The organism is Shimazuella kribbensis DSM 45090, assembly GCF_000428065.1.
Taxonomy (GTDB): Bacteria; Bacillota; Bacilli; order Thermoactinomycetales; family Thermoactinomycetaceae; genus Shimazuella; species Shimazuella kribbensis.
In genome coordinates this window covers 1-57,671 of sequence record NZ_ATZF01000001.1, presented here as the reverse complement: position 1 = coordinate 57,671, position 57,671 = coordinate 1, and the positions used below count along the sequence as shown (strand labels likewise).

61 protein-coding genes, 1 other RNA gene and 1 other annotated feature (1 of these 63 running past the window's edge) are annotated in these 57,671 nt (G+C 38.5%); of the genes, 7 read left to right on the top strand and 55 right to left on the bottom strand.

The annotated features are described in order from the left end of the window. The 10 genes from thiI to A3GQ_RS0100270 form a co-directional block, all read right to left on the bottom strand. On the bottom strand, positions 1–905 hold the 5' portion of the coding sequence (gene thiI, locus A3GQ_RS22845) for a tRNA uracil 4-sulfurtransferase ThiI (protein WP_037463508.1). 268 nt of this gene lie to the left of the window's left edge; 905 of the gene's 1,173 nt are visible here — the first part of the coding sequence; it begins with the start codon at positions 903–905; the stop codon falls past the left edge of the window. A 7-nt stretch (positions 906–912) separates the two neighbouring features. Beyond that, positions 913–2,052 carry a cysteine desulfurase family protein gene (locus tag A3GQ_RS0100310; RefSeq protein WP_028775372.1) on the bottom strand — a complete coding sequence of 380 codons (1,140 nt, stop codon included), beginning with the start codon at positions 2,050–2,052 and terminating at the stop codon, positions 913–915. 231 nt (positions 2,053–2,283) lie between these two features. Then, on the bottom strand, positions 2,284–2,754 hold the full coding sequence (gene msrA / locus A3GQ_RS0100305) for a peptide-methionine (S)-S-oxide reductase MsrA (protein WP_028775371.1): 471 nt from the start codon (positions 2,752–2,754) through the stop codon (positions 2,284–2,286). Positions 2,755–2,757: 3 nt separating this feature from the next. Next, complete coding sequence (locus tag A3GQ_RS0100300; protein WP_028775370.1) at positions 2,758–3,276, bottom strand: DUF6042 family protein; 519 nt, start codon at positions 3,274–3,276, stop codon at positions 2,758–2,760. Between the two features lie 50 nt (positions 3,277–3,326). Beyond that, on the bottom strand, positions 3,327–3,563 hold the full coding sequence (locus tag A3GQ_RS22840) for a PGPGW domain-containing protein (RefSeq protein WP_051271040.1): 237 nt from the start codon (positions 3,561–3,563) through the stop codon (positions 3,327–3,329). Continuing rightward, a complete protein-coding gene (locus A3GQ_RS0100290) occupies positions 3,560–4,189 on the bottom strand; it encodes an O-methyltransferase (protein ID WP_028775369.1) in 630 nt (209 codons plus the stop codon). The genes A3GQ_RS22840 and A3GQ_RS0100290 overlap by 4 nt, the downstream gene beginning before the upstream one ends. A 188-nt stretch (positions 4,190–4,377) precedes the next feature. Then, complete coding sequence (locus tag A3GQ_RS0100285) at positions 4,378–4,707, bottom strand: hypothetical protein (protein ID WP_028775368.1); 330 nt, start codon at positions 4,705–4,707, stop codon at positions 4,378–4,380. A gap of 84 nt (positions 4,708–4,791) precedes the next feature. After that, positions 4,792–5,064 (bottom strand): DivIVA domain-containing protein, encoded by a 273-nt coding sequence (locus tag A3GQ_RS0100280; RefSeq protein WP_028775367.1) that lies wholly within the window; start codon positions 5,062–5,064, stop codon positions 4,792–4,794. 711 nt (positions 5,065–5,775) lie between these two features. Further along, the gene (locus tag A3GQ_RS0100275; RefSeq protein ID WP_028775366.1) at positions 5,776–6,216 is read right to left on the bottom strand and encodes a YhcN/YlaJ family sporulation lipoprotein; all 441 of its coding nucleotides are present in this window, start codon (positions 6,214–6,216) and stop codon (positions 5,776–5,778) included. 2 nt (positions 6,217–6,218) lie between these two features. Next, positions 6,219–6,908, bottom strand: a complete 690-nt coding sequence (locus tag A3GQ_RS0100270) for a zinc metallopeptidase (RefSeq protein ID WP_051271038.1) — start codon at positions 6,906–6,908, stop codon at positions 6,219–6,221. Positions 6,909–7,081: 173 nt separating this feature from the next. Here A3GQ_RS0100270 and ftsW point away from each other — a divergent pair, with 173 nt between their 5' ends. Then, positions 7,082–8,197, top strand: coding sequence for a putative lipid II flippase FtsW (ftsW, locus tag A3GQ_RS0100265; RefSeq protein WP_037463504.1), 1,116 nt, complete (start codon positions 7,082–7,084; stop codon positions 8,195–8,197). 53 nt (positions 8,198–8,250) lie between these two features. Here ftsW and A3GQ_RS0100260 read toward each other — a convergent pair whose 3' ends face one another. The 4 genes from A3GQ_RS0100260 to rnpB form a co-directional block, all read right to left on the bottom strand. After that, the gene (locus A3GQ_RS0100260; RefSeq protein WP_028775363.1) at positions 8,251–8,868 is read right to left on the bottom strand and encodes a DedA family protein; all 618 of its coding nucleotides are present in this window, start codon (positions 8,866–8,868) and stop codon (positions 8,251–8,253) included. A gap of 157 nt (positions 8,869–9,025) precedes the next feature. Next, complete coding sequence (locus A3GQ_RS0100255) at positions 9,026–10,093, bottom strand: M42 family metallopeptidase (RefSeq protein ID WP_028775362.1); 1,068 nt, start codon at positions 10,091–10,093, stop codon at positions 9,026–9,028. Positions 10,094–10,096: 3 nt separating this feature from the next. After that, the gene (locus tag A3GQ_RS0100250; RefSeq protein WP_028775361.1) at positions 10,097–10,384 is read right to left on the bottom strand and encodes a hypothetical protein; all 288 of its coding nucleotides are present in this window, start codon (positions 10,382–10,384) and stop codon (positions 10,097–10,099) included. 135 nt (positions 10,385–10,519) lie between these two features. Then, positions 10,520–10,936: RNase P RNA component class A (gene rnpB / locus A3GQ_RS25515), an RNA gene on the bottom strand. A gap of 141 nt (positions 10,937–11,077) precedes the next feature. Between rnpB and A3GQ_RS0100245 the strand changes: the two genes are divergently transcribed. Next, on the top strand, positions 11,078–11,260 hold the full coding sequence (locus A3GQ_RS0100245; RefSeq protein WP_028775360.1) for a hypothetical protein: 183 nt from the start codon (positions 11,078–11,080) through the stop codon (positions 11,258–11,260). Between the two features lie 88 nt (positions 11,261–11,348). On the opposite strand, the gene A3GQ_RS0100240 is transcribed toward A3GQ_RS0100245, so the two are convergent. The 3 genes from A3GQ_RS0100240 to A3GQ_RS0100230 all read right to left on the bottom strand — a co-directional run bounded on the left by A3GQ_RS0100240 (position 11,349) and on the right by A3GQ_RS0100230 (position 14,660). Beyond that, the gene (locus tag A3GQ_RS0100240) at positions 11,349–12,452 is read right to left on the bottom strand and encodes a Nif3-like dinuclear metal center hexameric protein (RefSeq protein ID WP_028775359.1); all 1,104 of its coding nucleotides are present in this window, start codon (positions 12,450–12,452) and stop codon (positions 11,349–11,351) included. Next, complete coding sequence (locus A3GQ_RS0100235) at positions 12,425–13,159, bottom strand: tRNA (adenine(22)-N(1))-methyltransferase (protein ID WP_028775358.1); 735 nt, start codon at positions 13,157–13,159, stop codon at positions 12,425–12,427. Before A3GQ_RS0100235 ends, A3GQ_RS0100240 begins: the two co-directional genes overlap by 28 nt. An 88-nt stretch (positions 13,160–13,247) precedes the next feature. Then, on the bottom strand, positions 13,248–14,660 hold the full coding sequence (locus tag A3GQ_RS0100230) for a M1 family metallopeptidase (RefSeq protein ID WP_028775357.1): 1,413 nt from the start codon (positions 14,658–14,660) through the stop codon (positions 13,248–13,250). 43 nt (positions 14,661–14,703) lie between these two features. Here A3GQ_RS0100230 and A3GQ_RS26510 point away from each other — a divergent pair, with 43 nt between their 5' ends. Further along, a complete protein-coding gene (locus A3GQ_RS26510; protein WP_156877474.1) occupies positions 14,704–14,880 on the top strand; it encodes a hypothetical protein in 177 nt (58 codons plus the stop codon). Between the two features lie 127 nt (positions 14,881–15,007). Here the strand turns inward: A3GQ_RS26510 and A3GQ_RS0100220 are convergent, their stop codons facing one another. The 29 genes from A3GQ_RS0100220 to A3GQ_RS0100080 all read right to left on the bottom strand — a co-directional run bounded on the left by A3GQ_RS0100220 (position 15,008) and on the right by A3GQ_RS0100080 (position 44,132). Then, positions 15,008–15,592, bottom strand: coding sequence for a GNAT family N-acetyltransferase (locus tag A3GQ_RS0100220; RefSeq protein WP_028775356.1), 585 nt, complete (start codon positions 15,590–15,592; stop codon positions 15,008–15,010). Positions 15,593–15,697: 105 nt separating this feature from the next. Continuing rightward, the gene (locus tag A3GQ_RS0100215) at positions 15,698–16,837 is read right to left on the bottom strand and encodes an acyl-CoA dehydrogenase family protein (RefSeq protein WP_028775355.1); all 1,140 of its coding nucleotides are present in this window, start codon (positions 16,835–16,837) and stop codon (positions 15,698–15,700) included. A gap of 211 nt (positions 16,838–17,048) precedes the next feature. After that, positions 17,049–18,155, bottom strand: coding sequence for an RNA polymerase sigma factor RpoD (gene rpoD, locus A3GQ_RS0100210; RefSeq protein ID WP_028775354.1), 1,107 nt, complete (start codon positions 18,153–18,155; stop codon positions 17,049–17,051). Between the two features lie 26 nt (positions 18,156–18,181). After that, positions 18,182–19,993, bottom strand: a complete 1,812-nt coding sequence (dnaG, locus tag A3GQ_RS0100205) for a DNA primase (RefSeq protein ID WP_028775353.1) — start codon at positions 19,991–19,993, stop codon at positions 18,182–18,184. A gap of 405 nt (positions 19,994–20,398) precedes the next feature. Next, the gene (gene ppdK, locus A3GQ_RS0100200; RefSeq protein ID WP_028775352.1) at positions 20,399–23,053 is read right to left on the bottom strand and encodes a pyruvate, phosphate dikinase; all 2,655 of its coding nucleotides are present in this window, start codon (positions 23,051–23,053) and stop codon (positions 20,399–20,401) included. Between the two features lie 3 nt (positions 23,054–23,056). Next, the gene (locus A3GQ_RS0100195; protein WP_028775351.1) at positions 23,057–23,872 is read right to left on the bottom strand and encodes a pyruvate, water dikinase regulatory protein; all 816 of its coding nucleotides are present in this window, start codon (positions 23,870–23,872) and stop codon (positions 23,057–23,059) included. Positions 23,873–23,885: 13 nt separating this feature from the next. After that, on the bottom strand, positions 23,886–24,542 hold the full coding sequence (ccpN, locus tag A3GQ_RS0100190) for a transcriptional regulator CcpN (RefSeq protein WP_156877473.1): 657 nt from the start codon (positions 24,540–24,542) through the stop codon (positions 23,886–23,888). Positions 24,543–25,055: 513 nt separating this feature from the next. Beyond that, positions 25,056–27,134 (bottom strand): glycine--tRNA ligase subunit beta, encoded by a 2,079-nt coding sequence (gene glyS / locus A3GQ_RS0100185; RefSeq protein WP_028775349.1) that lies wholly within the window; start codon positions 27,132–27,134, stop codon positions 25,056–25,058. A 1-nt stretch (position 27,135) separates the two neighbouring features. Next, positions 27,136–28,014 (bottom strand): glycine--tRNA ligase subunit alpha, encoded by an 879-nt coding sequence (gene glyQ / locus A3GQ_RS0100180; RefSeq protein WP_028775348.1) that lies wholly within the window; start codon positions 28,012–28,014, stop codon positions 27,136–27,138. A gap of 64 nt (positions 28,015–28,078) precedes the next feature. Then, positions 28,079–28,254: a binding site (T-box leader), on the bottom strand. Between the two features lie 98 nt (positions 28,255–28,352). Next, entirely contained in the window at positions 28,353–28,931 is a 579-nt protein-coding gene (locus A3GQ_RS0100175; protein ID WP_028775347.1) for a hypothetical protein, read from the bottom strand. An 85-nt stretch (positions 28,932–29,016) separates the two neighbouring features. Next, positions 29,017–29,790 (bottom strand): DNA repair protein RecO, encoded by a 774-nt coding sequence (gene recO / locus A3GQ_RS0100170; protein WP_028775346.1) that lies wholly within the window; start codon positions 29,788–29,790, stop codon positions 29,017–29,019. Positions 29,791–29,804: 14 nt separating this feature from the next. Next, positions 29,805–29,942, bottom strand: a complete 138-nt coding sequence (locus A3GQ_RS25970; protein ID WP_083964013.1) for a YqzL family protein — start codon at positions 29,940–29,942, stop codon at positions 29,805–29,807. A gap of 87 nt (positions 29,943–30,029) precedes the next feature. Continuing rightward, on the bottom strand, positions 30,030–30,935 hold the full coding sequence (era, locus tag A3GQ_RS0100160) for a GTPase Era (protein ID WP_028775345.1): 906 nt from the start codon (positions 30,933–30,935) through the stop codon (positions 30,030–30,032). Between the two features lie 49 nt (positions 30,936–30,984). Continuing rightward, positions 30,985–31,674, bottom strand: a complete 690-nt coding sequence (locus A3GQ_RS0100155) for a diacylglycerol kinase (protein ID WP_028775344.1) — start codon at positions 31,672–31,674, stop codon at positions 30,985–30,987. 12 nt (positions 31,675–31,686) lie between these two features. Continuing rightward, a complete protein-coding gene (ybeY, locus tag A3GQ_RS0100150; RefSeq protein WP_028775343.1) occupies positions 31,687–32,154 on the bottom strand; it encodes an rRNA maturation RNase YbeY in 468 nt (155 codons plus the stop codon). Continuing rightward, a complete protein-coding gene (locus tag A3GQ_RS0100145) occupies positions 32,155–34,263 on the bottom strand; it encodes an HD family phosphohydrolase (RefSeq protein WP_037463498.1) in 2,109 nt (702 codons plus the stop codon). A 2-nt stretch (positions 34,264–34,265) separates the two neighbouring features. Beyond that, the gene (locus A3GQ_RS0100140; RefSeq protein WP_028775341.1) at positions 34,266–35,240 is read right to left on the bottom strand and encodes a PhoH family protein; all 975 of its coding nucleotides are present in this window, start codon (positions 35,238–35,240) and stop codon (positions 34,266–34,268) included. A gap of 5 nt (positions 35,241–35,245) precedes the next feature. Continuing rightward, the gene (yqfD, locus tag A3GQ_RS0100135) at positions 35,246–36,433 is read right to left on the bottom strand and encodes a sporulation protein YqfD (protein ID WP_028775340.1); all 1,188 of its coding nucleotides are present in this window, start codon (positions 36,431–36,433) and stop codon (positions 35,246–35,248) included. A 12-nt stretch (positions 36,434–36,445) separates the two neighbouring features. Continuing rightward, entirely contained in the window at positions 36,446–36,715 is a 270-nt protein-coding gene (locus tag A3GQ_RS0100130; protein ID WP_037463495.1) for a YabP/YqfC family sporulation protein, read from the bottom strand. 110 nt (positions 36,716–36,825) lie between these two features. Further along, a complete protein-coding gene (locus tag A3GQ_RS0100125; RefSeq protein WP_028775338.1) occupies positions 36,826–37,014 on the bottom strand; it encodes an alpha/beta-type small acid-soluble spore protein in 189 nt (62 codons plus the stop codon). A gap of 95 nt (positions 37,015–37,109) precedes the next feature. Beyond that, positions 37,110–37,448 carry a hypothetical protein gene (locus A3GQ_RS0100120; RefSeq protein ID WP_028775337.1) on the bottom strand — a complete coding sequence of 113 codons (339 nt, stop codon included), beginning with the start codon at positions 37,446–37,448 and terminating at the stop codon, positions 37,110–37,112. Between the two features lie 151 nt (positions 37,449–37,599). After that, entirely contained in the window at positions 37,600–39,960 is a 2,361-nt protein-coding gene (locus tag A3GQ_RS0100115; RefSeq protein WP_028775336.1) for a PEP/pyruvate-binding domain-containing protein, read from the bottom strand. A 19-nt stretch (positions 39,961–39,979) separates the two neighbouring features. After that, positions 39,980–40,600, bottom strand: coding sequence for a TetR/AcrR family transcriptional regulator (locus A3GQ_RS0100110; protein WP_028775335.1), 621 nt, complete (start codon positions 40,598–40,600; stop codon positions 39,980–39,982). A gap of 127 nt (positions 40,601–40,727) precedes the next feature. Then, positions 40,728–41,162 carry a hypothetical protein gene (locus A3GQ_RS0100105; RefSeq protein ID WP_028775334.1) on the bottom strand — a complete coding sequence of 145 codons (435 nt, stop codon included), beginning with the start codon at positions 41,160–41,162 and terminating at the stop codon, positions 40,728–40,730. Between the two features lie 56 nt (positions 41,163–41,218). After that, a complete protein-coding gene (gene floA / locus A3GQ_RS0100100; RefSeq protein WP_028775333.1) occupies positions 41,219–42,202 on the bottom strand; it encodes a flotillin-like protein FloA in 984 nt (327 codons plus the stop codon). A gap of 53 nt (positions 42,203–42,255) precedes the next feature. Beyond that, positions 42,256–42,933: an NfeD family protein gene (locus A3GQ_RS22835; protein ID WP_051271036.1), complete on the bottom strand. Its 678-nt coding sequence runs from the start codon at positions 42,931–42,933 to the stop codon at positions 42,256–42,258. Positions 42,934–42,982: 49 nt separating this feature from the next. Beyond that, positions 42,983–43,426: a GatB/YqeY domain-containing protein gene (locus tag A3GQ_RS0100090; protein WP_028775332.1), complete on the bottom strand. Its 444-nt coding sequence runs from the start codon at positions 43,424–43,426 to the stop codon at positions 42,983–42,985. A 15-nt stretch (positions 43,427–43,441) separates the two neighbouring features. After that, the gene (gene rpsU, locus A3GQ_RS0100085; RefSeq protein WP_028775331.1) at positions 43,442–43,621 is read right to left on the bottom strand and encodes a 30S ribosomal protein S21; all 180 of its coding nucleotides are present in this window, start codon (positions 43,619–43,621) and stop codon (positions 43,442–43,444) included. 172 nt (positions 43,622–43,793) lie between these two features. Beyond that, complete coding sequence (locus A3GQ_RS0100080) at positions 43,794–44,132, bottom strand: histidine triad nucleotide-binding protein (RefSeq protein ID WP_028775330.1); 339 nt, start codon at positions 44,130–44,132, stop codon at positions 43,794–43,796. Between the two features lie 76 nt (positions 44,133–44,208). On the opposite strand from A3GQ_RS0100080, the gene A3GQ_RS0100075 reads away from it, so the two are divergent. From A3GQ_RS0100075 to A3GQ_RS0100065, 3 genes are all read left to right on the top strand, one after another. Continuing rightward, positions 44,209–44,496, top strand: coding sequence for a hypothetical protein (locus tag A3GQ_RS0100075; protein ID WP_028775329.1), 288 nt, complete (start codon positions 44,209–44,211; stop codon positions 44,494–44,496). Between the two features lie 93 nt (positions 44,497–44,589). Then, positions 44,590–45,285, top strand: coding sequence for a hypothetical protein (locus A3GQ_RS0100070; RefSeq protein ID WP_028775328.1), 696 nt, complete (start codon positions 44,590–44,592; stop codon positions 45,283–45,285). A 149-nt stretch (positions 45,286–45,434) separates the two neighbouring features. After that, a complete protein-coding gene (locus tag A3GQ_RS0100065; RefSeq protein ID WP_028775327.1) occupies positions 45,435–46,358 on the top strand; it encodes a Na/Pi cotransporter family protein in 924 nt (307 codons plus the stop codon). 55 nt (positions 46,359–46,413) lie between these two features. Here A3GQ_RS0100065 and A3GQ_RS0100060 read toward each other — a convergent pair whose 3' ends face one another. Next, entirely contained in the window at positions 46,414–46,842 is a 429-nt protein-coding gene (locus A3GQ_RS0100060; protein ID WP_028775326.1) for an NUDIX hydrolase, read from the bottom strand. Positions 46,843–47,192: 350 nt separating this feature from the next. On the opposite strand from A3GQ_RS0100060, the gene A3GQ_RS0100050 reads away from it, so the two are divergent. Continuing rightward, a complete protein-coding gene (locus tag A3GQ_RS0100050) occupies positions 47,193–47,477 on the top strand; it encodes a hypothetical protein (protein ID WP_028775325.1) in 285 nt (94 codons plus the stop codon). Positions 47,478–47,660: 183 nt separating this feature from the next. Here the strand turns inward: A3GQ_RS0100050 and mtaB are convergent, their stop codons facing one another. The 8 genes from mtaB to hrcA all read right to left on the bottom strand — a co-directional run bounded on the left by mtaB (position 47,661) and on the right by hrcA (position 57,457). Then, the gene (gene mtaB / locus A3GQ_RS0100045; RefSeq protein WP_028775324.1) at positions 47,661–48,998 is read right to left on the bottom strand and encodes a tRNA (N(6)-L-threonylcarbamoyladenosine(37)-C(2))-methylthiotransferase MtaB; all 1,338 of its coding nucleotides are present in this window, start codon (positions 48,996–48,998) and stop codon (positions 47,661–47,663) included. Next, positions 48,991–49,740 (bottom strand): 16S rRNA (uracil(1498)-N(3))-methyltransferase, encoded by a 750-nt coding sequence (locus A3GQ_RS0100040; protein ID WP_028775323.1) that lies wholly within the window; start codon positions 49,738–49,740, stop codon positions 48,991–48,993. Before A3GQ_RS0100040 ends, mtaB begins: the two co-directional genes overlap by 8 nt. Before the next feature lie 115 nt (positions 49,741–49,855). Beyond that, positions 49,856–50,788, bottom strand: coding sequence for a 50S ribosomal protein L11 methyltransferase (gene prmA / locus A3GQ_RS0100035; protein ID WP_028775322.1), 933 nt, complete (start codon positions 50,786–50,788; stop codon positions 49,856–49,858). A 107-nt stretch (positions 50,789–50,895) separates the two neighbouring features. Then, positions 50,896–52,008: a molecular chaperone DnaJ gene (gene dnaJ / locus A3GQ_RS0100030; RefSeq protein WP_028775321.1), complete on the bottom strand. Its 1,113-nt coding sequence runs from the start codon at positions 52,006–52,008 to the stop codon at positions 50,896–50,898. A gap of 91 nt (positions 52,009–52,099) precedes the next feature. Next, positions 52,100–53,929 carry a molecular chaperone DnaK gene (gene dnaK, locus A3GQ_RS0100025; RefSeq protein WP_028775320.1) on the bottom strand — a complete coding sequence of 610 codons (1,830 nt, stop codon included), beginning with the start codon at positions 53,927–53,929 and terminating at the stop codon, positions 52,100–52,102. Between the two features lie 312 nt (positions 53,930–54,241). Then, on the bottom strand, positions 54,242–54,808 hold the full coding sequence (gene grpE, locus A3GQ_RS0100020) for a nucleotide exchange factor GrpE (RefSeq protein ID WP_028775319.1): 567 nt from the start codon (positions 54,806–54,808) through the stop codon (positions 54,242–54,244). A 15-nt stretch (positions 54,809–54,823) separates the two neighbouring features. Next, entirely contained in the window at positions 54,824–56,359 is a 1,536-nt protein-coding gene (locus A3GQ_RS0100015; RefSeq protein ID WP_028775318.1) for a TCP-1/cpn60 chaperonin family protein, read from the bottom strand. An 87-nt stretch (positions 56,360–56,446) separates the two neighbouring features. Further along, positions 56,447–57,457, bottom strand: coding sequence for a heat-inducible transcriptional repressor HrcA (hrcA, locus tag A3GQ_RS0100010; protein ID WP_028775317.1), 1,011 nt, complete (start codon positions 57,455–57,457; stop codon positions 56,447–56,449). Positions 57,458–57,671 lie beyond the last annotated feature (214 nt).

Below are 57,671 nucleotides of genomic sequence, written 5' to 3'. Positions count from 1 at the left end.
GCCTGCAAACTTTCTAACGTTTGGCTTGCTACCTGCCCTAAAGATTCACCAGTTATCAAAGCTTTTAAATCATATTTTTGAGCAACTTGCTCTGAAATCCGCAACATCATACGCCGCATAATGGTAATACTGTAATTTTCATAACAATGTTTGCGAATTTCCGTTTGGACATTGGTAAAAGGAACAACATAAAGTCGTATTTTCCCACCAAAATGGGTCAACGTTTGGGATAGATCCAAAACTTTTTGTTTGGCCCGTTCACTTGTAAATGGATGACTATGAAAATGAATAGCATGTAATTCTACACCACGTTTTAATGCCAAATATCCTGCTACAGGACTATCGATACCACCCGAAAGCAAAAGAAGCACTTTTCCACTTGTACCGACTGGTAGTCCACCTGCACCAGCAGTCTCTTTCCCATAAATATATGTACCTTTGATTCTGACTTCAATTTTTATTTCGAGGTCAGGATGATGGACATCTACTTTCGCATGGGGAAAGTGATCCAATATATATTTACCAACCCTTGGATTTATCTCACCCGTTCGAATCGGAAAACGTTTATCTGCGCGTCTACTTTCCACTTTAAAAGTAGAAACATTTGGATAAGAAGCAAAAACATGACCAGCTATTTGTTCAATCTCATCGATTTGCGATGGAATCCGGATAGCTGGACTAAAACTAACAATACCAAAAATATCTTTAAGCACATTCATTATTGGAGAAGCCGGTTGATCTCCAAGCTCCACAAAAAGTCTACCATGCTCTCTTGTTACACGTACACCTTCGAAATCATAAAGCTTTTCTCTTATGTTTTGAACAAGTCGATCTTCAAAAAATTTTTGATTTCTACCTTTTAAAGAAAGCTCACCATAACGAATCAAAATAACATTCCAATTCATAGACCATCTACACCTTTATCCAATGTTGTAGGGTAGGTATGACGTTTCGTAATGCTTGCCCACAAGCCATCACATCTGTTGATGTTGTAAGCATTCCCATACTTATTCGTATACCACTTATTGCTTCTGTTTTTTTTCGACCCATGGCAAGGAGCACCCGACTGGGGGTTTCTTTTTTTGATGAACAAGCGGATTTACTGGATACAAAAATCCCCTCGTCTTCCAATGTCCTTACCAATACTTCAGATTTTATTCCTGGAACGGAAAAATTTAAAATATATGGAACTCCATCTGTTCCATTTAATATCGTTCCATCTATCATTAAGATAGTAGCAAGTAAATCTTTTTTCCAGTGTTCTGCGTCTTTGATAAACAATACTCGCTTCTGTTTTGTTAGCTCCAGAGCTTTTCCCATTCCAGTAATAAGAGGTACAGCAACTGTTCCGGATCGAAATCCTTGTTCTTGCCCTCCACCTAACACCAAAGGCATGATCTGTTTATTTTTCCGCAGAAAAAGAGCACCAATACCTTTAGGTCCATGAAATTTATGAGCAGATATAGATAAAAGATCGATACTCATCGCATGTACATCTATGGTTAACTTTGAAAAAGATTGAACCGCATCCACATGAAAAAACAACTTAGGGTAATTGACTAAGAGCTTACCTATCTCTGAAATAGGTTGAAATACTCCCGTTTCATTATTTACATGCATGATAGAAACAAGAATGGTTTCATTTGTAAGGACTGATTTTAACTCATCTAACGACAAGAAACCAGATTCATCTACAGACAAATAAGTAACAGAAAAACCTTCCTTTTCTAAACTCCGGAAAACTTCATAAACCGAATCATGCTCTACCGCAGTTGTAACAATATGTTTTCCTCTATTTTGATAAGCTCTTGCAACACCATAGATAGCGAGATTATTCGCCTCTGTTCCTCCTGAAGTGAAAATAACTTCAGATGGAGATGCATGCAATTCATCCGCCACCATTTTTCGTGTATCTTCCACCACTTTCTCTGCTTTAAAACCTAGTCTGTGCAGGGAAGCTGGATTAGCGTAATTATGTTCCATTGTCCAAGCCATACTTTGTATTACTTCAGGAAATGGTTTCGTTGTAGCACTATTATCTAAGTAATGCATGATAATATCCTTCCCAAAAAATATCGTAATTCCTATCATAACAGATAGATCCACACCACTCCAATTTAAAAAATTGTCCTGGCGATAACAAATCAAATGTGAAGTCAAAAAAATTTTGACCTCTCTATCAAAAGAAAAACTTGCCTACTGGGCAAGTCCAACTTATATAACTGCTGAATCATCTTAAACAGATATGATTACTAAAAAAGGCGAAATGAAAAATCATTCGCCCTAGATGTGACAAGAATCAACGCCTCGTTTTTGTAAATAACGTTGATGGTACTCCTCTGCAGGATAGTACGCATCAGCTACCGTAATTTCAGTTACTATGGAGTTACGAAATTTACCGGATTGATTCAACTCATTTTTCATTTGTTCGGCTTGCTTCTTTTGATCTTCGGTATGATAAAAAACGACAGAACGATATTGTGTACCAATGTCAGGGCCTTGTTGATTTAAAGTTGTTGGATTATGGTTATCAAAAAAAACTTTCAATAGTTCTAGATAAGAGATTTCATCAGGATCGAAGTCAATATCTACAACTTCTGCATGACCTGTTCGATTTGTGCAGACATCTTCATAAGTTGGATTAACTTTTGAACCACCAGTGTATCCAACAGTAGTGTGAGTCACCCCAGGAATTTTCCGAAAAATTTCTTCGACACCCCAAAAACATCCTGCACCAAACGTAGCTTTTGCCATTTTTCATCCCCCTTTTGAATTCCAATAAAAAGCGTTCTGTCTTCTTGCTTCACGATTTTCATTAGGTGTTAGTAACAAGGACTCTTCTGGTCTAGGAAAAGGTTTTAAAATAAGATCTAAATAGATTATATCTCTAAGACTAATCTCGATTAAGATCCCAATATCAATCAGCAACTGAATCATATCTTGTATTGTAGTTGGATAGGTCAAGGAAGATCGCATAAGAATAGATTCACACCATTGTTCACGCAAATACAAATGATTATGATGACTGTGATTCAAACTCTTTTTTTGTGCTTCAGCCAATGGAAATGGTTCAATGGATAACCTCTGCGCTTCTTGTTCCATGAACATAAAAATTTCTGATTTGGAGTACCCTTGATAAATAAAAGTAACAACACTCAATACAACTGAGTTCATTCCATGTGGTAGATATAAATTCCAACCAAACTCAAAAAATACTGCTGGTACTTGAACGTATTCTTCGGACCAGCCCGTACTGAGAATTGTCTGAATGCGCATTTTTTTCTCCTTTTCAGCGCTATTCCTTTATATTGTACGTTTGCAATATATTAACTTCTCTTCCATTTGGCAAGCCATTGATCCGCTTTAGAAGTAACCTTTGGGAAACGATGGCGTAATTTATTTAGCCATCTTCTCGCCCAAGGAGTTGTCTTGGACAACATAGCTAATCCAATTAAAAAGAAAAACCATCCTTGCATAATAGGCAGAATAGATCCAATAACACCTAGTAATAAAAAGAAATAACCACCAATTGTTATCAATATTTGCTTAACGTTTTTATTCATCGGACAATCGCCACCCCTACACCATCCCCTAAGGGTAATAATATGGATTCTAGACGTGAATGATTAACTAACAGATCGGTCACTTTTCGAACCGCAGTTGGTGCTGGGTGAGAATCATTCACATCTAATACTCTCCCACCCAATAAGAGATTATCCAAAACAATTACAGCACCAGGTAAGGCTAACTGAATCACTTGTTCTAAATAAGTAGGATAATTTACTTTATCTGCATCAAGAAAGAAAAAATCAAACTTTTTATCCTCTTGAATGAACTTCGCTAATTGAACNGATGCATCACCCACAAGTGTTGTAACACGATCTAAGAAACCTGCTTTTGCTAAATGTTCTCTTGCTAACTTTGTATGTTCTTCCTTTAGCTCAATGGTAGTACAGTGTCCTGTTTGATTCAACCCTCTAACAAGACATATAGTACTATAACCTGCTAACGTCCCTACTTCTAAAATCTTCGTGGCTCCTGTCATTCGTACCAACATAGTCAGCCATTTTCCCACTTCAGGTGGAACAGAAATAAGCGGTAATCCCAGTTCTTCCAATCGGGGCGAAATAGAAGCTAAGATTTTATCTTCTTCTCCAAATAAATCACGAATGTAATTGGTTTTATCCATTTAGCTCTCCTCATTCAGTTATGAAAAAACACAAGCTACGGATTGTGTTTGTGTTTTTCGCATACCACCTTACATCTATTCATTGTAATAAACTAAATTTAGAGCCAAAGGGCCTACATCGTTTCCCTATTATATACTAGATTATTAGGAGTGGAAAGGAAAAAGCCTCTCCAAAAGAGAGGCTGCTATTAAGAAATAGCTAAAATAGGAAAGGCGAGTATACGGATAATGAGAACAAAAGCACCAATCCCAACTGCCCACCATCCAGCAGCGCTTCCTCTTCTTGCACCCACAATTCCTAATACGATAGCAGTAGCAGCTAATGTAAAAGGAAACAAAAAGAAGGCGAGTAATGCTAGGATGAGAGCGGTAACACCAATACCTGTACCACTCACTTCTTCTTGTTGATTTCTTGAGTTGTCGACTGGATTTACAGTCGATGGTGTTAACTCAGCAGCTGTTTCTGTATCATGATCTTCTACATGATGTTTAGGCTGTTTCTTTTGTCCTTTTCCCATATTAACCCTCCTGATCCTTGGAAACTATCCTTAGTTTCTATCGATCAGGATAAAACATACATCATTTCAATTGTTATCTATTACCTACCGCATAACTTTTTCAATACGTTCCAATCTTGCTAATATTTCATTAATAACAGCATCATACTCCCTCATATTCGGAACAGCTTGCTGTCTAGCTGTATTTTGTTTCTTCGATGTTGTTAGTTGTTCTTTTAAATACTCATTTTCTTTGAGTACTTCTTCGTAGTTTCGGATAACAAGGTCAAGAAATTCATTTACTTCGTTTACATCATATCCACGCATAGCTTGTTTGAAATCTTTGTTAAAAATCTCCATCGGTGTTAAACGTTTCACTATCCAGACACTCCTATCAACATCAACGTTTCATTTTTTAATTATATACGAATTCTTTAGTTCCAGTAAAGTTACTTGCCAATTGGAAAGCCTTTCCAAAAATAAGATGCATTAATTCTAACAAAAGGAAATTTAAAAATATTTATAGTCTTGCGACTGAGAAAACCCACGGTTTTCGCGGGATAACAGCAAGCGTCACTACAACGGGAGCACAAGTTTCGCTAAGCCACTAAAGTGGCAAGTCTCACTTTGCAGACGAAGGGGGGTTTTCCTCCCACAATTCTGACGAATTTTTCAGAAAACTTATTCGCGAACATATATTCCCCTATTAGACTATCACTAGTTGCTCTTTCAAAACTGGATAGGATACAGGGCCCAGCAAACCAATCGTTTTGCACGTAAAATGCTATGCGTACCGAAAAATAGCTAGACTGAAATGCGAAAACCAAGCAGTATGTCTATTCTATGACGTAGCAACAAAAACTTTTTTCAACCGCAGGGCTCACGGGGCTAGCTTGGTAATGAAGTAGTCATTAGACTACCGTCCCAAGAATCCCATGGCTGAAGCCATGTGGAGTGTCAAATCTTATTTTTCTCATTAAAAAACACGGATAAATAAATTTTACAATAAATCACCAAGAAATAGATACAAAATCAATAATGAATTATTCCCCATAAAAAGAGATGGAACATCGTCCATCTCTTTAATTATTATTTCCTATATTGTTCAACCATCCTGCGGAAATTTGGATTATCGGAAACATACACTTTTTCTACAGCTGCATCCATATCTTTTATTAATGCTGGTATTTCTACCCGTAAATGCCCCAGTGTAGAAGTACGGGAATCAAGGGAAACAGCGACATACGCTCGGTTTTTTATGATTACAACTGTAGCTGCTTTTAACTTTGGATAAGTTTTTAAGATCATTTGAGCAATACGTTTTTCCACCCTTACACCATTGTTTGGTGTTTTTTGCGAAATAAAATTCGCATTTTTTGTGTATAGTGAATTGGTATGATCAATATTTGTGTGATATCTCGTAGGTAACATATTTTGTTCTTGAACAGGAGACTGGGAATGATATCTTGCACATCCCAAAAAACTTGTAGAGATCAATAACACCAAAGAAAAAGCTAAGTTACGCAACATTATCACCTCTCATTATTTTGAGAAAGAACATATAAAAAAATAAACCGACCCAGTTCTATCAATGCGACTAAAGCTCCTGCAACATAAGTAAAAGCTGCTGCGTTTAAAACTTTTTGAACACCATTCTCTTCATCACGGGCAATAATACCTTCTGAAAATATAATTTGCTTTGCTCGACTGCTAGCATTAAACTCCACTGGAAGCGTTACTAAATGAAATACAACAGTAACTAAATAAAAAACTATCCCTACTAAAATAAGATTTGATAATTGCAGAAAAAAACCAATTAACAACAAAATAGGGGCTGCACCAGAAGTAAAATTCAAAAATGGTACCAATCGATGACGAATCACTAATGCTCCATAGTCTTCTTGATGCTGCAAAGCATGTCCACACTCATGTGCTGCAACGGAAACGGCTGCAACAGATGACTTAGCATAAACAGCTTCTGATAGACGAATCACTTTTACAGATGGATCATAGTGATCACTGAAATTACCACGAATCGGCTCAACAGCAACATGTTGGAGATCATTCTGATCTAAAATCTGCCTAGCCACCTCAAATCCAGTATACCCTGATCTTGTCGCTACACCTGACCAAGTATGAAAAGCGTTTTTTACTTTGATCTGTGCATACAATGTTATGACAACTGCAAGAATCATAACAATAATGTCCAGTGCAAAAAACATATAAATCCCTACTTTCACATTCTATCTTGTGCAGGTGAAGGATTTTTATTCCCTTTGGAAAATATGGGTATATAGGGTTTTGTACTTCTTCTACTCTTCTATCGCTCAAAACTAGAGCTTTGGATTTCATTTTGATAAAATATCCGAGAACATGCAAAATGAGGAGTTTTTTCATGCAGCGAACAAAGCCAGATTTCTGGCTTATCCTTTTGACGTTTATCTTAGTTGGTTATGGTCTTGTTATGGTATTTAGTACAAGCTACTATAAAGGAATTTTGGACTATCAAAATGCATACTATTTCTTCAACAAACAATTAATTTTCGCCGGAATTGGATTGATTCTTTTTTTTATTTTCTCCAATATTCCATACCTATGGTATCGAAAACATGTTGGGAAATTATTATTGTTTGGTTTGATCATGTTGGTGTTAGTCTTGTTATTCGCGGACGAAACAAATGGTGCTCGAAGATGGATAAGCCTAGGTCCGTTAACATTTCAGCCATCTGAATTTGTAAAAATTGTTATGATTTTATATACCGCATCCATTATGGTCAAAAAGCAAGATGTCTTAGGTAACTTTAAAAAGACAATCCTACCACCACTTACTGTGATTACGATATTTTGTGGTTTACTTGTTATTCAACCTCACTACAGTGCAACGATTATTATTTTTAGTACTTGTATGATTATTATTTTTTGCGGTGGTGCAAAACTTCGTCAACTTTTTCTGTTGGTAAGTGCAGGAATACCCATCTTGGTTGGTGTTCTCTTTCTAGATCAATATCGTGTTAACCGAGTCATGGCACTATTTAATCCCTTTAGTGATCCACAAAATCATGGCTATCAAGTCATTTATTCATTATACGCAATTGGTCCAGGAGGCATAACAGGCGTAGGTCTTGGCAACAGCATTCAGAAAATGGCTTATCTACCAGAAGCACATACAGACTTCATTTTTTCTATCATTGCGGAAGAACTTGGTTTTATCGGCGCAGGAACACTAATCATTTTGTTTGCTATATATGTTATCCGAGGAGTAAGAATTGCATTACGATGCCAAGACTTATTTGGAACTTTACTCGGAATTGGGATTGTTAGCCTCTTTGCTATTCAAGTTATTTTTAATCTTGGTGTTGTTACTGCTCTATTACCAGTTACTGGAGTTCCTCTACCCTTTATTAGCTATGGGGGTTCCTCTTTAATGTTTCAGCTTATAGCAACTGGGATATTACTCAATATATCTCGATACAAAATCATGAGAAAAAAAGTAGTAAAAGAGAAAACCTAAAAAACCTGCTATCCACTGAGATAGCAGGTTTCATATATTGGAAGACAAAACCATCATCTAGGATGGTTTTTGTTCACTGATCGATTTTGATTCCAGAAATAATAGCCTAAGCAAATTGCTGCGAGTGGAACGATGACATATAAAGCTTTGGCTCCAAAACGATGCATATAGTCGAATAATATCTCCCAATTAGAACCGAGTATGTATCCCAATCCAATAAATATAGTACACCAAAAAGTCGCACCTAAATAGGCAAACACCGAAAACCTCGGAATAGACATACATGCTATACCAGCAAGATATGCTGTCACATGGCGGACTCCTGGGATAAAATAACCTACAAAAAGCAATGCACTTCCATATTTACGAAACAACAATTGAGTAATACGCAGTCTCCTGCGTGTGATAAAAATTTTGCTGCCATACTTTTTCAAAAACGGATATCCAAATCGACGTCCTAAAATGTAGCTGATGGTTATTCCTGTTGCGGAACCTAAAAGAGCACTGAGGAAGGTATATGCAAGATGTAGTTGCCCAATGGATGAGAGATAACCTAGAAAAGTCATCATGATCTCATCGGGAAGAGGTAACCCAACAATACCAAGTACAAAAAAAAGAAAAACACCTATATATCCATAGTGTTGTAAAAATTCAACAAACCACTGATCCATGGTACAACCCCGTTTACCAATGCTTTATTAGCTAAAATATACAATACCATAAATAGAGCTGTTGTACAAAAATAAAGCGTATAACGTTTATAACCATTTACTAGCTCTAAATGATTCCACAATTAAACATGACTTAAAAACGGTTGATTAACCGTTTTTAAGTAGTAAAAGATAAAAATTGTTTGCATTTCTCTTCATCTAGCTTCTGTATTACTTTTACCATTAATTCGACTACGTTTTCCACATCTTTTTTGCTTACCATTGAAACATGGCTATGAATATACCGTGCAGCAACTCCAACTACCAAAGAAGGTACGCCACGTTTGTTAACATGGAATCTGCCTGCATCTGTTCCTCCACCAAGCATAGTTTCATGTTGGATTGGTATTCGGTTTTCCTCGGCTGTATCCAACACAAGATCTCGCAATCCAATATTTGGTATCATGGTAGCATCCAAAAATGTAATCACTGGACCATTTCCCATTTTTGGATGCAATAGATTTTCTTGACCTGGTGCATCTTCTGCTATACCAACATCAATTGCAAAGGATATATCTGGATCAATCGCATATGCGGCTGTCTGCGCTCCTCGCAATCCAACTTCTTCCTGAACAGTTGCTCCCGCTATCACTGTATTTGGATGTTCCTCTACTTGTAATCTACGCAATACTTCCAAAGCTACATAGCAACCCATTCTGTTATCAAGCGCTTTTGCTAAAATCGTATCATGATCAGGTAGGATCTCGAAAGGGCAAATCGGAACAATAGGATCACCTATACGAATGCCCCATTCTTTGATTTGACTATCACTATGTGCACCTACATCAATGTACATTTCTTTTATCGGATAGATCTTATTACGCTCTTCTGCAGAGAGCACATGGGGAGCTTTGGAACCGATCACTCCTGTGTATTTGCGACTACCAGCCATGATGGTTACTCGTTGTGATAAAAGAACCTGGCTCCACCAACCACCTAGTGGAGAAAAACGCAAATAACCAGATTTTGTTATTTCCGAAACCATGAAACCAACTTCATCTAGATGTCCTGCTAATAAAATACGAGGCTTGTCTGATGTTCCTCTTTTTTCACCAAAAATACTTCCTAATCCATCCCCAACGATCGGGACATCAAATTGTTGTAGTTCATCTCTTACGATCTCGCGCACTTCATGTTCGTAACCAGAAACTCCATTTGCTTCTGTCAAGCGTTGTAGTAATCGCATTTACTATTCCCCTTTCCAATTTGGATATATTTCCTGCTTAAAATTATCAGAAGCATCTGCAATTGCTAATTGATTTTCTAGTTGATTGATTATTTGTGAGTAATATAACGACGCTTCTGCTGTATGTCCCATTTGAATGAGATCATGGTATGCTTGATAACTATCGTGTAATAACTGAAATTGTTGTTCAAATTCATGAACAGTAAGCATGCCGGGCCTACTGTCCCCTTCTTCATCATAATAGGCTTTATAACGATCAAGATAAGCCTCATATGTATAAAATGCTTCCATTTCCTACCCACCTTTTCTTTTAGGATAAGCAAAATGATTACTTTTATACTGTTAATAAAAAAGACTAGTCAAAAACGACTAGTCTTTTCGTGTGATTGCAAAATAAAAAGACGCTTAGCGTCTTCGTACAAGCTATATGGAAGCAATCAATAAGCCGAGTTCTGTTCTCCTAGTGGTCTATGCGATAGCTTGTAGGTATCTCCCACTAATGAAGTAGCAATCATCTGTCTAGGCCAAGTATTGCTACTTGGCTCCAGCGACCTACCCAGAATCACTGCGGGCAACAGCTGTATCCGAAGATACCGATTCTCTATCAGGTCTTGCACCAGGTGGGGTTTACCTAGCCAGCATGTTCCCATGCTGCTGGTGCGCTCTTACCGCACCGTTGCATCCTTGCCTGTGAGGTTTCCCTCCATCGGCGGTCTACATTTCTGTGGCACTAGCCTTAGGGTTGCCCCCACCGGCCGTTAGCCGGCACCCTGCCCTATGGAGCTCGGACTTTCCTCCCGTGGCACCTTGCGGTCATCCACCGGCGATTGCTTTGCTTACTTCCATGAAGAACTATTATAACAGGAAAATCTAGTTGTTTCAATCATAACCAATATATAACAATCAACTATGTCTGTTTGAAGATTTTACTGTATTTTCATATACTTAAGGTGCAATAGTCAACCATCCGAAATAGGAGCCTGAATGGGTGCCAAGAAAAAAACAGCGGAAGCTGCAAAGACAGCAAAGGAAGCTACCGCTTCTGCTGCAGCTGGGGCTGTGGTTGGCGGAATAACTGATAACTTCACTGCAACAGGTGGTGCGGTTCTCGCGGTTCTCGCATACGCATATGTCCGTAAGGAGACGAAGGGAAACAAGAAGAAGTAAGATAGATAAAAAATTGTCTCCAAATCAGCGACGTGCAGTTCATCTGGCACGTTGCTGACAATCAATATGACCTAAAAAAAGACCATTTTCAACAAATCTGAAATGGATTCATATCCACTTTTGAAGAGAGAACAGGCACTTCATCGCCTATATATTTCTTCAATTGTTGACATACAGATGGGACTACCCGTTGTTCTGTTGCATGTCCGATATCGATTAAAGCAATTCCCTCTTCTAATGCGAGTTGAGCCGTATGGTAATCAATATCACCTGTAAGATAAACTTGCGCACCTTGCCGTTTGGCTTCTTGTACATATCGACTTCCCGCACCGCCCAGTAAAGCTACTTTATTTATTTCCTTCTTTACATCTCCTACTACCTTTACATAATCTAATTCATATGCTTGTTTTACAAGTTTAACAAGATTTTGGAGGTTCATTTTTCCTAGTAACTCACCAACTTTCCCCATGCCAAACGGAATACTATGCTTCACAGGATAAAGTTCATATGCTACCTCTTCATAAGGATGAGACTCCAACAACGCTTGCATCACTTTTGGTTGCATAGATTGCGGAAAAACAGTTTCTAACCGGTATTCTTCTACACGTGATAGTTCCCCTTGAACTCCCATAAATGGTTTGGTATTTTCACCAGCTAGGAAAGTTCCCTCTCCTTTCGCAGCAAAGGTACAGTGACTATATGCTCCAATGGAACCTGCACCACTTTCACCTAATGCATTTCTCACTTCCTCTAAATGATCCGTTGGCACAAAAACAACGAGTTTAATCAAAGGATCTTCCCCATGTATTAAAAACGTCTGTTGATTCAATAGACCAATTTCATTTGCTAGTACTTCATTCACCCCATCCTTTACTGTATCTAAGTTGGTGTGAGCCACATACACCTGTATTTGATTTACAATTAACTTTTCAAGTAATTTTCCTCTTGGTTGATCCATGTGGATAGAGCTTAATGGTTGAAATATTAAGGCATGATGAGTAAATATCCAATTTGCCCCCATCTTAATAGCCTCTTCAACCACAGCATTCGTGACCTCCAATGTAACCAAAACTCCTGTTATTTGGCGATCTAGACTCCCCAACTGAAATCCAATCCGATCTTTTTCTAATGCTAAACTTGGAGGTACCATCTTTTCAAAATATGTTACGAGTGTTCTTCCATCGATAACCACATGATCACCTGTTCTTTATCTTGAATTTCAGCCTCTATTTGTGTCAATTTCTCGCCAATACCATCCACTTTTGCAAGTTTCAACTGATTCCTAACCTCTCGCTTCCGCTCTAAGTCTAAGTTAAGTTTTGGAATCAACAACACATGTTTCTTTTTCCACAATAGAGGTCCGATTTGATAAAAACGCTCTTTATGTAAGGGAAGTTGATCATACACAGATGTGTCCATTATTCTTTGTTCTGCAACTAGTATTTCATAATAAATATGATCCTCCATTACAATATTTTCATCTACCAGTTGCCAATCATTTTGATCCAACCAACTTCGTATTTTATTTTCGCCGATATTTGGCTGGAGAATCAATCTTTGAACTCCGCTGAGTTTCGCTTTTCCTTGTTCCAAAATACTCGTTATTAGTGTCCCACCCATACCAGCTATTACAATAACATCGACTTGTTCTTGTATCACATCTAAACCATCACCCAAACGGACATCAATCGTTTTTTGCAAACCTTTTTTATATACAAAATCAGCAGCGTTTTTCCATGGACCTTGGTTTACCTCACCGGCAATACCCGAAAAAATGATCTTTTGTTCTGCTAAATAAACCAATAACTTTCCATGATCCGCTCCTATATCAGCCACTTTTGTGCCATTTGGTACAAATTTCGCTACTTCCTTTAATCGCCTTGATAGCAACTCTTTCACGCTTTCACACCCACTCTCTATTTCTTATTATAGCGAAAGCAAAACCTATATTCATAACAAAAACGAGCACGCAGAGTGCTCGTTGCATTTATCCTTTAAAATAAAGCCATTTTTGGAAGAAAGGTGTTAGATCTTTTTCTGCAACTTGATTTGCTACGCGGAAAAAATCCGAAGTAGTTGCGATCTTAAACTGATACTGATGATAATACGTGTTTAATATTTTCATCACTTTTTCTTCTCCGATTTCATCCATCAATGCAAACATCATCGCTGCAGGACGAAGGTAGACCATGATTCCATAGATTTCATCAGGATAATCGTATAATCGTTGTACGGAAGTAATTCCAGCAGATTTATGAATTTCTTCGGATTTTATCGCTACACGTTTTAGCCAAGGTTCATCATCTTGTTTCATCTGCTTCTGCATATACAGATATTCGGAAAACGTAGTTAGCCCCTCATCTAACCATGGTTCCTTCGCTTGATTATTTCCTACCACACCATACCACCATTGATGAGCCAATTCGTGAACGACAACATTTACTGCCGGTGCGATTCCTTCTGTAGTAGGAACTTTAGGGAGAGACGTCACTAGTCCAGGATACTCCATACCCGCAATTCCAAATCCCGTTTCCCCTAACACTACATCGACTTCTTGGTAAGGATATTCTCCAAACCGGCTAGAATAAAACTGCATACCATCTACTGCGGCATGTAACAAAGGTTTACTTACATCTTCCATCGATTTTGTATACCAAAGGTTTACTTTGGTTTTTCCTGATTTGCTACTTAATACCTGATAATCTTTCGTTAATACAGCTACAAAATCACGAACATTGTATTGTTGAAGGTGTACGATTTGCTTTTGTTTATGTAAATCTTTTGCAGTTGAGATAATTTGATATCCTTTTGGAACATGAAAGGTAACGTCAAAATCAGACATTTGACTATAAAAGGGATCTCCTGTAGTAGTGTAGGGCTCTGTATGCCAACCCTCTTTATCTTTTACTGCCAACATAGGGTACCATTGAGCTAGAAACACAGTATTTTTATACTTATTTAATCTCGTTCCTCCATGAGGTAAGTAAAGTTGATAATCTAATTCTATCTTTGCACTTTTTCCTTTTGGTAAAGGCTTGGGCAGTACTACTTTCATCACTGTATCATTAATTGTAATATTTTGTTTTACACCATCTACTTTTAAATGAGAAATGGTAATATGCCCTTCTTTTGTTGGCTTTGCTTCTTTGTTGTACTTCCATTTTTGAAACGCGTTTGGATATAAACGAAAATAGACTTCTTTTTGTGGTGTACTTCGTAATTCAGGCAAAGTAACCGACATATGCCCTTTTACAATCTCTTGTTTTTCCATATAGGTAGCATCTATTTGATAGGTAGGTCTATCAGTTACTGTATCTTCTTTTGCAAAGACCAAAGATCCACTGCAAATTGGTGATAATCCTAATGTAAAAACCAGCAATGCGAATAATCTACGTCTCATCTTTCCACTCCTCCATAAAGTACCTATCAAGTAGGATGACCAAATGGAAGAAAATCATGTAGAGATGAGGAGTATGCATCAAAAAGAGTTTGCGAAAAACGAAGAAAATACTATTGTTTTTTATTTTTTTGCATTATGTGTCCTACGAAATTGTAATGTTTGTGATTCATTGAACGTACTTGAGATTGATTTGGCAATGGTATCAAAAACTCCTGCGTAATTTTGTGTTTTCTAGCACAATAAACCGCATTTCAAAGGACATTTACACGAAAACTCAAAAAGTTAAATAATTATACTAAAAAGAGTAAAGTTTATTTACATTCATCGTATAGGCAGTTATATTTATATTATTTTTCCCTTAATTCTTTAAAATCTGCATCAGTTAAAGCATATACACATACATTTTCTAATTGACCATCTACGCCTAGCTGGTAATTACGTAATGTTCCTTCGAGTTGAAAACCTAATCGTTCTGCTACTTTTCTACTTCGTACGTTTCTTTCATCACAATTGATTTCTATACGATTGGCTTTTAGAATCTGAAAAGCAAAAACAGAGATGCCACGTACCGATTCTGTTATATATCCTTTTCCAGATAATGGAGAACGACACCAATAACCAATCTCAAATTTCCTAGCAGCCCAATCTATCCGGTGTAGTCCACTGCTTCCAATAAATTTTTTAGTTTCTTTTTCAAAGAGATGAAAGCGTAGATCTGTTCGCTCTAAAAATTGGGCATGTGCTTTACGAACATTTGCCTCTGTCTCTTCTTTTGATGGACAAGATTGCGCCCAAGGCATCCATACTTTTAGTTCATCCATTGATTCCATCACTGCTTCATATACAACCTGACCATCACCGGGCAATGGCAATCGAATAAAAAGCCGTTCGGTCTCAAATGAATGGGGAAAATTTTCCAATATAGGTAACATCTCGACAACTTCCCTCCCTCATTATGATTCTACATACACAAGGAGAAATTGTCATTAAAAAAAGCAACAGCTTTTATATGCTGTTGCTTTTGCATTTACCTAGAACTAACATCCAATTTCCCGGGCAATAATATTGCGTTGAATCTCAGATGTTCCTTCACCAATTTCTGTTAATTTGGCATCACGAAAATAACGTTCTACTTTAAAATCATGGATATAGCCCCAACCACCATGAATTTGAATTGCTTGATTGCATACCCGCATAGCAACTTCAGAAGCGAATAACTTGCAAATGGAAGCCTCTTTTGTAAATCTTTTACCTTGGTCTTTCAACCATGCAGCCTTGTATACATAGGTTCTTGCCAATTCGATCTCCATTGCCATATCAGCTAGCTTATGCTGGATAGCTTGTAGCTTAGATAACGAATGACCAAATTGCACTCGTTCTTGAGCATATTTTTTTGCCAGTTCATATGCTCCTTGGGCAATACCAACAGCCATTGCACCAATTCCAATTCTTCCTCCATCTAATGTAACTAAAAATTGTCGAAAACCTTGACCAATGGACCCTAAAACATTTTCTCTTGGTATACTGACTTTTTCCAAAAAGATTTCCGTTGTATTGGAACTTTTCAATCCTAATTTCTTATAATTATCTTTTATTGATACCCCTTTTATATCTGTTGGTACAATGAATGCTGTGATTTCTCGTTTATCCATTGTTGTCTTTGTACGTGCTGTAAGGCTTAAAAATTTCGCATAACTAGCATTCGTAATAAAACATTTAGAACCTTCAATCAACCACCCATCTGAAACTTCTTGTGCTGAAGTTTTTGTTCCTGCTGCATCCGATCCTGCATTCGGTTCTGTTAATCCAAAAGCACCAAAAGATTCTCCTGTGCATAACGCGGTTAAATATTTCTTTTTTTGTTCTTCTGTACCAAACATATGAATAGGTGCACAACCTAAGGAAATATGAGCAGAGTACGTAATTCCAGTAGATGCGCAAACTCTGCTGAGCTCTTCTACTGCAATTGCAAAAGAAATCGTATCAGCACCACAACCACCATAATCTTCAGGAAAATTCAGACCCATCAAAGATAATTGAGCCATTTTTCCAAAAATCTCTAGAGGAAATTTTCCAGTTAGATCTCTTTGATCTGCTCCAACAGAAACTTCTTCTTCGGCAAATTCACGCATCAACTTCTGAATCATGGATTGCTCTTGTGTAAGTTCAAAGTTCATTTTCTTTGTCCTCCTACAACCCTTATTGACAGCGCTTTCACTCTTATTATAGGCGAGAAGGTTTGTTTTCTTCAATTTTTTTGTTTATTCAGATGATAAAGGCTTTTTTCGCCACATCGCTAATTTGCATTGAACTTCGAATAGGGTTAGAATGAGGACACAAAAAACTCACCAATCGGGCGGATTGATGAGTTTACAGAAGATAAACCTTTTATTCTAAGAAGTCTTTCAACCTTTTGCTACGACTAGGATGACGAAGCTTACGAAGTGCCTTTGCTTCAATCTGACGAATACGTTCACGAGTTACACCAAATACTTTTCCTACTTCTTCTAGGGTTCTTGTTCGTCCGTCATCAAGTCCAAAACGTAAACGCAACACATTTTCTTCTCTCTCAGACAATGTATCTAATACATCTTTTAACTGCTCTTTTAATAACTCATATGCAGCAGCTTCAGCTGGAGCTGTAGCATCATCATCTGGAATAAAATCGCCAAGATGCGAATCATCTTCTTCACCAATAGGAGTTTCCAAGGATACTGGTTCTTGGGCTATCTTCATAATTTCTCTTACTTTTTCAGGAGTTAAGCCCATTTCTTTTGCAATTTCTTCCGGCATGGGCTCACGACCCAATTCTTGCAATAGTTGTCGTGAAACACGAATTAATTTGTTAATCGTCTCCACCATATGAACAGGAATACGAATGGTTCTGGCTTGATCCGCAATGGCACGAGTAATGGCTTGGCGTATCCACCAGGTAGCATAGGTACTAAATTTGAACCCCTTACGATAGTCAAATTTTTCCACGGCTTTGATAAGACCCATGTTTCCTTCTTGAATCAAATCTAAAAAAAGCATCCCTCGTCCTACATAACGTTTTGCAATACTTACTACTAATCGTAGGTTGGCTTCAGCAAGTCTTCTTTTAGCCTCTTCATCGCCTTCCTCAATACGAGTAGCCAAATCAACTTCTTCCTCTGCTGAAAGAAGTGGCACCCTTCCAATTTCCTTCAAATACATTCGTACTGGATCATTAATTTTTACACCTGGTGGCACACTTAAATCATTTTGTAGGAAGTTATCATCATTTCCCGTATCGTCATTATGATTAAATTCATCTTCACCATCATTCATTACTTCAATTCCTTGCTCCGTTAGCACTTCAAAAAAATCATCTATCTGTTGAGGATCTTGTTCGAATGATGCTAATTTTTCCATAATCGATTTATAAGTTAAAACACCCTGCTTTTTTCCGGACTCTATTAATTGTTCTTTGGCCTGATCCAATGTAATTTCATCGACATGCGATTCGTTTGCCAATCTAAATCCTCCTTCCTCTTACTGCGTTAAACCAAATTCTGTTTCTTCCTAAGTTGTTCAATCACTTGTAATCCCAACTTTGCTGCTTTTAATGGTTCCCCTGCATTTTCAACTTGTTTCACTTGTTTATCTTGTTGCTTTATCGCTTCAACTAAATCAGATTTACGTATTCTATCTATCAAGTTTTCTATCATGTCTTTGTTTACTTCTAATGGCAGATCTAACATTCCAAGAGAGGTAATTTTTTTTGCCAAAACTGAGTCTTGAAGCGATTGGATAACGGGGACAAAACCTGCTTGATTCCCTTGTGAGTAATAAGCATATAAATAAGGAATAAAAGAACCATAGTCCCCTTTAAAATGATAATCCTTCAACTCTTCTTCCACCCAACCGGCTACTTGCTTATTTTGTATCATATGTGCTACTAAATATTTTTCAGCGGTTTCTATAGGCGAATTTCCAAGCGTATGTTTGCTCACCGTTTGATTACCATTATTCCACTTGACTTTTTCTTTATCCCTCTGTATGCTCTTCTTTTTGGGAAATTTTTGCTTATCGAGCTCTTCTTTAACTGCTTCAAGCGATAAATGGAACTCTCCGGCTAGTTGTCGAGCATACAAATCTTGCTCTGTAGCAGTAGGTAGTGATGCGATAAATTGGATGGCAGCCGTAATATAACTGAGTCGATCATCATCATCAGTCAACTTATAATTTCTTTTCATCCGATTTAGCGTAAATTGTGCAATTGGTATAGATCCTCCAATGACTTCTTCACGAAACGCAGCTGCACCTCTGGTACGTATAAAGTCGTCAGGATCTAATCCAACTGGCATTTGAGCAATTTTAACTTTTAATTGATGCTCTTTCATCAACTCTACTGAACGTTCTGTTGCTGATTGTCCAGCTTCATCTGAATCAAAACATAGGGTTATTTTGTCCGTATTTCGACCAATTAGACGTGTTTGTGTGTCAGTCAATGCAGTCCCTAATGGAGCGATCCCATGAAATACACCTGCTTGCCATAAGGTGATAACATCCATAAACCCCTCCATTAGTATGGCTTGTCCATCTTTACGAATATGCTTCCGGGCACGAGAAAGATTGAACAAATGATTTCGCTTTTGAAAAAGGCGTGTCTCCGGAGAATTGAGGTACTTTGGACCATTTTCTGCAAGTGCTCTACCGCCAAACCCAACAACTCTTCCTTGAGGATCTGAAATAGGAAAAAGAATTCGATGCCTAAACCGATCATAGGGAGAACGTGTTTTGTCTTCTGGTATTACAATAAGACCTACGTCTACAAGCAAATCAATTGACACTCCTCTTTTTTTAAAAAAAGGAATCAAACATTCTGTTGGCGGAGCATAACCAATCTCAAATGTTTTGATAGTCTCCAAACTTATCTTTCGGTTTGAAAGATATTCTCTTGCTTCCCTCCCATAAGGCGTATGAAGTAAAAAATGATGATAAAGTTTTGTTGCAGTAGTTAGTACAGACCTTAACTTACTCATAACTTGATCTTCATCAGAAACAGCATATACTTCTTCAGGAATAGGTATACCTTTCTCTTTTGCTAAGTATAAGACTGCTTCTTGAAACGTATACTGCTCGACATCCATAAGAAATTGGATGACATCTCCCCCAGCTCCGCAGCCAAAACAATGATAAATTTGTTTGTGTGCAGCAACAGTAAAAGAAGGAGTTCTTTCAGAGTGGAAAGGACAAAGACCAAAGTAGTTGCGACCGCCTCGCTTTAAGTTCACATATTGCCCTACTACATCTAAGATGTCTACTTCCTTGCGAATGCGCTCTAAGACGTCTGAAGATATTTTTCCCATCGACATCACTGCCCCTACCTATTTACCATTGTCAGAGATGAATAGCACTTGGTATAGTTCGCCGCAAAAAAAGAATCTCCTGCAAAATTACTAGAAATTTATTTGGTAATGTTTACATGTCTGATGGCGAAAGAAATGTCTTCCTTTTTTGGCTCTACATCATGATTTATCAAAAAAATAATTCCTAAAACTTGATCTTACTAGAAGTAATCTCATATGCTCTATTCTACAAAAATATATGGAGTCCTTCTAATTGAATAATTTTCCGTTTCTAGGACATACAATCATTAATATAACCTAAAAATATAATTTTTAAAATAGATTTTATATAAAATACAAAGTAGTAAGATTTCCCTTAAGCATGAAAATCACAATAAAAAACCCGGTGATCCCGGGTTTAAATCTTTAATTTTTTTTGACAGAGTTATTTAATTCTGCATGTGCAGCAGCTAATCTGGCGATTGGAACACGGAAAGGAGAACAACTGACATAATCCAAACCTGTATCATGGAAAAACTGAATGGAAGACTTCTCACCACCATGTTCGCCACAAACTCCTGTTTTCAATCCTTGTTTTTTTCTTCTACCAGCTACTGTAGCCATTTTAATTAAAGATCCCACTCCAGCTTGATCCAACACAATAAAGGGGTTTTCTGGCAATACTTTTTGCTCTACATACGTATGCAAAAATTTACCTTCTGCATCATCCCGACTAAAGCCAAATGTTGTTTGTGTAAGATCATTCGTTCCAAAGGAAAAGAAATCAGCTTGCTCTGCAATTTCTTCCGCAGTAAGAGCTGCCCGGGGTACTTCAATCATGGTACCAATTGTATATTCAAACGATTCTCTGGTTTCTTGTTGAATTCTTTCCCCAACGTTTATTACCATTCTTCGTAAAGCTTTTAATTCTTGAACATGACCAACTAAAGGAATCATGACTTCTGGAATAACCGTAATACCCGCTTTTTTCGACTCTATTACAGCTAGAAAAAGAGCTTCTACTTGCATTTCATAAATTTCAGGATGTGTCATACCTAAACGGCAACCTCTATGTCCCAGCATCGGATTAAACTCATGTAATGCTCTTACTTTTTTTAACAATGCTTCCTTTGCAACATATTGCTGAGGATTCACTTTTTCCACTTGCATTTTTGTTAATTCCACTACTAACTCTTCCATGTTAGGCAAAAATTCATGAAGCGGAGGATCTAATAAGCGTATATTCACGGGCAATCCATTCATTGCTGAAAAAATCCCTTTAAAGTCTTCTTTCTGCATAGGTAATAATTTGGCTAAAGCATCTTTTTGTTCCTCTTCATTTTCAGCTAGGATCATTTGTTGTACGATTGGAATCCGATCTGCTTCCATAAACATATGCTCTGTTCTACACAAACCAATACCTTCTGCTCCAAACTCTCTAGCCTTTGTAGCATCTGTTGGGTTATCTGCATTAGCTCTAACTTCTAGACGTCGGACTTCGTCTGCCCATTTTAGAAGCTGTTCAAATTCAAGTGATAGATTTGGATCAATTAGCGGAACATTTCCTTGTATAATCTGGCCAGTACTACCATCGATCGTAATCTGATCTCCTTTTTGTAGTGTCAAATCACCAATGGTCACTGTTTCTGCACGTAAGTCGATTTTTAATTGATCACAGCCACATATACAAGCCTTGCCCATTCCACGAGCTACAACTGCTGCATGACTAGTCATACCACCCCGACTAGTAAGTATACCCTGTGCTGCAAGTATCCCATGAATATCTTCAGGAGTAGTTTCTGGACGTACCAGAACCACTTTTTCTCCTTTTTCTGTCAATCTTTCGGCTTCATCTGCGTCAAATATGATATTCCCAGAAGCTGCACCAGGAGATGCAGGTAAACCTTTAGCAATTACCTTTAATGTAACATTTGGATCAATTCTTGGATGAAGCATTTGGTCCATCTGATCTGGATCAATTCGTAGAAGGGCTTCTTCTTTTTTAATTTTTCCTTCATCTACGAGATCTACTGCAATTTTCACAGCTGCTTGGGCTGTTCTTTTCCCTGAACGAGTTTGTAAAATATACAGTTTTCCTCTTTCAACAGTAAATTCAATATCTTGCATATCACCATAGTGTTCTTCTAATAAACTAGATAATTCTACGAATTGTTTATAAATGGATGGCATTTGGTTCTTTAAGTCTGAGATAGGATTGGGAGTTCTTACACCTGCTACAACATCTTCACCTTGAGCGTTGATTAAAAACTCTCCATACAATTCCCTTTCACCAGTAGATGGATTTCGAGTAAATGCAACTCCTGTTCCAGAGTCATCACCAAGATTACCAAATACCATAAGTTGAATATTAACAGCAGTACCCAAATCATCAGGTATCTTATTGATTTTACGATATATTTTTGCTCTCGTATTATTCCAAGAACGAAAAACAGCTTCAATCGCTTGTGATAGTTGAATTTTGGGATCTTGTGGAAATGGAGAATTTGTCTTTGCTTCCACCATCTTTAAATAACGCTGAATCACCTGCTGCCAATCTTCTGCCCCAAGTTCCGTATCTTCCGTGAATCCTCGTTTTTCTTTTATCTCATCAATTACTTCTTCGAAAAAATAGTGATCCATTCCCAATACAACATTGGAAAACATTTGAATAAAACGGCGATAGGAGTCATATGCAAACCGAGGATTTTGAGTTAAATTTGCTAAACCTACTACCGTTTGATCATTTAGCCCTAAATTTAAAATTGTATCCATCATGCCTGGCATGGAAAAAACAGACCCAGAACGAACAGATACCAATAAAGGATTGACATTGCTCCCAAACTGTTTACTTGACAACTGTTCCAATTCGTCAAGTGCCACATATACTTGGTCTAACAAATCAGTAGATAAAACTTCACCATCTCGATAATAATCCAAACACGATTCTGTTGTGATAGTAAAACCGAAAGGAACAGGCAAACCAGCATTCGTCATTTCGGCTAAGTTTGCCCCTTTTCCACCAAGGAGGTATTTCTGTTCTTTGGTACCTTCAGGAAATAAATAAACTTTTTTTTGTTTCATTTGTTATTCCCACCCTTGTTTGTTTAACATATCTAAGATGATATTTGCTGTTTCTTCTACTGCTTTATTCGTAACATTAATTTGAGGACAACCCACTCGACGTATAATCTGTTCAGCATACTCTAATTCATCTAATATTCTGCCCATATTTGCATAGCTTGCTTCGGATGTTAAACCCAAAGCTTTTAAACGTTCACGGCGAATATTGTTTAAATGATCTGGTTCAATGATTAAACCAATACAACGCTTTTTCGGAATTAAATACAATTCATCAGGGGGTTCTACTTCTGGTACTAAGGGAATATTAGCTACTTTTAACCCTCTATGTGCCAAATACATCGAAAGTGGTGTTTTGGATGTTCGAGATACCCCAATCAGAACAACATCTGCCCGCAATACACCTCGAGGGTCTTTTCCATCGTCATACTTTACGGCAAATTCAATTGCTTCTACTTTTCGAAAATACTCTTTATCCAGTTTATGAATAAGTCCTGGTTCGCGTTTTGGCTCTTTCCCTAATAAACGACTGATACCATTCATCACAGGACCTATCAAATCTACATAAGGGACTTGATTTCTCACGGCTTCACTTATGAGATAATGTTGCATCTCGGGAACCACCAAAGTAAAAACGACCAATGCCTTTTCTTCTCTAGCTATTTGAATCGTTTCTTTAATTGTCTTTCGATCGCCAACATAAGCAACTCTACGTATTTCAACGGATTTGGATTCGAATTGACTTGCTGCTGCACGAATTACTGCTTCTGCTGTTTCTCCGATAGAATCAGATACTAAGTAAATAATCGAATGGCCGAACAAGTGCTTCTCCTCCTTATACTTTCATAGCTTGTCCTAATTCAACAAATGCTTTCACAATAGAAGTTTTGGTAATGCGACCCATCACTTCCCATTCCTGATTATAGGATGGATGAGGACGTACAACAGGAAGGGAGTCTATTTGATGAGTGACCATTTGCATTGCTGCCTCAAAAAGAGAATCTTCACTACGACACAGTATTAAATTAGGCATTCTAGACATGATTACTCCAACTGGGACAGAATCCAGATCGGTCTTACCCATGGAGGCTTTTAGTAAATCTTTTCGGGAAACTACACCAGCCAAGTAACCTTCTTTTTTTAAAATAAAAATACTACCAACATCTTCTAGGAACATGGTGCAAATGGCATCGTAGACAGAGGCATTCTCTTGGATAACGATAGGTACAGATTTGTATTCCCCAACTGAAAGACTTTTAATATGTTCACCTAATAATTGATTAGCTGTTTTACCAGTGTAAAAATATCCAACCCTCGGTCTTGCATCAAGAAAGCCTGACATAGTAAGTATTGCTAGATCAGGTCGCAGCGTTGCACGTGTCAAATGTAACTTTTCCGCAATTTGCTCCCCTGTAATCGGTCCCTCACGTTTTACAATTTCTATGATGGTTTCTTGGCGTTTTGTAAGTTCGATGGTCTTTACACCTCCTATTTATGTAAATGTGACATACTTTATTATATATAGTATATACTATATCTTTTTCTATCTCCTAACAATATTTTGTGATAAGTTTAATTTTATCCTTCTACAATCATATTCGATCTCTCAAAAGAGTGAATAAATGAAAAAAATATACTATCTACTTGTTTTGTTTCCCTTCTGTGTCTCTTTTCTGCTTGTTCCCATGAAAAAATAATGAGAAAGTTGAGACAACTCCGAATTCAGGATTGACCAAAGAGTAAGTTATAGAGAAAAGACTAGCAAAAACAAATCACTGGAAGGTCATCAGCGGGAATCATCCCCACGAATGAATTCACGGATTTTCCCGCCAGAAATATAAAATTAGAATGGAAGCAGAATTTGATTCCACTCATCCTAAAATAAATTCCAAAACCGAAATAAAGTTCCTTTAGTTGGAAAAGCACTATAAAAAGTATACCACTTCCTTCAGGTATGCAGTAAGCATAAAAAAACTAGGCTATCTGCCTAGTTTTTTTAGCTAAATTATTCGCCTTCAAAAACAATGGAATCAAAAACCGCAAATGATTTCACTAGTTGATCGATATTTTTTAACAACGCCAAACGATTTTCTTTGATTTCTTCTCTATCTACCATAACCATAACATGATCAAAAAAGGAATGAATAGAAGGAACCATACGAGATAGAGCTTTATACACTTCCATCGCATTTTGTGCTTGTTTTGCTTCTTCTGAAGCAATACTCCACGCTTCATATAGTTTTATTTCTTCACTTGCTTCTAGAAGTGCTCGATCTACTGTATGCTGGTTACCTTTAGTCGCCAAATTAGCTACTCGAATAAAACCTTCTGTTTCCGATTTAAAATGATTATGCTGTACACATTCCATCAATACTGACGCTTTCTGAAGCACAAAAGGAAGGTTATCTATTTCACTTGCTAACACAGCATCAATAACATCATAGCGAATAGCACTCTCGGTTAACAATGCTTTAAGACGTAAACCGAAAAACTCTTGTAGTTCTGCCTTTACTTCCGATTTTGGATGAATTAGTTTACCTGATTCCTCTACCACTTCTAAAGCCAAATCTATGCATTTTGTCAAAGAGAGGTTGAGTGTATCATGATGCAATAGCAGTTGAACCACTACAGCAGCTTTTTTGCGGAAACCATATGGATCTTGTGAACCACTAACAGAAAGTCCTATGCCAAAACCGGAGACAAGGGAATCAAATCGATCTGCCAAAGCGAGAATAGCGCCGATTCGACTAGTTGGTAATTCATCCTCTGCATGCCGAGGCAAAACCTGTTCATAAAGAGCTTGGGCTACTTTTGGATTTTCACCTTGCAGTAGTGCATATTCCCTCCCCATGTATCCTTCTAATTCCGGAAACTCTCCAATCATTTGGGTTACTTGATCAAATTTCGCAATAGAGGAAGCACGTAGCAAATGTTCTCGCTCTTCCTTGCTAAGCCCTGTGAGTTCCCCTAATGCAAGTGCTAATTTTCTTCCTCGCTCCACTCGATCTGCCATAGACCCGAGTGCTTCTTGGTAAACGATATGCTCTAATTTTTGTTTCGCATTTTCTATGCTCCATTTTTGATCTTCTAAGTAGAAAAATTGTGCATCCGCTAATCTTGCTCGTAAAACTTTTTCATTTCCTTGGCTCACATATCGTAAAGCATTTTTATCTCCATTTCGAATGGTTACAAAATAAGGCAACAGTGTCCCTGACTGATCTTGTACTGGGAAATACCGCTGATGTTCACGCATAGTAGTAATAAGTACTTCTTTAGGTAACTCCAAATATTCGGTTTCAAACTGTCCACTGACTACTGTTGGATATTCCACTAATTGCGTAACTTCTTCTAACAACTCAAGATCAATAGGAATATGCCATCCATTTTGCTTTTCCAATTCAAGCAATTGGTGACGAATTTTGTTTTGTCTTTCATCCATATCAACATCCACAAACTGATCTTTTAAAACCAATTCATATTGATCAGCGTTAGAAATAACTATTTCATTTCCTAAAAATCGATGACCTCTTGTTATTCGATCAGCTGTAACACCAGCAAAAGATACAGGGATTACCTGACTGTCAAATAAACATACTAACCAACGAATCGGACGAATGAATTTTGTTTTGGTTGCTTCCCAGCGCATGGTTTTGGGGAAAGTTAGACTTTCCAATACAGAAGAAAAAGAATGTGCAATCACTTCTTGTGTCCCTTGACCAATTACTTGTTTGACAGCATATATATATTCTGTTCCTTTTTCTTCTCTAAGTTCGAGAGATATAGGGTCTACTCCATTTTTGCGAGCAAATCCCAGAGCAGCTTTACTCCATGAACCATCTTCTGTTTTGGCAATCTTAGCAGCAGGTCCTCGTAAAAGTTCTACTTGATCGTTTTGCTTTGCAGCAACGCCAGTAGCTGCTACAGTGAGTCGACGAGGCGTTGCAAATGTCTGTATTTCTTCAAATGAAATTCGTTGTTCTTCAAACCATTTCGCTGTTTTTTCCGTAAATTGTTTTGCTGCATTACGAACAAATCGTGCTGGAATCTCTTCGCAACCTATTTCAAAAAGAAATTGATGAGTCATTTTAAACTCCTCCTTTCTTTAGAAGTGGATATCCTAATTTTTCACGTTCTTCTATAAATGATTTGGCACATCTTCTTGCTAAGTTACGCACTCTTTTTATGTATCCTGTTCGTTCTGTCACACTGATTGATCCACGAGCATCCAGTAAGTTGAAAGTATGTGAGCATTTCAAAATATAGTCGTATGCAGGGAAAACAAGGGATTGATCCAGTGCTCGTGCTGCTTCTTTTTCAAAAGACTCAAATTGCGAAAACAAAAACACTTCATCGGATACTTCAAATGTATATTTGGAGTGTTCATATTCAGCTTGGTAAAATACATCTCCATAAGCTACTCCTTCTACCCATTCCAAATCGAAAACATTTTCTTTTTCTTGAATATAGGATGCAAGTCGTTCTAATCCATAAGTTATCTCGGCAGAAACAAGCTCCGTATCTATACTTCCGACTTGTTGGAAATACGTAAACTGTGTAATCTCCATGCCATCCAGCCAAACTTCCCAACCAAGACCTGCTGCTCCAAAAGTAGGATTTTCCCAATTATCCTCTACAAATCGGATATCATGTTCTAGTGGATTAAGCCCAAGCACTTGTAAACTTTCTAAGTATACTTCCTGAATGTTTTCAGGAGCAGGCTTCATAATCACCTGAAATTGATGGTGCTGATAAAGGCGATTTGGATTTTCTCCATATCTCCCATCGGCTGGGCGACGTGATGGCTCTACATATGCCACATTCCATGGTTCTGGTCCTAATGCACGTAAAAATGTCATGGGATTTAGTGTTCCTGCACCAGTCTCTACATCATAAGACTGTACCAAAATACAACCTCTTTCACTCCAAAATTGTTGCAATTCCCTTATCATTTGTTGAAAATTCAACGTTCTACACCTCCTAAAAATACAAAAAAGCTTCTTATCCTTATGTGATTACTCAAACAAATCACATAGGGACGAGAAGCTTTTCCCGCGGTTCCACCCTACTTGACCAAAATTATTTGATCCACTCTATTTCACTTATGCTCCAGAGTGCCGTTCACTAATGCCACTATCAGGCTTCCACTATCCCTGACTCGCTTCCATGTGGTGAAATTAGTTACTTTTTTCTGTCATCGCATGTCAAATTTTTTTTAGCTTAACAAATGAAACTCTCGTTGTCAACTTAGATGTTCCATATTAAATGATCGTCATTTTTTAAATTGTAGGTATGCTGTATGATTTTAAGACAGATAAGGAAATTGCTTCACGATCGCATCTGTGATTTCATCTGCCATATGCAGGGCTTGTGCTTCAATGATGTCAAATACTGCAACCCCTGATTGATAATCTTTTTTTAGCATGAATACCGCTTCCGACTTTGTCAGCGCGAGATGTTCATATAGCATTTTCCTAACTTCATTTAAAGGTAGATACGGATTAATATAATTTAAAAATTGTGCAATCTCATCTGCATTAGCATACCATTTCCGTTCTATCGCTTCTGCTGCTTTTTGATCACCTGACTTAGCTGCTTTGACAAGATCTGCTGCAATGACTAAATGTTCTCTTATTAAGTCGCCATATTTATCCCCTATTGCATCTCCATAATACGGCTTCAATGAGTTGCCCATATCAGTAGCATTTTGTAGCAAACGCGCGACAACAAATTCTGTATCTGGTAATTGAAAAACCAAACTTAAGATTGTCAGTCTAGTCCAAGTCACATGTTGTTCCCATAGTAAACGCATAATACTTCTTAACTCAACATGTGCCTTACTAATACAAGTATATGGAAATACTCCCACCGGGTATGGATACATCCTATTCACTCCTCTTAACGTTATCCTTATACACCATATGCCAGATACGTTTTTGGGTGAATGTCCTTATTGAGAGTTTAACAGATTAATTTTGGGGTCCCTTTTCATCCCATGTAGATCTCAATTGATGCAAGATCGTTCTTGATCGATATTTGATATCCAATTGAGCATCTAAATAGTACTGTAAAATGGTCTCCATATCCCGCTTTGTTTCCCATTTGATATTTACTTCTCCCAATTGATCCGCAGACAAATCATTTAGGATTCGTAAATAATAAGCAGTAGCAGGTGTAAGACTTATATCTTTTAGTGTCATACAATCGGTACACACAATACCTCCTTGAGTCAAAGAAAAGGCACCTACTTTTCTACTATTCCAAGCTGCTCCACAACTAGCACATTGAGAAAAAACTGGCTTATAACCAGCTTCGGTTAGAATAGCTAGCTCTAGTAACCTAGTCAATATCTCAGGGTCCTTCCCATCATTTAACTGGGAAAGTAAGATTCCAAGTTGATTGTATAAATTGGGAGAAGGTTCTTTTTCTACGATGATACGATCTACTAATTCCAACCAATATGCTCCATATGCAGTTAATAGCAGATCAGCACGTATAGCTTGATTATGGTGAATGATATCTGCTTGTGAAAGTGATGGCATACTGGTTGGACTATGCTGATAACAGACAAAATCAGCTACTGTAAAAGGTTCTGTTACAGCTCCAAATCGACTTCTTGGTTTTTTCGAACCTCTTACAATCATGCTGACTTTTCCTCGTTCACGTGTAAAAACAAAAAGCAATTGATCGCTCTCGCCATATGCTTTGTTTCGAAGCACTATTCCTTGCAATCGTGTGATCATTGCTATCCTTTCTACTAAGCCTCTTCGTTCTGCTCTATGTCTTCTAACTGCTGATCTTCTTGCTCTACAGTTAAAGCCTCTACATCTTTATATAAAAGATAGGCATCGATGCTACCCGTTACCTGAAAACAGCTCCATGAGAAATTTCGCAACGAGTCTCTTCCTTTCTACAGAGGATTCAGAGTTAGCATGACCGAGGAACGCCATTTATATGAGACAAAGTAATTGTAAGTTTTTGGTTAAAACTCCTCATCTCGATACCCATACTCCCTCAGATATTGGGATTCATTGCGCCAATCTTTGCGCACTTTTACCCATAAATCCAAGAATATGCGATATCCAAATAAACGTTCCATTTCTTGACGAGCAAGTTTGCCTACTTGTTTTAGCATTGCTCCTTGTTTACCAATCAAGATACCTTTTTGCGATTTTCGCTCTGCTACAATGGCAGCCCGCAAATACAACGTCTCTCCATTTTCTCTTAACTTTGTCTCTTCCACCACCACAGCTACAGAATGCGGGATTTCTTCGTGGGTTAATTCCAATACTTTTTCTCGAATAATCTCACCCATGATAAATCTTTCTGGGTGATCCGTAATTTGATCTTCTGGATAATACATTGGTCCTTCGGGTAATTGATCTAAAATCAACTCTAAAAGACGACCAGTATTGTTTCCTTGAAGGGCAGAAATAGGGACTATTTCATCAAATTGGTGGAGCTTGCGATATTCATCAATTAATGGTAACAGCTTATCTGGATGCACTTTATCTATCTTGTTCACGACCAAATAGACTGGGGTAGAAATCCCTTTTAATAGTTCGATTATGTATCGGTCTCCCCCACCTAAACCTTCTTCTGCATCTACTAAAAACAAGATCAAATCTACTTCAGTAAACACATTTTGTGCGGTCTTTACAAGATATTCTCCTAATTTTGATTTTGGTTTGTGAATACCAGGTGTATCTAAAAAGATAACTTGACCGTTCTCATCTGTATAAATACCTCTAATCTGATTTCTGGTTGTTTGAGGCTTGTCTGACATAATGGCTATCTTTTGACCAATCGCCTCGTTCATCAACGTCGATTTTCCTACATTTGGACGTCCAATGAGCGCAACAAATCCTGATCGAAACTTACTCGACATGAAAATCCTCCTTCTAAAGCTTGTTCAAATACATCCATCGATGATCCTCCTATAATAGTTGCAAACCAAGAAAGGCAATTACAATTCCCAGCATTGCTCCAAGACATAACGATCGATAGTTATTCATATTTTCTTTGATTCGCGATTGTACCGCAATTCCAGTTAAAAAAAGCACCAAAATACTAATAGGTAATTGCCAAATTACTAATATAATCAAGGTAGCAACACAAAAAGTCAGCGACATAATAAGGCTTGGTTCCCAATCTTTCCAATAACGCGATATCCAAACCTTTAGTAACAATGTAGCGAAAAATGAAAATAACACAATTGCAGTGAGTCCTATGGTTGGGGGGTAGAGTGAATGTTCAGCAATACTTTTCTGAATGAAACGCAAATAAGGAAAGAAAATGCTTGTACCAACAATAAAAGCAAGTCCAGTTGTTAAAAACACAGCACCGGCTGCAACATCTTTGGCTATCTTAGCAAGTGGGTGAAACTCTTCTGTTACCATGTCTACTACTGCTTCGATAGAGGTATTGATCAATTCCGCAAATAGTACCAATGTAATCGAAACAAACAACAAAAGTATCTCTAGTTTTGAGAGTGACAGGCAAAGACTTAATAATAACACGACTAATGCAGTAATAAAATGAATGCGCATATTGCGCTGGGTGACTACTGCATACTTTAGGCCTTCAATTGCATATCGAAAGCTTTTGAGCAATTTGGCCACCCACATGAAACATACCCCCTATCTTGTAATATCTAGCTGAGATAATACCTCTTCTTGCATCGAAAACATTTCTTTTTCTTCTTCTTCCGTTTCGTGATCATATCCTAACAAATGCAAGAAACCATGTACAACCAAAAAACATATTTCTCGTAATAAAGAATGTCCATAGTCGATGGCTTGTTCATTAGCCTTTGGTAAAGACAGAATGATATCTCCTAGTTGAATGGAATCTTCCCAATCTTCTTGAATCCATTCTGACCTATGGTCAAACAGGGGAAATGACAACACATCTGTATCGACATCTTTTTGTCGATGTTCTTTGTTAATCTCTTGGATTCTTTTATTATCCACTACTGTTATCGAAATGGATACAGCTGGTAACTTTTCTATTTCTGCTACTTTTTCTAACACTTCCGGCACTCTATCTATTGCAGCTTTTTCTTCTTCTGTCATTGGAATTTCTACTTCTAAATCAATCGAAACCATTTATTTTACCCCTTTTGCTTGTATATCTTCTGGATACTCAATCCGAGAATGAAAAATCCCTTGTAAAGTAGCTGCCATCGCCTTAGCTATTGAATTACATTCTTTAAAGGTAAGATCACATTCATGAAATTGCCCATCTTCTAAGCGTTCTCGAATGATTTTACTAATCATATTCTCGATCCTAGAAGGAGTTGGTTTAGAAATGGAACGCACTGCTGCCTCTACACAATCGGCAATTCCAACAATCGCCGCTTCTTTAAACTGAGCTTTAGGACCTGGGTATCGATAATCTGCTTCAATTACTTGTGTGCCGTTGCTTTGTTCCATCGCACGGTAATAAAAAAATTTTAGTAAAGTTGTTCCATGATGTTGAGCTGCTATATCCTGAATCGCTTTTGGTATACGATGAGCTTTTAACATTTCTACCCCATCTCTGGGATGAGAAAGAATGATGGTTTTGCTTAAATTAGGTGATATTTTATCATGTGGATTATCACGATGGATTTGATTCTCAATAAAAAACTGAGGTCGTTTTAATTTTCCTACATCATGATAATAAGCGCCCACTCTGGCGAGGAAGCCGTCTGCTCCAATCGATTCCGCTGCTGCTTCAGCTAAGTTCCCAACAATAATAGAGTGATGATATGTTCCTGGAGCTTTGTACAACAAATCTTTTAACAGTGGATGATTGGGATTACTCAATTCAAGTAATCTTAACGGGGATAATATCCCAAATAAAGTCTCAAAGTAAGGTAAAAATCCAATCGTTAGAACTGCTGAAAAAATGCCTCCAATGGACCCAAATATCAGTGATTGAATGAGTTGAGTCCAATCTCTTTCCGCTGGAGATAACAGATAGAGCGCCAAAATAGCGATCATACTGATCAATGAAGTAAGGAGGCCTGCTTTGAGCACTGCACTTCTCCGCTTTACACCATCAAGTGCAAAAGTACTTATTACCCCACTTATTAGAGCTACCAATGCAAATCGAAAATCAAACAAGAATTGATTGTCTCCATTAAAAAACATGCCTGAAGACATGCTTAAAATCAAACTAGAAGCCAATGATAATTTAGAGTTTAACATCAGAGTAATAAGCATAGTTCCTAAGGGAATCGGTGCTAAATATCCCACTGTACTCCACTCTAAATTTTGTCCCAATGTAACTATCTTCATGCCGGTTAGGGTTAAAAATATAATGGAGATAAGCAGTAGAAGTTGACTATTATCTTCATGAATAAAGGAATGAAAGCGCTGCACATAAAAACGAAAAATGGCGAGTATTAACACAACAAGTAGAAGAAGTCCTGTATAAGGAATAAAATTGGTCTGTTCGCGAATCAATCCGATTTCTGTCAACTTACGGTATTGATCCTCTGTGACAACTTCTCCTGAAGTTACCAATACTTGTCCTTTTTTAATTGGGATGGATTCAACCGAGTCTTTTGCTGCATTACGAAGAGAATCCGTTTTTTTCTGATCATACAATTCGTTTGGAATCAAGAAATATCTCGAAATTTCTCGTACCAAATAACGAGAATTACTGGACAAGGAAGAAGTAACCAACATCCGATCGACTAAATCTTTTTTACTTGCTAACGCTTGTGAGCGAATCCCGTCTGCTAGGAGATTAGAGACAATATCTCTTGTAGTCAGACGCAAATCCGTTAATTCTGTCAAAGGTGTTCGTACCAATTTAATATAAAACTCTTCTGGCAAATCTTTGGTAATGGCATCTTTTAAGCTTTTCATTTTCTCTGGTTCTTTTAATGTTTTATCCCCTATAATTCTTCTCGCATCTGCAAAAACCAAATCGATTTTTTCAATTTGGCTATTGGTGAGTTCTTCGTTTTTTGTATATTGAGGATCAACAGAATTAGCTGCACGTTCTTTCGCAGCATTTGTTGCCGTATCATCTATTTTCGTGATCGGAGAGATAATAGTTTCTCTACTCACCTTACCAACTTCTATATCAATAAACTGCGGTAAAACATGTGGAAGCAACAACAAATAGAACGCGACCCCGAAGATCGCGTAGATGAAAATCTGTATAGAAAAGCTGGTTTTCCACTCTCCTTGAAAAAAGGAAGTTCGTTGGATTTTTCCCATGTCTAGCTGACTCCTTGGTTGTCTTCCTCTGCATATGCCTCAATTATTTGTTGTACCAAAGTATGTCGAACAACGTCAGCCTGTTTTAGATAGACAAAACGAATGTCAGGGATATTTTCTAATATCCGCTCTGCCACTCGCAAACCTGAATTTTTTCCTCGAGGTAGATCAACCTGGGTAACATCACCTGTGATCACCATTTTAGAACCAAATCCAAGGCGAGTCAAAAACATCTTCATCTGTTCTGGGGTTGTGTTTTGTGCCTCATCTAAAATGACAAATGCATCTTCTAAAGTACGTCCACGCATATAAGCAAGAGGTGCAACTTCAATTAAACCACGTTCCATCATTTTTGTTACTTGTTCCATTCCAAGCATTAAATACAGGCTGTCATATAAAGGTCGTAAATATGGATCTACTTTTTCTTGCAAATCACCAGGCAAAAAACCAAGGTTTTCTCCAGCCTCTACTGCAGGACGAGTTAAAACAATACGCTTTACTCGATTCGCTTTCAGTGCCATAACAGCCATCACAACAGCCAGAAAAGTTTTCCCTGTTCCCGCTGGTCCAATACCAAATACAATATCTTTTTTCTGAATAGCCGTGACATAATGTCGTTGACCTAATGTTTTTACTCTTACCTTTTGTCCTTTTTGGGTGATACCTACTTCTTCTTGATAAAGTTCCAATAATTCGTCAACCTTATCCGCTTCAGAAAGACGTTTGGCATACACAACATCACGCTCATTTAGCTCCAAACCTTGACGAATGAGTGTAAGCAAGACTCGAAATAATTCCTGTGTTTTATCTACTTGTTCAGATGGACCAGATACAACGATTTCTCCCCCTCTGGAAACGATCTTAACTTTACTATCCGCTTCGATCACTTTCAGAAAGGCATCATGTGGTCCAAATAATTTAATTGCTTCATCAGAAGTTTGAAATTCAATATGAATCCGTTTTTCATTGCTTTGCAAATGTTTCAATCCCCTTGTAGTATAGGCTTTTCTTGAGCAATATTTTCGACTACATCAAAATGTATCTTCAAATAAACTTTACCATTGTCTACCCTCTGGTGCAAAACTTTTTCCGTTAAAATTCTACCTTCTGGACCTATGGTATTATTCATTTCCAATCTTGCTCTTTTTTTACCTAGTGCAATTGCATCTGGATGATTACGAGTATAGGATACCTGTTTTACTGACCAATAATCATCTCGTACGAAACCCAGCGGAAATTGATATTTTCCTATATTAATAGCAGATATTCTTCTCATCAGTACCGAACGAGCATACGGTTTGGGTGTCTGAAAAGGATTCGCCAATACAAATTGTCCAACAAATGGCCATGTATATCGCTTCTTTTCTCCTGTATATTCATTTTGAACATACTGAAGGGGCACTACCACTTCCGATTGGTACCAAACCTCTCCTAAAACAATTCCTTGTGCACCTACAATTGGCCCTTTACTTGGGGTTGTAGCATCTCCATAAGCACCAGAAACCAAGAGTTGTCCTTTTTTAACTGCATCATGTACTTTAATAACAGGATTACCATGAAAAACACGTACATCCATGATGAAAGCATTTTTTTTGGCAATCAAATTTACTGGTTTTCTCACTAACTTTTTTTCACCAATAGAATCCACTCTTTTTTTCTCAGCTATCGTTACGATAATCCTTGTTCCTTCCAAACGAACACCAATCCAAGAAGCGTTTGGAATTCTCTTTAACAGTTTACGTTGCAATTCATCGCTGTTGGGTAATCCTACTTTAAGCTGTCCAGGGTATATCCTTTCTTTCTGCAAAATCGATAGGATATGCTTATCAGGTATTTGTTCATTTCCCTCTATATCCACATACCAAATAAAAGAAGAGAAAAAAAATAATAAGAACAGAAAAATAGCAAAACCAATAACGAAAAATTTGCGTTTCTTCATTCTTTTCAACCAAAAAAAAGGTCCTACTTTTTTGACAATTCTCCCGTTCACTTTATGTAGTTTCATATATTTCCAAACTTGCATCATATCATTTAAACTAACCGTTATTCTTACTTTTTCATTGTTTACCCATTTTACATGACTTAAGACAACTTTGGCTTGTACGATTTGATCCAGTAGCAAAGAGATATGCTCTCCATTGCATTCAATCGTGACTACTCCACCCTTCACAAGCACTCTCCCCTATTCCTTATTGTTTATATGTATTGCGGTAATTTTCCCAGTGAGCAAGACTCTGTCAGGATAAATGGCTTCCATCACAAGGGAATCTCCTTTAACGGTCAACAATCCGTTAGCTGTTTTTAATATCAGCAAATCCGGATTAAATTGATGAACACCTTGGAAATTTTCAATTTGTAATCGTTGTCCGATCCATTCTATTCGAGGGAGAGTACCTACCACTTCTGCTGGGAAATCAAACCAATCTGAGGCTAGTTGTGACATTCGCTTCATCGTCTTTCCTCCCTCCATCTCCTTGTAAAGTCTATGCACAGCCAAAGAAGAATAGAAGATCAGAGAGAAGAAAAACAAAAAGCGACTCCTGATGGAGTCGCTTATTCTTGTTATTTGGTTTGTTGTTGCTGTGCCTGTGCAATAAGACGTTTCGTAATTTCCCCGCCAACCGAACCATTGGAACGTGCAGTTGTATCTTTTCCTAGCGTCACACCAAATTCACTTGCAATTTCCTCTTTGAATTGGTTTAAAATCGCACCCGCCCCGGGAACTAATAATTTATTTGTACTTCTTGCCATTTAAAAACACCTCCTTTTCTACCTTTAGTATGAGAAGAAGATGTTTTCTTTACTTGTATTACATCTTTCCATTGATGGGAAAATTGGCCTGAAGGTTAAAACAACCTAAACCTTCTACGAATAAATCTGATAATAAAAAAGGCCACAACAATAAATACAATAAGCATGATTACAAAAAAGATAATACCTGCAATTAGAATACCACCAAAAAAAGAGCCCAACTTACTAAAAAAGCCTTTCTCCTCTGGTTCAGAGTAAGAGTCCGAATCGTAGGAAGGCGAATAAGTATCAGAATTATAATCGCTGTTATAGTCCGAATCATAATCCGAATGATATTTAGAATGTGATCTTTTTGCATAACTGATATCAGAATGAAAACCAAATGTTAAAGCTATAATAACTAAACTAAGAAAAATAAATGCAAACTTTCTCAATGCAATACCTCCATTAATGTATAATACTTCTATTCTACACGAAAAAGAGATATTCTTCTTTAAATCTAATTGCTTTTCACATTTTTCACATAAAAAAGGACCCGTATCAGAGGGCCCTAATCATTTTCCATAGATGAAAGTATTCACACTCCTACTCTTTCATTATCTGAACCCATCCTTGTCCCCCATTCACAATAACTCGATCTCCAGTCTTCAAACGAGAAGTTGCATTTCCACATCCAACTACAGCAGGTATTCCTAATTCTCTTGCTACGATGGCAGCATGAGATAGTGGTGCTCCCACATCCGTTATAATCGCTGCTGCCTTTGGAAACAAGGGAGTCCATCCAACATTTGTAGTTGCAGCTACTAATATTTCCCCAACCTCTAATTCTTTTCCATGTTCAGGACTAGCAAGTATGCGCACTCTTCCTTCAATTAAACCAGCTGCACCCGCAGAGCCTCGAAGTACTTCTGAATTTTTTTTCGTTTGCACAAGCGCAGGATCATATATATCTCCTCGTCTTTCTTTATTTTTTTCCCAAATGAAAGGATCAAAACGTCCCCTTATGATCGGAGGAAAGGGAGGAAGGGATCTGAATCTTTTGTAGTTGTGTTTCCTTCGATCAATCCATGTGTTAGTAATTTCTTCATCATTTTTTAATATTTTTACTATTTCATCCAAATATAGAAAAAATACGTCATCTCCAAGATTCGTGACATTTCCTACTTGCAACATAAAAGTCCGAATAACTCGATGTACCCTTACAAATTCTGAACGAACACTTTCTCGCAACTGAGCACCTTCCCCAGCTAACTTAATCTGTTCTGTTAACCATCGGTGTTTAGTGGGATACTTTTGTTGAAAACGAGAAAATGCTTCCTTGTATTTTCTTTTTTGCTTTCCAAGTAACTCGATAACATTGGTACCTGTCTTTTGAAAATCAACTACTTGATTTTCTAACCATTCTTGATTTTCTGATGGGTCAGAAATAGACAGTTCAAATTCATAAGGACCACGATGTCCATAATGAAAAGCATATTCCTCTTCACTCATTTCCTCATTTAGCACCTTCGCGATTCCCAAAAGCGGACCTAAACTCGCTAATTCTTTTTCTCCTCTCAAGTTCGACAAAAGCAAATTTGCATCCTCTTCTCCAACCATCTTTGTTAATTTTTTTTTGAGTCTCATCGCTAAAACAGCTTTCGTTCCGCCAGACAGCAACATCCACCAAGCATTTCGATGATAAGGTAACAATTCATCTTCCCAAATCAGGGCTAACTCTGTTTTATTATTACTATTTTGAATACGGTTCTTCATCATTTGACACCACTGAGGTGTATCTATAATTTGATTCGAAATGTTTTTCGACATCGATTTTACTTCTTTTAAATAATGTTTTACTTTCGGGTACATCATTTTAAGTAGTTCCCAACGTGTGAAGGGATAGATTGGCATTTCCATTTCTTCTGGAATAATACCAAAGACATCTCCGATCAAAGATAACGCCATTTTCGGTTTCAAACCAAAAGCAGCATAGACAGATAGTCTCCTGCTGATATTCGTATAAATCCGACCACATATGTTACCAGACATAAGATAGTAACCAGGAACTACATTTATTTCTTCATCTAAGTATTCTAATATAGACCAAGTCAAAGGAGTCACAACATCTGGTACTGCTTCTCCCACATTTGCATTGGTCCAAAGATAATCTCCAGAGAGGGAATAATTCATATCGTAGATATTGCGGTTTCCTCTAGACAGTGTGGTAATAGGACGAGCTTGAAGTAGGTACAACTTGCCATCTGCTACAGACCACTCTATATCTTGTGGAACATCGTTTTCTTGTTCTAATTTCAATGCCATTTTGTATAGGCTTGCAGCATATTTTTTAAAATCTTTGGGACCTTGGTAGTTTCCTTTTGTTCGTACCAGTTGAAAAGGATGAGCATCTGTTTCACCTGATACCAGTTGTTCTCCTAATCCGTATACGAAATTCCCCATCATACTGGATCTACTTCCAGTAATAGGATCAGCAGTAAACAAAACTCCTGATATCAAAGCTGACACCATCACTTGCACCACAACAGCAATCTGATACTCCTCTTCCAAACCTTTGAAATTACGATAAGACTGAACACGCTCGGTATATACAGACTGAACAACGGTTTCAATTGCCGTTTGAATTTCTTTATCTGTCTTTTGGTTTAGAACAGTCTCAAACTCACCTGCAAAGGATGCGTCAAAAGAATCCTCACTGAGAGCAGATGAACGAACCGCAAATTTTATTTCAGGTTGTTCCTTGCGAATCTCATTTACATATTTCCATATGTCTTCCCAGATGATTTTATTTAATTTCCCATCCTTAAAAGCAGTAGATAAAATGACAAATCCTTGTGGAATGGGATATCCGCTCTGATGCATTTTTGCAAGCATTGTCCCTTTTCCACCTGCAAATGCATGAAACGATGTAGTTAACTCTGCGAAACTCTTCACATGGCTACTCATTTGAACATCTCCCGTATATCTAGATGTAAAGTGTTTTTCTGAGTATGTCTAGATAAGCATCCAGTTCGGCCAATGTTGCTTCTTCTTGTATTTCTTCTCTTTTTTTATGTTTATCTTGTGCTCGTACTTGATTAGAAATCCCTTCGATCGTCCAAATTATAATTTGCTTGCCCATTCCAGGATCGATATCTTTACGGAAAAGAGACTCATCAATGGAAGCAAACAATTTCTCATAGCTGTCAACCATGATTGCTTGATTTCGTGTTTTTAGGTCTTGTTCATCTGCAGCTTCATCCCTATTTGCTATCATCAAGAAATCAAAAATAACGGGATATTTGTTCATCAGTCGGAACTTAATCACAAGCATTTCTCGTAGTCGGAGCAAAATATCATTTTGACCAAAATCAATCTGTCCAAAAAAATCCTCTAAAATTTTGTCTGTACTATATTCATACAGATAGAGATACAGTGCTTTCTTATTGGAAAAATAATGAAACAACAACCCTTTGGAGATACCAGCATTTGCTACAATCTGATTGGTAGATGCATGTTGGAACCCTTTTTCCGCAAATTCTTTCATTGCTGCATTTAAGATTCGTTCTTGTTTTTCCGATTCGAGTACATCAAATTTCGATAACATAATCAATCATCTCCAAAACAAAATCACATTGACCAATGTGGTCAATTTTTATTATATCCATATTGACCACATTGGTCAATGCGGAACAAAAAAAAGAACAATCCTCGTGGATTGCTCTCTTGTACTTCTATCTTGGATACCTGCTCCGATATGGTTTTATCCCTTTGGGAGGATCCAAAATTTCTTTGAGTAAGTAAGCCTTTTGTATTGGTTTTAGCTTTCGTTGTTTTCCAACTGATAACTTTAAAACCGAATCTAATTCTGAAATTTGTTCTTCTGAACCAGTATTTGATGAGTCTTTTCGTTTATTTGACCGTTGCTTATTCATCATGTCTTTAAACGAACCAGAAGATAATTCTTTCTCTACCTTATCAGCGTGACTGTCACCACTAGATTTAGGCTTCTTGTTTTTGTTATTGGATTTCTTTTGTTTTGAATCCTTCCCTGCTTGCGGTTTTGGTTTTGTATTGTTTGTACAACAAATACGACCAATACCCCATAAGAACAGAAAAGCGATGCCAAACGGGATGAGTGTTTTGATCAATTCTAAGATGGCATCCATATCATCCCTCCAGTTCCTTCCCTTTTAGGGATCTTACTTGGGAATTTGATAAGGGATTACTCTTTTTCATCTTCGTCTGTATCCCCTATGGTACGACGCATTTTTGTATCCGCATCTATGTTCTGTAGCTGATAGTAATCAAGAACTCCCATCTTTCCTGTTCGCAAGGCCTCTGCTAAAGCAAGTGGTACTTCAGCTTCCGATTCTACTACTTTCGCGCGCATCTCTTCTACACGAGCTCTCATTTCTTGTTCTTGTGCAACAGCCATGGCACGACGTTCTTCCGCTTTTGCTTGAGCGATCCGTTTATCCGCTTCTGCTTGATCCGTTTGTAGTTCTGCACCAATATTTTTCCCGATATCAATATCCGCGATATCAATGGATAGAATTTCGAAAGCGGTTCCAGCATCGAGACCTTTAGAAAGAACGGTATTTGAAATACTATCTGGATTTTCTAACACTGCCTTGTGACTGGAAGATGAACCGATTGTTGTTACAATACCTTCCCCAACACGAGCAATAATGGTTTCCTCTCCAGCACCACCCACAAGGCGTTCAATGTTTGCACGTACCGTCACTCTTGCAATAACTTTTAATTCAATACCGTCTTTTGCAACTGCAGATACGATTGGAGTTTCGATCACACGAGGATTAACACTCATCTGAACTGCTTGTAATACGTCACGTCCTGCCAAGTCAATCGCAGCTGCACGTTCAAAAACCAAATCAATATCAGCACGGTGTGCTCCAATAAGAGCATCTACTACTCTGTCTACATTTCCGCCTGCTAAAAAGTGTGTTTCCAATTGTTGTATGTTCACACCCAAACCAGCTTTATGTGCTTTGATCAAAGGATTCACGATACGTGCTGGTACAATACGACGAAGACGCATTCCGATCAGGGTAGTCAGTCCAACATAAACACCTGAAGCCATCGCGCTAATCCAAAGCATAATGGGTACAAAAGAAAATAAAATCGATAAAACAATAATTGATAAAACAATAATGACAATAGGGCCTAGCAAGGTTGTATCGTCCACTAAAATTCTCCTAACATGATATGATATGGATATATCATTCTATAATAACCTAATTATTCTATCTCTTCATCCACTTTTTTAACAACTACTCTAGTTCCTTCCACATTTGTCACAATAATGTTAGCATCTTTTGGAATAAGCTCTCCTTCACTTACTACATCTTCTTTTTGACCATCGATTTGCGCCCATCCGGCAGGACGAAGAGCAGATAGTGCTACACCTTTTCGACCAATGAGATGCTTTTTGTTTTTAGAAGAAGTATAGCCTTCCTCATTGTTTTGTTTGTCCGTTAAAATAAGTTTGTTCCATGTTGTGCGGAACCCAAAAAATTTGTAGAGAATCCATATAAATAGAATGGCAGCAATGATACCAATAGCCAGTGCACTAACTCCTACTGCTACACTTTTCGCGGCTGCAACAACGGAATAAAATAAAGCAATTGCTCCTAATGTTCCAAAAATCCCTCCAGGAACTACCACTTCAACAATGAGCAAAACCAATCCAATAAGAAAAATAATGGGTGCACTCATCTCGGCAATACCAGAAGTTATTTGCCCATAGAAGTAAAGAATGAATGCTCCTACACCAATAGCACCAGGAATAATATGTCCAGGAGCTAATAATTCTACAAAAATACCAGCTAAACCAACCGTGAGCAAAATAGCAATAATAATTGGATTAGTGAGAATTTCCCAATTATTTGACTCTGCTACTATTGTTCCAAGGGCCATGTCTTATCCCCTTTCTTGATGTGAAAAAAAGACAGCGCAAAACACGCTGTCATCCAAGTAATTGTTGGACCAACTGATTAACTTGCTTGCTATCTGCACGCCCTTTTATAAGCGGTATAACAGCACCCATCACTTTGCCCATTTCTTTTTTTGAAGTTGCACCCGTATCCGCAATTGCTTTTACAACCACTTCACGAAGTTCTTCTTCTGTTAATTGTTTTGGAAGATACGCAGATAAAATTGCTATCTCGCGTCTTTCCTTTTCAGCTAGATCTTCACGACCTGCTTTTTCATATTCATTTAGAGAGTCCTTACGCTGTTTAATTTCCCGTATAAGAACTTCTAAAGCTTGATCTTCATTTAATTCGCCACGATTATCGATTTCCACTTTCTTGATGGAAGCTCGAACCATGCGAATCGTAGACAATGTTTCTTTGTCTTTTTGTTTCATCGCAGCTTTCATATCTTGATCCAACTGCTGGGTTAAACTCACAGGCAGGACACCTCTTTATTTACGCTTTTTATTGCGTGCTGCTGCTTCGGCTTTCTTTTTCCGTTTCACACTGGGTTTGTCATAACGCTCGCGCTTTCTAGCCTCCGATAAAACCCCATCTTTTGAAATGGAACGTTTGAAACGACGTAAAGCAGTATCGAGTGATTCATTTTTTCTCACACGTGTTTCAACCATGCTTCTCCCTCCCTCCAAGGGCAAACAAAGAGCCACTAGGGTAAGCAGATAGCGGCCTGATCCAAAAAAGGAGGTCAGCTTCCACGACACCTGCAATAACCTTTATAATTTGAACAGAAAAGGTCACTCTTCATTATAGATCATAAAATAAGGCAATGTCAAAATTCTAGTTTTACACCATTCCAAAAAGTTGGCGACCGCCAATGAGATGAAAATGAATGTGAAAAACAGTTTGTCCACCATGTTGTCCCATATTATTGACTACGCGAAATCCATTCTCTTCCAGACCAAGTTCTTTGGCTATTTTTTGAATTCCTAGTAAAATTCCACCAACTAAAGGTGCATCTTCTTCAGTCAGATCCATAATAGAAGCGATATGCTTCTTTGGAACGATTAAGACATGAGTTGGTGCTGCTGGTTCAATATCATAAAATGCGTAAAGATTTTCATCTTCATACACTTTTTTAGATGGAATATCACCTGAAATAATACTACAAAAAATACAGTCCATAGGTCCCTCCACTATTCACCATTACATCTTATCAGCATACACTATACCACGATTTTAACAAAGGGGAGAGTTCATTTTGGCAAAAAAATATACCGTGAGTGAAGCAGCTTTGCGTAAATTGGTAAAACAAATGGTATCGGAAGAAGTACAAAAACAATGGAAACAGCCTAATAATCATTTTATTGATGAATTTCATGAAGAACCTTGGTTTCATTTTGGTGAACCTGAACCAGCACTGGAACAAAAAAATCGTGCTCAGCAACAAATTTCTACAGAATTTCCCGGTTGGCAGGAACCATTCCATCCAGATTTTGATGAACTGGATGCCCCCCCTTTTTTAAACAGACAGCCAAAAAAGAAATAACTCCTTTTTTCTAAGTGATTCCTTTTTGGGAGTCGCTTTTTTATTCATATTTTTATACAATCATAATAGTTCCATTGAGAGAAAGAGAGATAAATGAGAATTGGAACAATGAGTACAGTCCCTTTCCTTCCTCCCTTCATCACAGAGGAATGGGTGATCTTTACCAGCGGAAACATTGCCTCTGGTAAGGATCAGGCTGGGATGCTCATCGCAAACAGCCTATGGTACGATTTCGGCCTTCGTTGCGTCGAAGTCGATCCAGATGGACAGTTTCCTGAAGGTTGGGACACTACAAGCAACCCGATGGATCACTTCCATTATAATCGGGAGAAGGCAACAGCCTTGTTCCTCTCCCGTCTGTACAATCCGGTTCCCGGACAGGTGCTTCTGTTCCAGAGTGGAGGTGCGACACTAGACGGAGAACATGGACGTCGGACTTTGGTCAATAAGGTTCTGTATGGGGAAAATCCCCGTCCGGTACTCCATTTCCATATCGAAACACCGATCGAAGTCTGTAAGGATCGAAATAAGAGGCGCAGGCTCGCTGGAAAGCGTTTCACGCCAGAAGAAGAGGTCAATCGTTGCGCAGAAAACGTAAAGAAGAACTTTGACCTTCTGAGTGTTCCACGGTACGACGCAGAAGGAAATCTGTGCAATGTAGGCATGCGCCTGCGGTACCTCACAGAGAAGAAGTACGAGATTGTCCGGCATGATGAAACGATCGTACCGGTGTACTACCACTGGAACCCGCAGACCAATGATCCCTACCTGACTCCTTGGGTGGACTAAAGGTCAGAGCGGCTGTCTTACAGCCGGACTCACCCCATTGAAAAATTAATCCTTTTACATAAAATGAAAAGCCCCTATGGAGGCTTTTTTTGCATTTCCAAGCATGAGCCCGTCCTCTTCGCCATAAAATGTGAGGAGGAGGAAGATATATGATCGCTATTTTACTTCCCTTTTGTGCGGGTCTTATCATTTTTTTGGTCGGAATGAAAGTGATGCGAAATGGCCTAGAGAACTTAGCAGAGAAACATCTCCAATCCATTTTGCTTCGCTTTACAAAAACTCCTTGGCGAGGAATGCTCTGTGGGACGATCTTAACTGCTCTATTGCAGAGTAGTACAGCTGTCACCGTGTTTACCATCGGCTTAGTCGATACAGGTCTCTTAACCTTTACCCAATCATTAGGCATTATTTTAGGCACCAATATTGGCACTACTGTTACTACGCAGTTACTTGCTTTAAAATTAGATGATTTCGCTTGGCCATTGATGGTAATAGGGTTGATTTTAATGATAATCAAGCAACGAACTGGTCCCATTTGGCTTGGTTTAGGAATGATTTTTGCCGGAGTAAAAGGAATGCAAAGCGTCGCTGCACCTCTTGAGAAAGCTGGTTATATTGATTGGTTGATGTCTGGCACAGATTATCCGATTTTGATGGGTTTCCTGACGGGAATGGTGATTACTGCCCTCATTCACAGCAGTAGCGCGATGGTCGCAATCGCAATGGGTTTTTATGCATCAGGGGTGATTTCTTTACCTTTTGCAATCGCAGTAGTCATCGGGAGCAATGTGGGAACATGTGCAACAGGTTTGATCGCAGCACTACAAACCAAACCTTCTGCTAAACGAGTAGCCATCGCTCATCTCGTCTTAAATGCAGGAGGAGCTCTTCTGTTTCTCCCCCTCATCCCCCTGCTATTGCAAGTTGTTTCTACATTCTCTAGTGATCCGGCTACGCAAGTAGCACACACACAAACCATATATAACATTGTCTGCTCACTACTTGTACTACCCGTTTGTGCTGGATTTGCAAAATTAGTGGAGTGGATGGTTCCAGAGCGAATTTATGAGTAACAAAAAGTAGGCACTATGCCTACTTTTGTTGTTTTTGATTTGAATTCAGTTTCCGTCATGAAATCTCATTTTTTATGTACTTGATAGCTTCCGTTAAAATGGATTGATTGTTGTCATAGCCTTTTTCAGCATGAATCGTGATTGCTTGATCCACCGTGTACCAACCAACTTCGTCGATCTCCTCTAATTGCGGTGAGATATTACCCGCTTCGGTTTTCACAACATAGTAGGTAACCGATTTTTCCGTTTGTCCTTTTTCAGGATGGATAAATTCATAGGTTATGGTATCTATTTTGGTGACAATCTCACCTATAACCCCTGTTTCCTCTTCTATTTCACGTATTGCTGTCTGTTCGATCGTTTCTCCAGCTTCTTGATGCCCCTTGGGTAAGGTTATCTTGCCAAACCGATCGTGAATGAGTAAAATCTCGATTTCTCCATCATGTAAACGATATACAACACCACCCGCAGATATTTCTTTCATCTCTCTTTCCTCCAATTATTTGTAGTAAGCAGACCTGTCCATTTTAAAAATGGAATTATTATAATAAAAGTACCTTTGACCACAGTCAAGTGAAGTCCTAAACAAACCCGCCCAACCATACATCTCTCCGGACAACCAACTAAGCAAAAGAGGATCATCCAGCACATCATTCACCTGCATTTGAAGATGTCCCAGTAGCTATCAGCTAAAGTAATCTACACTTACCATGGCTTTGTTCAACAAACAAAATACATAAACAACATTGTTTACCTATATTGATTAGTAAAAAAAATGTTAATATAATAAATAGATCTGTGAAAGCAGTCCTGTCGAGTTCTGAGGAGGACACCATGACCGCCATCACCCCGTTCCCGCAGGTTTCGGACATTACTGAGACGCAGGAGGACGACGGTACGATCGTCTACTCCGTCGTTTACACCACAACGATCGCTGCCGGCAAGAAGCTCAACACCACCGTCGAGGTGATCAGGATGAATGGTGTGACCTACATCCAGAACCTCCAAACGGGCAAGCACTTCTCGACCACCGCCCTCATCGAGGTGGACAACCACTTCGACAGGAAGTTCGTGTACATCCGCGCCACGTCCTTCGCCGGACGGATCCCGATCTGGTAGATCGTCACCGCCAGCCGTGAGGAGCTGAACGACCCCAAGCGTTGGTGAAACTACTTCCGGGAACAGGGGGCCTGCTGACGAGAGTCAGCAGGCCCCCACACTGAAAAAATGAATGTAACCTAGACACGATCCCCGCTGAATTAACTTCCAATGGGGTTCACTTATGTAAAAATGCTCCTATTACTAGGAGCATAATTGCTTATCATCCAATACTCGTACAAATGAACCCTTATTTACGTCCGCACCTACTTCATCCAATTTAACTCTACATACTTTGCCGATCATGTCTTCCGTGGCTGGGAATACAACAGGTAAATAGTTGTCGGTATAACCAACATATAATCCACTATCAGGTTCTTCTTTGTATACTCTTTCTGGGATTACTTCTAATACTTCTCCAACATACTTATTTGCATAAGTAGTTGTCAATTTATTGGATAAGGCGATCAATCTGCTGACACGTTCGTTTTTCACATCATCTGCCACTTGATCTGTCATCCGTGCAGCAGGTGTGCCTGTACGTTTGGAGTAAGGAAAAACATGCATTTGATACATACCCAGTTCTTCTACAAAACGATACCCATTTAAAAATTGTTCTTCTGTTTCCCCTGGGAAGCCAACAATCATATCTGTTGTGATCGCCACACCTGGTAGCGCTTCATGTAGTTTTAAGATCGTTTCATGATATTCTTCTACTGTATATTTACGTCGCATTCTTTTTAGCACTTCATTATCCCCAGCTTGCAGAGGAATATGAAGATGGCGACACATTTTATCAGAGGAATTGAGTACTTCAATCAAGCGGTCATCTACTTGACTTGCCTCAATGGAACTAATCCGAATCCGATGCAAATCAGGTATTTTATCCAGATCCATCAAGAGATCAGCCAATTGATAGTTTTCTAGGTCATCACCATATCCACCAGTATGAATACCTGTAAGAACGATTTCTTTATAGCCAGCTGCGACCAACTGTCTCGCTTGTGCCAATACATTTTCAGGCTTGCGGCTACGGGATAAACCTTTTGCCCAAGGAATGATACAGAAAGTACAAAAGTTGTTGCATCCTTCTTGGATTTTAAGGGATGCACGGGTACGATCGGCAAATGCAGGAACATCCAGTTCCTCGTATTCTCGTTGCTTCATAATATTTCCTACAGCATTAATAGGCTCACGTTCTCTACGGTATTGTTCTACATAATCAATGAGTTTGTCTCTACCTTGCGTACCCACTACAATATCGACACCTGGAATCGCTGCTACTTCACTTGGGGAAGTCTGTGCATAACATCCTGTAACTGCAATCACTGCATCTGGATTTTTACGAATCGCTCTGCGGATCACTTGACGGCTTTTTTTATCCCCTGTATTTGTAACCGTACAGGTGTTGATTAAATACACATCTGCCTTCGTATCAAACTCGACTCGCTCATAACCTGCTTGTTGAAACAATTGCCACATGGCCTCTGTTTCATATGCATTTACTTTGCATCCTAATGTATGAAATGCTATTTTACTCATTTTTTCGGTCACCTCCTAATTCGTTATGAACAAACATGAGACAAGTAAGTAAACTTATTGCCGCTGTTTCCGTACGTAAAATTCGATTTCCCAGCGTAATTGGCTTTACACCCTTGTCGATGGCTTCTTGTATTTCTTCTTCTGAAAATCCGCCTTCTGGACCAATGATCATAAGAATAGTTTTAGCATCCGGCAATTGCTCTATCGCGGACAATGCTAGTCCACCTTTTTCATAAGCAATGAGGGCAAGATCATAGTGAGGCACCTCGGCTAAAAGCGACTTCCAGTTCATTGGTAAAGAAACGACTGGAACTCTTCCTCGATGAGATTGTTCGGATGCTTCTTTAACTATTTTCGACCATCTTTCTCTTTTCTTTTTCGCTTTCGAATCATCTATTTTTACAATGGTACGAGTAGAGGAGAAAGGAAAAAAGGAGGCAGCTCCTAATTCGGTACCTTTTTGAAGAATCCAATCCCATTTTTCACCTTTGGGCATTCCTTGTGCCACTGTTACTTGTACTTTTGGTTCTCCCAAAGAGGGAGATTTCTCAAGGATACGACAGAAAATAGCGTTTGGCTCCATCTCTTCAATCTCAACGAGAAAATCAGATCCCAGCATACAACAAATAAACTTGTCTCCTTGCTTGCTCCGCATGACTGTACGGATGTGATGAACATCATCACCTGTTATATGAATCATATCTCCAATTGCTTGCTCAGGAGTTATAAAATATCTTTGCATAAAAAAACCCTCACCATTTTACCGTTTTTTCGGTAGAAAAGAAAGTATAAATTTTATCTAATCTACCCAAGGGCTACTAGGACTATGTCTGTGCCTCAAAATGGCTTACCATTCGTCAAGTTTTTTTGGCAGCAACAGCTACCCAATCTTCTTCGGTAATTATTTCTATCACAGATAAACCAACTTCTTGAAGACCTTTTACTACATCTTCTTGTTTGCTTGCAATGATACCTGATCCAATAAATATGCCACCAGGTACAAGTACTCTGGGTAGATCATACATCATTTGTTGTAAAATTTCAGCTAAGATATTTGCTACAATTACTTGAGAGGTTGTCCCTATACCTTGCAGCAAGTTACCTTCTTTTACCATCACACGTTTGGTATCATTTTGCTCACAATTTTCTTGGGCATTTTTCACAGCGACTGGATCTAAATCAAGGGCTAACACTTCACTTGCCCCTAGCTTCTCGGCTGCAATACTAAGGATTCCACTACCACATCCAACATCGATTACTTTTTGATTTTCATTTAGATACTTCTCCATCAGTTGCAATGTTAACCTAGTAGTCGGGTGAGTGCCTGTCCCAAAAGCCATCCCAGGGTCTAAGTAAATGGGAAGTTCTCCTGCCTGGAGAACATATTCCTCCCAGACCGGTACAATGACTAAACGGTCTGATACCCGAGTTGGTTTGTAGTACGTTTTCCATGCGTTCGCCCAATCTTCATCATCTACCCAAGATGTTTGTATGTTATTTATTCCAATATTTAATCCATACCCTTTTAACTCCAACAAACATTTCTCTACTTCCTGCACTAATTGGTCTGTATGACCTACTTCAGAGAAGTACGATTTTAACACAACACCATCTTCTGGATAATCTGCTGGATTTAAGGCAATAATCTCGCCGTAATTCCCTGGAATGGTTTGATCTACTGTAACAGAATCTTCTATTGAAACTCCTCCTGCACCCATGGTTTGCAATCGTTCTGTGAGTGCTTCTACTGCTTCTTCATGTGTATGTATGGAAATTTCTAACCACTTCACTTTAATTCCCTCCTAGAAATCAATAATTATTTAAAAAAATAAAAGTATATACGAGTTTGTTAATAAAAAATTTTTCTCTAAAAAAGAAAACGGGCATCTTTCGCCCGTTACTCTCCTTTAAACGCTTTTTTCATTTTCGTAAAAAAGTTATCATTCTGTTCGTGTATATATTCCCCAGAAAGTCGATTAAAATCACGAAGAAGTTGCTTCTGTTCTTCATTTAACTTAATAGGAGTGATCAACTTCACTTGAACACGAAGGTCCCCTTCATATCCACGTGCACGAGGTACCCCTTTTCCTCTAAGTCGGAATTCTGTTCCAGTCTGTGTCCCTGCTGGAATCTTCAACTTTGCGCGGCCATCTAATGTAGGAACAACAATTTCATCTCCAAGAGTAGCTTGCACAAAAGTCAAAGGAATCTGGCAAGTAAGATCATAACCTTCTCTTGAGAAAAAGTCATGCTTTCGAACAAAAACAGTAACGTATAAGTCCCCAGGTGGTCCACCATTCACACCAGGATTCCCTTCTCCTGTGATACGAATTTGTTCTCCATCATAGATACCGGCTGGAATGGTTACAGGAATTTTAAATTTCTTCTTCGTTTGCCCTGTCCCTCCACAGTTGGAACATTTGTCACGAATAATTTTTCCTTTTCCACGACATTGTTGACAATCATGTCGGTTGACGATACGTCCAAAGGGAGTATTTTGAATCGACTCTACATGCCCTTTACCTTGACATGTAGCACACACTTCGGGTTTGCTTCCTGGCTGAGCTCCGTTTCCGTGACAAACATCACAATCAGCAGCCTTTACCATAATGATATCTTTTTGTGCACCAAAAATAGCATCCTTGAACTCAATATGCATGCGAGCTTCTAAATCTGTTCCCTGTCGAGGTGCATTCGGATTCGCACGTCGACCTCCGCCAAAGAACATATCAAAAATGTCACCAAAACCAAAGTCTTGGCCGTTAAAACCAGCTCCACCCATACCACCTGTTGGGTCCGCATGACCAAACTGATCATATTGAGCTTTCTTTTGTGGATCGCCTAATACCTCATAAGCTTCTTTTACTTCTTTAAATTTGGCTTCGGCATCGGCTTCTTTGTTTACATCAGGATGATATTTGCGAGCAAGCCTTCGATAAGCTTTGCGGATTTCTTCTTCAGTAGATGTTCGAACAACATCCAAAACTTCGTAGTAATCACGTTTGCTCACAAGATCACCTCCTTCTCCCTAGAGATTAAAAACAAACGGAGGAGGCCAGAGCCGAGCATCCTTTCGACTATGGCCATGAGGATTGTGTGCATTATTTGTCGTCTTTTACTTCTTCGAATTCAGCGTCTACTACATTGCTATCCGTGTTTGTCTGCTCTTCGTCTGCTCCTTGAGCAGCAGCTTCTTGTTGCATTTTTTCATACAATTTTACGGAGAGCTGTTGAACTTTTTGTTCCAAATCTTCTGTTGCTTTTTTCAAGGCCTCTTCATCGTTACCTTCTAATGCTTTTTGAACTTCTTCTTTTGCAGCTTTTGTAGCTTCTACTTCACTAGCATCCACTTTATCTTCAAGTTCTTTTACGGTTTTTTCTGTTGTAAATATAAGTTGTTCAGCCTTGTTTCGCAGTTCTACTGTCTCTTTTTTGCGTTTGTCTGCTTCTGCATTTTCTTCTGCTTCGCGAATCATTTTTTCGATATCACTTTCATTCAATCCACTGGAAGATTGGATGGTGATTGCTTGGCTTTTATTGGTTGCTTTATCTTTTGCAGTAACATTTACAATACCATTCACGTCGATATTAAACATTACTTCGATTTGTGGTATACCTCGTGGTGCTGGTGGAATATCGTGCAATTGGAAACGACCAAGTGTTTTATTATCATTGGCCATTGGACGTTCCCCTTGAAGGACATGAATGTCAACTGCAGTCTGATTATCAGCAGCAGTAGAGAAGATTTGGGTTCCGTCTGTAGGAATGGCAGTATTACGATCGATAATTTTGGTAAATACACCACCCATTGTCTCAATACCTAAAGAAAGAGGTGTCACGTCAACCAAAACAACATCTTTTACATCACCAGTAATAACACCACCTTGGATTGCTGCTCCCATTGCTACTACTTCATCTGGGTTCACACCTTTGGTTGGCTCTTTACCTGTAAGACGTTTAATTGCTTCTTGTACTGCTGGAATACGAGTAGATCCACCAACTAACACAACTTTACTGATTTCACTAGGAGATAAACCAGCATCACTTAAAGCTTGACGAGTTGGAATCATGGTACGCTCAATCAAATTCGCACTTAACTCTTCGAATTTCGCACGAGTCAAGGTAACTTCTAAGTGTTTTGGACCAAACTGATCCATAGTCAAGAAAGGAAGAGAAATCGTTGTATTTAATACACCAGATAGATCCTTCTTCGCTTTTTCAGCAGCGTCTTTTAAACGCTGAAGAGCCATTTTGTCATTGGCCAAATCAATGCCATTTTCGCGTTTAAACTCTTGTACCAAATAATCGATAATCACTTGGTCAAAATCATCTCCACCGAGATGGTTGTCTCCACTTGTTGAAATAACTTGGAAGAAATTATCTTCTAATTCCAAGATAGAAACGTCAAAGGTACCACCACCGAGGTCAAAGACCAAAATCTTTTCTTCTTCTGTTTTTTCCAAACCATATGCCAATGCAGCTGCAGTTGGCTCGTTGATGATACGCATAACTTCTAGCCCAGCGATTTTTCCAGCGTCTTTTGTTGCTTGACGTTGGCTATCATTAAAGTAAGCTGGAACGGTGATTACTGCTTGTGTTACTGGCTCACCAAGATAACTTTCTGCATCTTGCTTTAGTCTTTGTAGAATCATTGCAGAAATTTCTTGTGGAGTGTAATCTTTTCCTTCCGCTGTAACTTTATAACCTGTACCAATATGCCTTTTAACAGACATAACAGTATTTTCTGGATTCGTAATTGCTTGACGTTTAGCAGCTTCTCCTACCAATCTTTCGTTCTGTTTGGAAAAACCGACGATGGAAGGAGTGGTACGTCCTCCTTCAGCATTTGGTATTACTACTGCTTCTGAACCTTCCATGAAAGCCACACAAGAGTTTGTTGTTCCTAAGTCAATTCCGATAATCTTACCCACTGCATACACCCTCCTAAAATATTGCTATGTATATAATAGCTTAGTTGACAGAATAATATATCTTTAATTAGAGAAAAAATTTGTCTATGTGAACTACTATCACCTAATAAAGGTGTTAGATTCCTGCGAACACTGGTCTATCGACCGAGTTTCTTAGCAGGCTCTACCCGCAGTTCCTGCGGTGAAGTATACGGTACTTTACTCCCTACTTTAGCCTGGTAATTCGTGAACAGTACGATACATTTGTGGTTTCAAGCGTCCTTAAAAGGATACCAAACAATGCCTCATTACACTAATTATTAAGTTTGGAACCTATGTACTTACTTTTACCATCGTCGGACGAATCACTCGATCACGGTAACGATATCCCGATTGCAATTCTTCTACGACTGTTCCAGCATCATGATCTTCCGAATCTACTTGTAACACAGCGTTATGTACGTGAGGATCGAACGGCATTCCAACTGCTTCTACAAGGCTTAGACCTGAATCTGACAAAGCTTGAAGCAACTGTCGGTAAACCATCTCCACTCCATCAAGCAAACCCTTTGCTTCTCCTCTATCTTCTGCAGCATCCAAAGCTCTTTCAAAATTATCTAACACTGGCAGTAGAGATTCAATCAAAGGTACTGATGCATATTTTACCGCATCTTCTTTCTCTTTTCGAGCTCGACGACGAGCATTTTCTAAATCCGCTATAGATCTTGCCAATTGGTTTTTAGAATCTGCAAGCTCTTGCTCCAGTTTAGCATTTTTATCTTTTACCAATGCTAACTCTTGGAAAATTGCTTCTATATCATCGTGTGAAGTGTGGGAGGATTCTTCTTCATTATGTACAGCATTCTCCTCGATCTCATCCACCTTTTGCTTCTCTTCCACACTATACCCTCCTTTTTATATACCTGATCGCATTTTTACGACGGTATGAATTCTTAACACTGCAGTAGCAACTTCTCCTGCCGCTTTTAGAGCATGATATTTGACCAGCAAAGGATCAACTACACCCATCTCGATCATATCTGAAATAGTACCACGATCACAATCAATTCCTAAAGAATCGGAATCACGTTTTACTTGGTATGCTTTCACCATTTCAATCTTCTCAAGAGGATTAAAACCAGCATTTGCCACGACTTGAGTCATAGGTCTTTCCAAAGCTCCTGCTACGACCGATACTCCAAAACGCTCCATCCCTTGAATACTTTCTCGAAAACGCTCTACATCACGGGCAATAGAAAGTTCCAAAGCTCCTCCACCTGGTACATACCCCCCTCTTACAGCGGCCTGTACAGCAGAAGCAGCGTCTTTACAAATACGTTCTCTTTCTTCAACAACCTCATCAGTAGATGCACTTACTAAAATCGTAGCATATGGCTTTCCTCTTCCACCACTAATGAGTACACGTTCTAAAATCCCATCATCTTCAATAATAGAGGCATAGCCAAGTACGGTTTCTAATTCTTCCAATGGTTTAAATAGACTACTACGTTTGATTGGTTTGGAAAGGGTATGTTCCGACACACGAAATACTTCATCTTGGGTGAGATGGGAGACAACCATTACACCTGAGTCCGTAAGTATATCTTCTGCTAATGGGTCTATGTTTCCTGTAGTTAAAACAATTCCTACATTCAAATGGACCATATTTTCGAGAGCTTTTAAAAATTGTTCACGAAATCGTTCATGTTTTTTAAATCCAGATTCTGTTCGCAGTGCTTCATCATCTACTGTATCTGCAACAAGTGAATCGGCTAGTAATAATATTCTAGCGTCTACTTTTGCCCTAGGCATTTGGGGATTCAAACGCGACCGATTCACAAAAACACCAGTAAAGACTGCACTTTCCGCACGAGGATGCGCAACAACAGAGCTAGATAAACGAAAATTTTTATCTAATAATTTTTCATGCCCAATCAAATGAGCAGCTTCAATTACGGATACAGTAATATCTTCATTCTCGCGACTTGCAGTATAAGCAATTCGTTGTAACCACTCATCATCCAAGTGTTGAATCTGACGGGAACGATCTTTCATTTTTTTGAGTGCAAAACGTATTCCACGATTTATTCCCGCAATAACTTTTACAACTGGAACACCTAACGCTACTTGTTTCACACCTTCATTCACAAGAGCCGCAGCTAATAGTGTTGCTGTAGTTGTTCCATCACCCATTTCATCTTGCTGTGCACGAGCTACGTTTACAATCATATGGGCGGCTGGATGTTCAACCTGCATTCGATCTAGTATTGTTACTCCATCATTCGTAACAATAACTTCTCCTCGTTCCCCAACAAGCATAGTGTCTAAACCTTTCGGTCCAAGAGTAGTCTCCACTGCAGAAGCTACTGTTTTTACAGCATTCACATTCGATTGGAGAGCAGATAGACGGGGATCTACTCTATCTACATCAAAAAACTCACTTTCTGCCATTGAACCTTCTCTCCCTTTCCTTCATGGGGACCGAGGACAAATCCATTATTGGTAGATAAAATCAAATTATTCTTACCTACATAAGTTTTAGCTCCGGTTGGATATCGACTTCGTAAAACTTTCAATAAGGGAAATCACTCTACCATAATCCATTCTTGTAGGACCAAGCACTCCTATTGTTCCAACTGGTTCATCATCTAATTCAAAGGAGGTAGTGATAATGCTACATCCTTGAACACCGTGAAGCGAAATTTCACTCCCAATCCTCACTTGTACTCCAGGCATCATATAGTCCAATGGCTCTAAAAGTTGAAGTATTTGTTCGTTTGCTTCAACAAGATCAAGTAGTCCACGAACTTTATCAACATCACGAAACTCTGGTTGTTCCAACATTCGTGTTGTCCCACTTAGAAAAATTTGTTCCGGATGTTCAAACATAAATAATTGTTCCAGCATCGTAGGAATGTGTTGTTTTGGATACAACAAATGATGCAAATCATCATATATTTGTCCTAATGCTAGTTTATTCAATTGAGATAATGGAAGACCAATCACCCGATAATTAAGCAAATTAACAAGTTCTTCAATCATGGAAGATGATATAGTCTCGGGAATAATAATTTGATGCTGTTCGACTTGCCCTTTGTCGCTGACAATAACTGAAACTGCTACATTATCCGAAATCGGAACAATAGAAAGGTGTTTTAAATGTCCTTCAATCATTTTAGGACTCACAATCATTGTCATGTAGTTGGTAAGTTGTGACAATCGAGCTGAAATTTGTTGCATTTCCAACTTCAATGCACTCGTTTGATCCAACGTCCAAACTCCCTTTTCATCCTCTTTCGGAATAGAAGAATCAAGTAGATGGTCAACGTAAAATCGATATCCTTTTTCTGAAGGAATACGCCCGGCAGATGTATGCGGTTGCTCCAAAAAACCCATCTCTTCTAAATCAGCCATTTCATTACGTACTGTAGCAGGGCTGAATCCTACCCCTTCCTTCTTGGAAACAGTACGTGATCCAACAGGTTCTGCTGATATGATGTATTCGTCTACGATTGCCCAGAGAATTCTTTTTTGCCGCTCAGTTAACATCTGCCTCCCCCCTAATTTGGTAGATAAGAAAGTATTGATCTTATCTACATAAGTGCTACAAAGTCTCTGTCCGTACTTTGTAAAGCTTGCCAGTCGGCAAGTTTTCTTTCGCAGATTGCGATAGCAGATGAAATTATTATCCAATCTGCATAAGGGCAACTAAGCCTCTGTCTGCGCCTTTGGCTTGCCAGTCGGCAAGTTTTCTTTCGCAGAT

Bases quoted from the DNA above. Each gene is read 5' to 3' on its own strand.
- A3GQ_RS0100300 (WP_028775370.1), bottom strand. From the start codon at position 3,276: ATGCGCATTCAGACAATTCTCAGTACGGGCTGGTCCGAAGAATACGTT.
- rpsU (WP_028775331.1), bottom strand. From the start codon at position 43,621: ATGGTTGAAACACGTGTGAGAAAAAATGAATCACTCGATACTGCTTTA.
- A3GQ_RS0100215 (WP_028775355.1), bottom strand. From the start codon at position 16,837: ATGAACTTTGAACTTACACAAGAGCAATCCATGATTCAGAAGTTGATG.
- A3GQ_RS0100310 (WP_028775372.1), bottom strand. From the start codon at position 2,052: ATGCATTACTTAGATAATAGTGCTACAACGAAACCATTTCCTGAAGTA.
- msrA (WP_028775371.1), bottom strand. From the start codon at position 2,754: ATGGCAAAAGCTACGTTTGGTGCAGGATGTTTTTGGGGTGTCGAAGAA.
- A3GQ_RS22840 (WP_051271040.1), bottom strand. From the start codon at position 3,563: ATGAATAAAAACGTTAAGCAAATATTGATAACAATTGGTGGTTATTTC.
- A3GQ_RS0100105 (WP_028775334.1), bottom strand. From the start codon at position 41,162: ATGGATGCCATCTTAGAATTGATCAAAACACTCATCCCGTTTGGCATC.
- A3GQ_RS0100065 (WP_028775327.1), top strand. From the start codon at position 45,435: ATGATCGCTATTTTACTTCCCTTTTGTGCGGGTCTTATCATTTTTTTG.
- A3GQ_RS26510 (WP_156877474.1), top strand. From the start codon at position 14,704: ATGGAAGAAAATCATGTAGAGATGAGGAGTATGCATCAAAAAGAGTTT.
- A3GQ_RS0100070 (WP_028775328.1), top strand. From the start codon at position 44,590: ATGAGAATTGGAACAATGAGTACAGTCCCTTTCCTTCCTCCCTTCATC.
- A3GQ_RS0100060 (WP_028775326.1), bottom strand. From the start codon at position 46,842: ATGAAAGAAATATCTGCGGGTGGTGTTGTATATCGTTTACATGATGGA.
- A3GQ_RS0100080 (WP_028775330.1), bottom strand. From the start codon at position 44,132: ATGGACTGTATTTTTTGTAGTATTATTTCAGGTGATATTCCATCTAAA.
- hrcA (WP_028775317.1), bottom strand. From the start codon at position 57,457: ATGTTAACTGAGCGGCAAAAAAGAATTCTCTGGGCAATCGTAGACGAA.
- A3GQ_RS0100125 (WP_028775338.1), bottom strand. From the start codon at position 37,014: ATGGCAAGAAGTACAAATAAATTATTAGTTCCCGGGGCGGGTGCGATT.
- A3GQ_RS0100255 (WP_028775362.1), bottom strand. From the start codon at position 10,093: ATGCGATTACTACAACGCTTGACAGAAGCAAATGGAGTTTCTGGTTAC.
- A3GQ_RS0100250 (WP_028775361.1), bottom strand. From the start codon at position 10,384: ATGGAAGCATTTTATACATATGAGGCTTATCTTGATCGTTATAAAGCC.
- A3GQ_RS22835 (WP_051271036.1), bottom strand. From the start codon at position 42,933: ATGGCCCTTGGAACAATAGTAGCAGAGTCAAATAATTGGGAAATTCTC.
- glyS (WP_028775349.1), bottom strand. From the start codon at position 27,134: ATGACTCATCAATTTCTTTTTGAAATAGGTTGCGAAGAGATTCCAGCA.
- A3GQ_RS0100175 (WP_028775347.1), bottom strand. From the start codon at position 28,931: ATGTATCCATACCCGGTGGGAGTATTTCCATATACTTGTATTAGTAAG.
- A3GQ_RS0100285 (WP_028775368.1), bottom strand. From the start codon at position 4,707: ATGGGAAAAGGACAAAAGAAACAGCCTAAACATCATGTAGAAGATCAT.
- A3GQ_RS0100155 (WP_028775344.1), bottom strand. From the start codon at position 31,674: ATGTGGGTGGCCAAATTGCTCAAAAGCTTTCGATATGCAATTGAAGGC.
- A3GQ_RS0100145 (WP_037463498.1), bottom strand. From the start codon at position 34,263: ATGGGAAAAATCCAACGAACTTCCTTTTTTCAAGGAGAGTGGAAAACC.
- A3GQ_RS0100110 (WP_028775335.1), bottom strand. From the start codon at position 40,600: ATGTTATCGAAATTTGATGTACTCGAATCGGAAAAACAAGAACGAATC.
- recO (WP_028775346.1), bottom strand. From the start codon at position 29,790: ATGATCACACGATTGCAAGGAATAGTGCTTCGAAACAAAGCATATGGC.
- era (WP_028775345.1), bottom strand. From the start codon at position 30,935: ATGTCGAGTAAGTTTCGATCAGGATTTGTTGCGCTCATTGGACGTCCA.
- ybeY (WP_028775343.1), bottom strand. From the start codon at position 32,154: ATGGTTTCGATTGATTTAGAAGTAGAAATTCCAATGACAGAAGAAGAA.
- A3GQ_RS0100275 (WP_028775366.1), bottom strand. From the start codon at position 6,216: ATGTTGCGTAACTTAGCTTTTTCTTTGGTGTTATTGATCTCTACAAGT.
- A3GQ_RS0100270 (WP_051271038.1), bottom strand. From the start codon at position 6,908: ATGTTTTTTGCACTGGACATTATTGTTATGATTCTTGCAGTTGTCATA.
- A3GQ_RS0100050 (WP_028775325.1), top strand. From the start codon at position 47,193: ATGACCGCCATCACCCCGTTCCCGCAGGTTTCGGACATTACTGAGACG.
- A3GQ_RS0100260 (WP_028775363.1), bottom strand. From the start codon at position 8,868: ATGGATCAGTGGTTTGTTGAATTTTTACAACACTATGGATATATAGGT.
- mtaB (WP_028775324.1), bottom strand. From the start codon at position 48,998: ATGAGTAAAATAGCATTTCATACATTAGGATGCAAAGTAAATGCATAT.
- A3GQ_RS0100230 (WP_028775357.1), bottom strand. From the start codon at position 14,660: ATGAGACGTAGATTATTCGCATTGCTGGTTTTTACATTAGGATTATCA.
- A3GQ_RS0100040 (WP_028775323.1), bottom strand. From the start codon at position 49,740: ATGCAAAGATATTTTATAACTCCTGAGCAAGCAATTGGAGATATGATT.
- ftsW (WP_037463504.1), top strand. From the start codon at position 7,082: ATGCAGCGAACAAAGCCAGATTTCTGGCTTATCCTTTTGACGTTTATC.
- A3GQ_RS0100130 (WP_037463495.1), bottom strand. From the start codon at position 36,715: ATGAAGCGAATGTCACAACTAGCCTCAGATTGGTTTGATTTCCCAGCA.
- ppdK (WP_028775352.1), bottom strand. From the start codon at position 23,053: ATGAAACAAAAAAAAGTTTATTTATTTCCTGAAGGTACCAAAGAACAG.
- A3GQ_RS0100245 (WP_028775360.1), top strand. From the start codon at position 11,078: ATGGGTGCCAAGAAAAAAACAGCGGAAGCTGCAAAGACAGCAAAGGAA.
- A3GQ_RS0100115 (WP_028775336.1), bottom strand. From the start codon at position 39,960: ATGAGTAGCCATGTGAAGAGTTTCGCAGAGTTAACTACATCGTTTCAT.
- A3GQ_RS0100220 (WP_028775356.1), bottom strand. From the start codon at position 15,592: ATGTTACCTATATTGGAAAATTTTCCCCATTCATTTGAGACCGAACGG.
- dnaG (WP_028775353.1), bottom strand. From the start codon at position 19,993: ATGGGAAAAATATCTTCAGACGTCTTAGAGCGCATTCGCAAGGAAGTA.
- A3GQ_RS0100015 (WP_028775318.1), bottom strand. From the start codon at position 56,359: ATGGCAGAAAGTGAGTTTTTTGATGTAGATAGAGTAGATCCCCGTCTA.